A 57,671-nucleotide genomic window follows, 5' to 3' on the forward strand; every position below is an offset into this window, starting at 1 on the left:
CCGTTACGGTGACGGAGTATACCGCCGCCGGCTTGACGGCGGGGCAGACGTACTATTTCACGGTCAGCGCCGTGAACGCTTCGGGCGAGGGCGGCGCAAGCGCGCCCGTAAGCGCCATGCCGCCTGCGTCCGCCAACCCGCCCGTCACGACGACGGCGGAGCTGCTGACCCGCCTCAACGCGGCTGTGCCCGGTGAAGTAATCGAGCTGGCGGACGGCAGCTACACGGGCTTCACGGTGCGCAACAGGAACGGCACTGCGCAGAATCCGATCGTCGTGAAAGCGCAGCACAAGGGCAAAGCCGTTTTCCCTTCTACGGGCATAACGGTTGAAACCAGCTCATATATCACGATTCAGGATATGGAATTCCGGATGAATCCGCAGGATAAGTGGATTAACCTGAACGGTTCCAACAACATCCGGATCACAAACAACTATTTCCATTCCCAAAACACGACAACGGCTGCGGACAAATCGAACTGGATTTATATCAAAGGGACGAACAGCCATCATAACCGCATCGATCACAACTTGATGGAAAACAAACGGGACCGGGGCAAGTTCATTCTGTTCGACGGCGTATCCAGCCGCCCGGAAGGCTCGACCGTCCCGTATGAGATTACCCAGCACGACACGGTCGAGTACAACGTTTTCCGCAACACGCTCGAACGGCAGTCCAACGAATCGGAGCCGATCCGCATCGGGGTATCGGTTTTATCGGGCCTCGATGCCCACGCCACGATTCAGTACAACATCTTCGATCACTGCGATTCGGACACGGAGATCGTATCGGTGAAGAGCGGAGCGAACACCATCCGCTATAACTATTTCGTCGAGTCGCTAGGAAGCGTAACGCTGCGAACGGGGAGCGGCTCCAGCGTATACGGCAACATGTTTATCGGCAACGGGCGTCAAGTACTGAGCCCCGATCCCGACGATGCCCCGCTCGGGACCGGCGGAGTCCGTGTCTACGGCGAGAATCACAAAGTGTATAACAACTATTTCGAAGGTCTGACCGGCACGAACTGGGACGCTACGCTTGCGTTCACGACCGGCGACAACGATAACATGACGGGGACCATCGATCCGACGAACAACCATTATATCGCCAAAAATATCATGGTCGCCAACAACACCCTGGTGAACAACAAAAGCGGAATCGAGCTCGGTATGGTCCGCTACGGAACCGCGCCGAAAAATCTTACTTTCGCCAACAATATCGTCGTCGGCTCGCAGGATGAGCTGATCCGCATTATGACTCCGATTCCGGGATTGACGTGGACGGGCAACATCATGTTCCCGCAGAAAGGTGTGCCGCTCATTACCGGAAATTCCGTTCCGCTGACGGAAAACGAGGTCAAAGTCGTCTACCCGAGCATGCAGAACGCGACTTTGGAGCTTGGACCCGAGGACTATCCGTGGTTATGGGCTTCCGGCGAATATGAGTCGCTTCGTCATATCGCTTATAAGAAGCTCGCGGCGGACAGCCCGGCTATCAACGCATCCAAAGGCAATTATGCGAGCGGCGGTCTCCTGTCTTTCGTAACGGAAGACATGGATAGGGAAGCCCGTACAGGCATTCCCGATGTCGGCGCGGATGAGTATAAAGCCGACGGCAGAACGGATACTGCGGCGCCTTCCTGGCCGTCGGCGAATCCGCTGGCGGTTGACGGCATATCCCCCCGTACCGCGAAGCTGAAATGGACAGCCGCAGCGGACGACACAGGGATCACCGGGTACCGGATTTACCGCAGCGGCGTTCCGCTTGATACGGTCTTCGGCGACGTCCTGACGTATGAGGCCGGTTCCCTTCAGCCGGGTACGGCTTATACGTTCAAGATCGAAGCGCTGGACAGAGCGGGGCACAAAACGGCCGGCAATACCGTCAGTGTGACAACGCCCGCTTTTACGGGAATCAGCCTCGCGGGCGTACCGGTCCAGCTCGCTCTCGGAGGAGTGCCGAAACAGCTTGCCGTGACCGCGCATTATTCCGACGGGTCTACGGAACCCGTTCCTTCCGGCGCCGTATTCTCAAGCAGCCAGCCGGGCGTGCTGGCTGTCTCGGCCGAAGGGAAGCTGACTCCGGCAGGTCTTGGCACTTCCTCGGTAAGCGCCGCTTACGGGGGCAAAACCGCCCCGGCGGTTGTTTACACGGTGCGTCCTTCTTCCACGAATCCGTTTGTGATCGGGGGAGACACCTATGTGGACAATATTTTGTCCGACAAGGCGGGAACGAACTTCAGTACGGAGCCCGAGATGCAGATCAAGCGAAAATCGGCCAGCCGCCGAAACGGGTACATCAAAGCTACCCTTCCGGCGTCCGCGCAAACCGTCGATTCGGTCCAGCTGAAGCTGTTCGTCATATCGGCCCAGTCCGGTTCGGACCTGCAGCTGACCGGCATACTGAACGACGGCTGGAACCCGGCGGCGGTAACCGCAAACGACCAGCCCGCTCGTTCTTATTCCGACGTGCCGCTCGGTGCCAAAACGCCCCTGGCAGGCGGCAGCTACGTGACTTTCGATGTCACGGAGTTTTATAAAAACCCGCAGGCCGCTCAGGACGGCGTCCTCAGCTTCCGGCTTAGCATGAATGAAAACGACCGTGAGGCCAGAGTCGCAGCTCTCGAAGGAACGGATCCGGCCAAGGCCCCCGTTCTGCTCGTTACGACGATTAATCCGTAACCAGGCATAGAACTTATCGGAATCCGTTCAATGTCCAAAGCCCGGGAGTCCTACCCCGGGCCATCTTATCCGCTGCCGAATGAGCGGGGAAAGGCGCAAGCATGCTGCATAACGGAGTGTATTTTCATAACGTTTCGGAGCTGGAGCAGAGGCCGGGATTGCCGGGCCTTCTTCTTCAGAGATTTCCCCGGGAAGTCCGGGAGGCGCTGTCCGCTAAGGGACGTACAAAAGCGGCGGAGTCCAGCGGATGCGAAATCCGCTTCGTGACGGAAGCGCCGTATGTCCGGGTCACGATCGGCGCCCTGGAAAAAGACGGCAGGGTCTACGTGTTCCGGGGCGATTTTTTCCACGCCGCTTATGACCTGAAGGCCGGAACGGCAGTGACCCTCCAGCTCGAAGAACCGGAAAGGTTCCCCGAGGTGCACAGGTCCTCCCTGCAAAGCGGGACCTTCTCATCCGATGTGTGGCGCATCTACTGCGACCGCTTTACGGCTGTTTTTTATGACGTCGACGCTTTCGGTTACGAGGTCCGTCCGCCACATAAAGCGGAGATGCCGCAGTTCACTCTGCTCGCGTACGGTTCTTCCATCACGCAGGGCGCGGGCTCGCTCAACCACACCTGCAGTTACGTGCAGCAGGCCGCCAGAAGACTGGGAGCCGACGCCATTAATCTGGGGCTGAGCGGAACCTGTTACTGCGAGAAGGAAGCCGCCGACCATTTGGCGCGCGGAAGCGGCTGGGATGCCGCATTTCTGGAGCTGGGCGTAAATATGCGCAGTGTCATGGAGCCGCCCGAATTCGGGCGCCGGATCACGTACCTGCTCGATGAGGTGACGGGTCGCAACCCGCACAAGCCTGTTTTCGTCACGACGATCTATCCGAACCGGGCTACTTTTTTTGAGGATGAGGAGCATGTGTTTACGAAACGCGATCTGATTTTCAATGATATTTTGAGACGATACGTTTCGGACCGGAATCATCCCCGGCTTTATTTGCTGGAGGGAAGCGAAATCATGACCGAGTTTGTTTCTCTGACCACCGATCTTATCCATCCCTCCGATTACGGGCATATCCGTATGGGGGAACATTTGGCGCGGCTGCTTGAGCCGGTTTTAACCGGGCTGCGCACATCCGACCGAGAAACTGGGGGAATTTGAAATGGCTATCGACTTAACGGGAAAAATTGCACTTGTAACGGGTTCCAATGCGGGCATCGGGCGCGCCGTCGCGGTTGCGCTCGCCGCTCATGGAGCGAAAGTCGGCGTTAACTGTCTGAGCAACACGGCTCAGGGAGAGGAAGTCGTGGAAACGATCCGGGCAGCGGGCGGCGAAGCCGTGCTGGTTCAGGCCGATGTGACCGACATCGCGCAGATTGACCGTCTTGTAAACGAGGTGGAAGCGGCCTTCGGCGGGACCGTCGATATTTTGGTCAACAATGCCGGGCATCTGGTGCAGCGTGTTCCGAACGCGGAGATGACCGAAGACATGTACACGCGGATCATGGACGTCAACTTCAAGAGCACGGTTTTTATGTGCAAAAGAGTGCTGCCGGGCATGGCTGCCAAAGGCGCCGGCCGCATCGTCAATATGACCTCGGTCGCCGCCCATAACGGCGGCGGTCCGGGCTCCAGCATTTATGCGGCCAGCAAAGGCGCCGTAATGGCTTACGCCAAGGGGCTGGCCAAAGAAGCCGCCGGAAGCGGCATCACGGTCAACAATGTGTCCCCCGGGTTTATCGGGAACACGATGTTCCACGCGACGTTTACGACGGATACCGCCCGTCAGGCCACGATTAACGGCATTCCTCTCCAGCGTGAGGGAACACCCGAAGATGTAGCCGGAGCGGTGCTTTACCTGGTTTCGGATCTGGCTTCTTACCTGACCGGAGAGACAATCGAGGTTAACGGCGGGATGATGATGAGATGACGAGAGAACGGGAGCGGGAGCGAGGAAGGGGACGTGAATGGGAGCGAGAAAGGGAGCGGGAACGAGCGATAATACACGAAAACAGTGTATCCCGGCAGAAACCTGCGGACGCATCCGGAGCGCGGGGGCAGAGCAGCCCCATGCCTTCGGGGTGTGACAAGGAGGGGCCGCTGCTCCGGGTGGCGCCAGGGGAGGTTTCGGCGCAGAAGGAGCAGAGCGGCACGGGCCGCCCCGCACCGGTTTCGGAACCGTTGGCCCCGGCACAAGGAAGCCTCCGGGGCAAGGCGGTCCGTTTTCCGTGGGCGAGAGAGACGGCGAAAGCCGTCCGGGATGAGCTTAACCGGCTGAACGCCGCAGGAAGCCTGGCGATTCCGCAGGAACCCGGCGGCTGGTGGCACCAGTACGTGTGCCCGGTGCATCATACGGAGCTGCTGTTTGATCCGGCCGAAGCGGAGGCTTCGTCGTTCCGCTGCCCGTACGGCTGCGAGCTGGAAGGCGAGGAATACCGTGGCGCCTGGCTGGTGTTCAAGCACCAGTCGCTGGCGCGGGCCGCCCTGGAAGCGGCTGCCGTGTATGCCGCCCTGCGCGACGAATCCTGCGCGCGGATCGGCAAGGAACTGCTCGTCGCGTATGCGGAGCAGTTCCCGCTCTACCCCGTGCACGCGGGCGCGCAGGGCTGGATGCTGAAGGGCAGAGCCTTCCACCAGGCGCTGACCGAAGCGATCTGGTCGACGACCCTGCTCGGCGCTTACCTTCTGCTGCGCGACGAAGGCGTAACGTTCAGCGAGAAGGAGACGGAGGCGCTCGGCATCTTCATGGGACTTCTGGAGCAGAGCATGACGGAATACCGTCATATCCTGATCCGTGAGCGCCAAAATGCCGAGAACAACTATACCGCCTGGCTGAACGCGTCCCTTTCCTGCGTCTATGCGGCCCAAGGCCGGAAGGACGCGCTGGAGTCGCTGATCGAAGGCGAAGGGGGCTTCCGGGACCATTTGTCCATCGGGGTCAACGCCGATGGACTTGAATTTGAAGGCAGCACGTATTATCACGTGTTCGTGCTGCGCGCCTATCTCATCTCCGCCCGGATGGCGGAGATGTTCGGCATCGACCTGTACGCCTGCCAAGGCAGGAACGGCCAGTCGATGCGCGGGATGTTCGAGGCCATGGCGGATCTGGCCGACGACCGGGGCGTGCTCCCGGCCCTGCACGACGGCCCGATGGAGCGGGGGCCTTACGCCCGGGAGATCGCCGAGATCGCCGAGCAGGGGCTGGCCCGCTACGGGATCGGCGGCCTGCGGCCGATCCTCCGCGAAGCGTACCGCCAGCTTGGCGGGACCCTCGCTTCGCCGCGTGCCCGCTGCGGGCTGGAGGCGCTGCTGTACGGCGAGGACGCACAGCCGGATGCCGCCGGAGACGGAGCGGACTCCACGCGAGGCCCGCGGCTTTGGGCGGATACGGGCTTCGCTGTCGGCCGGAGGGCCGGTAATCCGCTGTCGTTCCTCGCAGATTTCGGCGCGCACGGCGGGGCCCACGGCCATTTCGACAAGCTTCATCTCACCGTGATGCATCCGGCCGGGACGCTGACACCCGACTTCGGAGTGGTGCCTTACGGGTCCGCTCTGCGCCAGGCGTGGTACTCCGAAACGCGGAGTCACAACACCGTTACGCTGGACGGCTTGTCCCAGGCGCCCCATACGGGGCAGTGTATGCGCTTCGAGGAAACGGAGGAGGCTCTCTACGCGTGGTTTCAATCGACCGGCGGCTATCCCGGCTGCACGCTGGACCGGCATCTTCTACTGACGGACGGCTGGCTGCTGGACTGGTTCCGGGTAACCGCGCACGACGGCGGGCCGCGGACCGCAGAGTGGTGGGTGCATCCGGCCGCAGAACCGCTGCTTGTTCCGGAGGAAGCCGGGGAAGCGCCCGGCATGGAACAGCCGGTCTTAGCCGGAACGTTCGGTGACGGCGATGAGGGAAATCCCCTGCTGCTTGCGGAAAATCTGAAAGAGGGATTAGCGGGAGTACCCGGTGTCGGGCTGCAGTTAAACGGTCGACCGGACCTTCAGGCACCTGCACCTGCTCCGGCTGCCATGCGGCTCAGGTACGGGTTGTCCGGCGGCGAATCCGTTTATCATACGGCGCTCGTCATGCCCGGGGATGAACTGCTTGCCGTTCGGACTCCGGGAGATTCCCTGGACCCCAGCAGGCTTCTGACCGCGATTGTGCACAGGCACACGGGCGCGACCGCCGATTTTGTCCATGTGTACAGGGCCGGTCAGGCGGCAGATATCCAGTGGCTGGCCGAAGGAGTTGTCGAAGTTACGGCGGAGGAGGGCGCTACCGGGGAAACTTTCGCCAGAAAAGTCCGTCTCGCCGGTCAGGCAGGACTTGAGCTTGTTGAACCGGACCGGGAGTGATTCGCGGTATGACACGCTTCAACTAATAAAGGGGCACCCCTATCACAGACTGTGGTAATGGTGTCCCTTTATGATAGTGTCCAGTCATTCTCCGGAAGCATCTGTACCGGTACAGATGCTTCTTTTTGGCGTTGTAGAAGCATCCTAACCTTTCTAGAATGAAAGTACGCGGCAGGGAAATCCGTTTCCGGCGCGCGAATACAGCAATCCGGGGTGACTCTTTATGTATACATTGACACGGGAAGAAGTGCGCGCTTACTTAAAAAGAATCGGAATTTCGGAGATCGGAGCGCCGACGCTCCCTTACTTGGCGGAATTGCATAAAGCGCACGTAAAACATCTTTCCTGGCAGACACTGGACATTTTCGGAGGAAAACCGGCGCCAATCGGGTTTAAAGAGTCGGTTGATCTTATTTTGAGCGGGCGGAGCGGCTATTGCTTTCATTTGAACGGAGCGTTCGGCGTTCTTCTGCATTCTCTCGGATACCGGGTGAATGTGCACCGTGCCGGCGTTCAGCCGATGGGAGCCGAGCCGCGTATCAATTCTTTTCATCTGGGGCTGACGGTGGATTTCGCCGGGTCAGAGGCTGGAAGCGGCACATGGATCATCGACGCGGGGCTTGGGGACATGCCTTTCGAGCCGCTGCCTTTAAGACACGGCACTTACGTTCAGGAGCCTTACACTTACAAGGTGACGAAGTCGGGCGTTGCGGCGGACGGCTGGCGGCTGGAGCATGATCCGCTCGCTTCTTTTCCGGGTGTCGATTATGCGTCTGACGTGCTGACGGATCTTGAAGAGTTCAAGCCGAACCACGAATTTTATATCCGTTCGGAGGATTCCCCCTGGTTCAACAAGCTGCTGATCAGGCAGCGGAATGAGGCGGACGGCAATGAGCTTAGGGGCTGTATCTGGAGTAAACGGGACGCAAGCGGGCTGAATAAAACCGAGCTTCGCACGAAATCGCAATGGCTCGAAGTTCTGGCCGGTGTTTTCAATGAACAGCTTGTCCATTACAGCAAGCCGGAACGGGACGGTCTTTGGAAAAGAGTCGAGGCGGCCCATTCGGATTGGCAAAAATTAAAGGAGCGGCAGGAAAGGACGGGAAGTCTGCCGACGGCATGATTCACTGCACAAGGGTACTGGCAATAAGCTGCTTACCCGGCATGTTACATCCGATATCGAATGAGGAAAAAGGTGAGCCGGATACAGCGGGCTTCAGCGGAAGGGAAGGGTTCGTCATGAGCGGTATTTTTCTTATGGTTTTAACGTATGGTTCAGCCTCGGTTCGGTATTGAACGCGGGATTGTTCTTCGCTTTCTCGGCGTTTGTCATGACCACGCTCGCCTGGATACCGGCGGAAGGGGGCGTTGCGGCGATGCAGTCGATCACTTCTTTGCTGAATTGGGGAGAACTTGGCGCTTTGAAACGAAGTTGGTGGCTGGCTGCTGGCAGGCAGTCTGGTTTATGCGTCGGGCTTTGCGGTGACGATGCTGTTCAACGTTCCGCTGAATAACGTGCTTGAAGCCGTAAACCCCGGTAGCGCCGCAGGTGCGGACTTGTGGCCGCGTTATGTCGTCAAATGGACCGCCTGGAATCATGTGCGTACGGCTGCGTGTCTGGCGTCTCTTGCTTTGTTTATACAAACCCTCCGTCTGAAGGGATGATCGCGTGGAGAAAACGCAAGCCGCATTCGAACCGTTGCGATAACGGCCGGATGCGGCTTTTGGCGTTCTGCGCTTAATCGGAAACGATACTCCGCAAGCAAACAGGGCTTACAAAGCTTAGTCTTCTTGCCTGTGAGACAAAATGTTGACGAGCTTGCCCAGCGGATCGCGCACAAAAAAACGCCGGACCCCCCATGGCTCGTTCACAGGTCCATATTCCGGGTGAAAACCCGCTTCCTCCATGCGCGCAAGCGCGGCGTCCAGATCGTCCACTTCGATGGATAAAGCCGGTGTCGGGGTGCCGGACCCTCCCTGCGAAGCGATGCTGACCTGGACGTTCATCGTCTCGCGGCTGCCGTACGTTGCGATCCAGCCGTGGTCCATGAGCAAATCGAGTCCGAGCGCATCCCGATAAAAGCGCGCGGCCGCCGCAAGATCCGTCGATTCCAGATTCGAGATAATTCGTTTAACCTTCATAGTCGGTCGACCTCCGTTTCTAACCGTTGCCGGTTGCCGGTAAACTACTTCGACAAAGAAGGCACTTTTTTCCTTGTTTCCGCAAACATCGGAGAATCGTTCCGGGCAGCGGGCATCAGGGGGAAGAGATGCGAAGGCGCAGAACGAGACAGCAGGCATCAAGGCGGATACATTTGGCCATGGATACGCTCCAACGCGAGTGCCAACGGTAGTACATGGAGTTGATGGGCAGCCGGCCGTGCCGAAAAAACGGCTATAATCAAATCCGCCTTAACGGCCGGTCTTTTTTTTCCATTATAATGAATAGGACTGTGAGCCATCACGGCTCTTAATATATCGATAAGGGGAATCTTGATGCCGGATACCGGAATTGTTCTGCCTGTGAATCGTTTAACGCGTGATCAATTGGCGCAAGTGAAAGAACTGGAAAAGCGCTGTAACGAATACGATTCCATTACCTTAAAACTGAACTGGGATATGCTCGAAAACCGGAAAGCGGAAGAATGCAGCGACTGGCTTTACGTGGAGGACGGAAAAGCAGTAGGTTTTCTGGGCCTGTTTGCCTTTAAAAGCAGCGAAGCGGAAATCAGCGGTATGGTGGACCCGGCTTACCGCCGCCGGGGAATTTTCCGGAAGCTGTTCGAAGCGGCCGCCGAGGAATGCCGGAAGCGCGGGATCCCCGAAATCCTGCTTATCGTGCAGCGGGGGTCGGAGCCGGGGCGCTCTTTTGCCCGACATACCGGGGCCGCTTATGAATTTTCCGAGTACTGGATGGAGCTGCCCTCCCATTATGACCGCGACGTGCTGAATTCCGTCATTTCCGCCGGTCAAATCAAGTTGCGTCCCGCGGAGGCGGCGGATATGGAAGTAGCGATCCGGCTGGACATTGACGGGTTCGGCGTCACGGAATCAGATGCCAGGGGATTCAACGAACAGAAATTGGCCGCGGCCGGAGAGAGCTTCTGGATTGCCGAGCTTGAGGGGACTCCCATCGGGAAAATCAACATCCAGCTTTACGACGGCGGGTATATTTCGGGATTTTGCGTGCTTCCGGCTTACCGCGGGCAAGGACACGGAAGAGTGATCCTGGCCAAAGCGATAGCGGTAGCGGAGTCGAAAGGGCTTTCGGGCAAGCTGGCACTGGAGGTGGCGGCGAGCAACGATCGTGCCCTCGGTTTATACAAATCGGTGGGTTTCGTCGAGCGCGGCGTAAATGATTATTACCGGGTAACCGTGGGATAATCGTTACGTAAAAAAGGACATCGGGGCGGCTGCCCTGATGTCCTTTTTCTTGGAGACGCTTGTTGGGTGGAGGAACGGCCATGCAGATGCGCAGCCTGCACGAACCGCCTAAACCGTGAATGGAAGCCTGCCGTCCGGTTCTCAGTGCGCGCGAATCCCTGGCGTACGTTACGGCCCTGGCGGCGGTCGGTCGAACCGAAGCGTTATCGGAAGGGAAACGCAAGCGGGGCGAACGACAACAGACAGTGTGTGCGTATACGGAATCCGGCCGTTAAGGACGCAGCGCTTTCATGACGTCGTCGACGATTTTCTCGGCCGCGATGACGCCGTTATACAGCCAGCTGCTGGATGATGCGATTTCATAGACGCGGCCGTTTTTAACCGCGGGGATGTTTTTCCAGAGATCTTCTTCCAGGTTTCCGGCCTGGCCTTTATCGTAATTGACGAGAAAAAGATAATCGGCGTCGAGCTCGGCCAGCTTCTCCAGCGAAACGGGAACCCAATTGGCCTTGGAGTCCGGCAAAGAATTCAGCAGGTTCGGTTTGTTCAATCCCAAATCGCCATACAGCACCGCTCCGCTGGAAACGTTCCCGTTGACGACGTAGAAATTTTTCTTGGTGAGCCACAGCACCGCGACTTTCTTGTCTCCGATCGTTTTCAGCAGGGTGTCTTTGGACTCTTTGGCCTTCCGGTCGTAGGCGTCCAGCGCTTTTTTCGCTTCTTCCTGCCTGTTTAATAATTCCGCCATTTTCGTTAATGTTTTCTTATAATCGTCGGCGTCTTCCTTCGAGAGGACGAAGGTAGGCGCTATTTTCGCATACTGCTCGTAAAGGTTGTCTTGAGCGGCGGCTTCCGGACGGAGAATGATCAGATCCGGGTTAAAGCTGAGAACGGTCTCCGGGGGCAGATTCGACGGGATAGCGGGAATTCCCTCCAGCTGAGGGCGCAAATATTCCTGCACGCTTCCGCCCTTTACGGACCATTGGGCAACGGGTTTGATGCCGAGGGCAAGCAGAGGATCCTCCAGGTAGGAGGCAATAATTTTCTTGGGTTCGGCGGGCAGGTTCACTTGGTGACCCATCCCGTCCGTGACTGTTTGCTGCCGGGGCTCCGCGCTCTCCTTGCTGCCGCAGCCTGCCGTAAAGGCGAGCAGAAGCAGGATAAATAAAGCGAGTGTGCCGGACTTTTTGAGAGTAAACACGATAGAATTCCTCCATATATGCAGGTTGAAAAGGATAGCTTTTCCAAGCTTCATTATATTGATAATGATTATCATTGTCAACAAATAAAAGGGGAGCTGCATTGCGAAGATTCTGTTTATCGGCCGTTTTTCTCGGGGTAAGAAGCCGTTTCTTCGACTGTTTTTTTATTGTCGTGTCCGTGATTGTAAGATATAATCAATTCCGATGGAATTTATTAGGATAAATTACAAATTGAATTCGGGAAAGAGAATGGGAGGATGAGTGCTAGAATGACGATGCAACCGGAAGAGCAGGAAATCATACCGGTTCTTACAACGGGTAACAATCTGGCCGATTATGAAGAGGCGTACGCCAATTTCGACTGGGCGGACGTGGAGAAGGAATTTACGTGGTCCCGCACGGGAAAAGTAAATATCGCTTACGAGGCGCTCGACCGTCATGTGGAGGAAGGCCGCGGGGATAAAACGGCGCTTATTTATACGGACGCGGCACGGAATGAATCGTATACGTTTGCACAAATGAAAACACTCTCCGACAAATTCGGTCATGCTCTGCGGTCTCTCGGCATCGGCAAAGGAGATCGTATTTTCGTGTTTATGCCGCGTTCTCCCGAGCTGTATACGGCTTATATCGGGGCTGTAAAAATCGGGGCGATCGTCGGCCCGCTGTTCGAAGCGTTTATGGAAGCGGCCGTGAAGGACCGGCTTCTGGATTCCGAAGCCGTGGCCATTATCACGACCCCTGCGCTTAAAGACCGCATTCCCGTTTCCGAGCTGCCCGCGCTCAAGCATGTCATCGTGGTGGGCGAGAACAGCGAGCCGGGCGAAAGGGAAATTTCTTACGAAGATCTGATGGCAAATGCGTCCGATCAGCTGGAAATCGAATGGGTCGGACTGGAAGACGGCTTGCAGCTCCATTACACGTCGGGCTCCACCGGTAAACCGAAAGGCGTTCTGCACGTCCATAACGCGATGATCCAGCATCTTCATACGGCCAAAACGGTCCTGGATCTCCAGCCGGACGATATTTACTGGTGCTGCGCCGATCCCGGCTGGGTAACGGGGACCGTATACGGCATGTGGGCGCCTTGGCTGAACGGGACGACTTCGCTTGTACGCGGCGGCCGCTTCTCGTCGAACGACAGCTATCAGACGATCGAAACTTACAAAGTTACGGTGTGGTACTGGGCTCCGACCGCTTTCCGGCTGCTGATGGCGGCGGGCGACGATCTTCTCAAGCAGTTCGATCTGTCCTCTCTGCGCCACATCCTGTCCGTGGGCGAGCCTCTTAATCCCGAAGTGGTGCGCTGGGGGATGAAAGTATTCGGCAAGCGCATACACGATACGTGGTGGATGACGGAGACCGGCGCGCAGGTCATCTGCAACTATCCGGCGATGCCGATTAAGCCCGGCTCCATGGGCAAGCCGATTCCGGGCGTATACGCGGCCATCGTCGACGATCAGGGCAACGAGCTGCCGCCGAACCGGATGGGCAACCTTGCGGTACGCGCTCCGTGGCCTTCCATGATGCGCCTCATCTGGAACAATCCCGCGAAATACGACGAGTATTACCGGTTGAAGCCGTGGTACATTTCCGGCGACTCCGCTTACAAGGACGAGGAAGGATACTTCTGGTTCCAGGGCCGCGTCGACGACGTGATTAACACGTCCGGCGAACGCGTAGGGCCTTTCGAAGTCGAGAGCAAGCTGGTGGAGCATCCGGCCGTTGCGGAAGCCGGGGTAATCGGCAAACCGGATCCGGTGCGCGGGGAAATTATTAAAGCGTTTATCGCGCTGCGGGACGGCTACGAGCCTACCGAGGAATTGATCAAAGAAATTCAGCAGTTTGTCAAAAAAGGCCTCGCGGCTCATGCGGCTCCCCGTGAGATCGAATTTCGCGACAAGCTTCCGAAGACGCGTTCCGGTAAAATTATGCGGCGCGTTCTGAAGGCTTGGGAACTGGGACTGCCTACCGGCGACCTGTCCACCCTGGAAGATTAGTTCATTCTTTTCGTTCACCTGCCTTCTCCGGAACTTGCGAAGGGCCGGCTAAGAACAGGTTAATCCCGCTACTGTCAGGTAAGCAGACGGACTTATACGCAGGTCTCTGCACACTGGTGCTTTAAAGCAGCACCCGAATAACCGGCCTCCCGAGGCCGGTTATTTTTTTCGGGATTCCGGTGTGCTCCGAAGCCTTTTATAGACTTTCAGGACATATGTCCTTTTCTGCACTCCTCCTGCTGGGATTTAATAAGAAAGAAGTTCTAAGCGAAGGAGACGGCCGCAATGAAAGGAATTTTATTCGCATTTTTGGGCGGGGCATGCATTACGCTCCAGGGCGTCGCCAACGCACGCATCAGCCACGACATCGGCACGTGGCAGGCCGCCACGATAACGCAGCTGACGGGTTTCCTGATCGCGCTCGTTATCCTGCTTTTTGTGCGGGACGGCAGCCTGCAAAGTTTCAAAGGAATCAAGCCGCTTTATCTGATCGGAGGCGCATTGGGGGCGGTGATCATTTTCAGCGAGGTCACGGCGATTCAGAAAATCGGGGTTACGTTTACGATTGCCGCGCTGCTGATCGCTCAGCTCAGTCTTACTTTTCTCGTCGATATCAACGGGTGGTTCGGCGTCGCCAAACAGAAAATGAAGCTGCCGCAGTTCATCGGAATCGGGTTAATGATCGCGGGTGTCGTGATCCTCAAACTGTGATAGGATAAGGATTTGGGGACAGGATAAGGAAAACGCTGGAGGTGACCGCAGTGAAGGAAATACAGGACCGGGAGCAGTTGTCCCGTTATTTGCGGGAGCACCGGCTGGAGGCGGTTTTTAACGAAGCTTTGAACTCTCATTTGTCTCTGTTCAGCTTCGAGCAGGGAGAGATGATCTGTTCCAGGGGCGAGCCGGCCTGTTATTTGTATGTGCTGGTTAAGGGCAAAATCAAAATTTACACATCCTCCGCTGAAGGCAAGACGCTCATTCTCTGCTTCAAGACGCCGATAGAAGTGATCGGCGATATTGAATATATACGAGGAAGCGATATCGTGAACACGGTTGAAGCCGTATCACCCGTTCACATGATCGGGATTCACCACCGCTGGCTCAAAAAATACGGGAATGACCACGCTCCGCTGCTGAGGTTTTTATTGGAGATTGTTACGCAGAAGTTTTACATCGACTCGAATCTCTCCAGTTTTAATTTAATGTATCCGGTAGAAGTCCGGCTGGCCAGCTATTTGCTGTCGGTTTTCTGCGAAGAGTCGGATAATCTCGTCCGTGGGCGGCTGAGTACGACTCATCTCATGGATGCGGCTAATTTGATCGGAACCAGCTACAGGCATCTGAACAGGGTAATCCAGAAGTTTTGCAGCGAAGGACTGCTTCAGCGGACGAGAGGGTTTATTACGATCAAAGACCGGGAAGGGCTGAGCGCGCTGGCCGGTCACAATATTTATGAGTGATCGGTGCAGCGGTGCCCGCTGTGTACGGCAAAAAGCGTCATCGTCATTTTGTAGAGAGAGGGGAGCAAACATATGATATTGGGAATTTTGCTGGCGGTTCTGGCCGGTTCACTGGTCAGTTTGCAGACCGTGTTCAACAGCAAAGTGAATGAGCGGACGGGATCTTGGGCGACGACGACCCTGGTGCTGGGAATGGGATTTCTGGCTTCCTTGACCATCAGCCTGCTTGTGGAAGGAAAGCAAACGTTCGCCCTGCAAAACATGCAGCTGTGGTATTGGGTAAGCGGCATGATCGGCGTCGGCGTCGTTATTTGTCTCGTACAGGGAATGAAGCTTCTGGGCCCGACGTATGCCATTTCAATCGTGCTGACGGCGCAGCTCAGCTTTGCCCTGCTGTGGGACTCGCTGGGATGGCTGGGACTGGAGAAAGTGCCGTTCACGCTGAACAAGCTGATCGGTGTGCTGGTTATCGTCGCCGGAATCGTGCTGTTCAAATTCGGCGGCAGGCAAGGAGCCGAACCGTCCCCTGCCAAGGCGCCGCAAGGGTTGCCGGACTGACGGACAGTCGGCAAGTCAACATGAAAAAACTCAGTCTCTTCCCGGAGAGACTGAGTTTTTTTGCTGTTTACGCGGCTGTGAGCCGCCGCCTGACATTCAGTGGACGGGAATGAAGAAAGAAACGGCGGTCCCGAGACCGGGAGAGCTTTCGAGAATCAACCCCGTGCCGTACATGTGCCGCAGCCGGCGGTCGGTGTTCGCCAGCCCGATTCCCCGGCGTTCTTCCCCGAAGCGGACGCTCCTTAGCTTCTCGAGGACTGCCGGGTCCATCCCCATGCCGTTGTCCGTCACACGGACTTCCGTCCCGTGTTCGCGTTTTTTCACTTCGATCCGGATAACGCCTCCCGTCTTTTTCTCAAGCACGCCGTGGATGAGCGCATTTTCAACCAAGGGCTGGATGGAGAGAGGCGGTAGTCTGAGTCCGGGAATATCCTCGATCTCCCATTGAATGTCCAGCCTGTGTCCGTGCCGGACGGTTTCTATGGCGAGATAGGAGCGGACAAGTTCAAGCTCTCTTTGAAGCGGAATAAGCTGCTCCGAGTTTTGAAAGTCGAAGCTGTTTTGCAAATAAGCCGAAAATTCCTCCAGAAGCGATCGCATTTTAGCCGGGTCGATCTCGCTGAGGATAGAAATGGAGTTAATCGTGTTGAAGAAAAAATGCGGCTTGATTTGAGCCTGAAGCCATGCGGCTTCCATGCGCAGCCGTTCTTCTACCGACAGTTTGAGGCCGATCAGGGAGCGGACCCGCGCCTTCAGGTCGTAAGCTCCGAGCGGCTTCATGACGTAATCGTTCGCGCCCGCCAGAAAGCCCGCCGTAATATCCTGCGGGCTGCTGCGTGCCGTAAGCAGGAGGACGGGCAGCTCGGCCAGCGTGTGCCTGCTTCGGATGATCCGGGTCAGCTCGTAACCGGACATAAGGGGCATCATGACATCGCTGATGACAAGATCCCAGCCGTTCCCGTCCAGCAGGGACAGAGCTTCTCTGCCGCCTGCTGCCGTTCCGACGCGGTAGCCTTCCGGTGCGAGCAGATTGCGAAGCACCGTCAGATTGACCGGATCGTCGTCGACCACGAGTATATGCGGCAGCTTCTCCGGCTGCTCCGCCTCTTCATGCCGTGCGGTTTGCGCGGCATGTCCGTTCGGGCGGGCCGCAGCGTGTTCTTCTTCGGCGGACGTCAAGGGAACGGCGGGCAGAGCCTCGTTATCTGGAGGAGCGTTCATGCCCGGCTGAATAGGATGAACCGGCTGGTCCCGCTGGGCCGGATTAGCCGGATAGGCGGCTTCGCGGACCGGCTCCGCGAGAGGCAGCGTAAAAGAAAATACACTGCCTTGGCCGGGCACGGAGGAAGCTGCGAGCACACCGCCGTGCAGTTCCACCAGGCTTTTGCAGATGCCCAGGCCAAGACCCAGCCCTCCGGCGGGTGCGGTAATTCCGGAATCGGCCTGTTCGTAAGGCTGGAATAATTGGGCCAGCCGCCGCCCGTCTATTCCGATCCCCGTATCCGTAATCCGGATTTCGGCGTGACCGTTTCGCACCTGCGCCCCGATGACAATCGTTCCCTCGTTCGTAAATTTAATAGCGTTGTGAACGAGATTAAACAGAATCTGGGTCAGTCTGTTCTCATCCGCAATGACGGGCGGAAACGTTTCGGGAACAGCCAGTTTCAGCTCCAAGGGCTTGCCGCCGGTCATATAACGAAGCATATCCGCAACACCTGCCGCGACGGATTGGATTTTCAGCTTCTTCCGCTGCAGGCGGACGCGGTTTTCTTTTAATAACGTGATGTCCAGCAGATCATTGAGCAGCAGGGACATCCGCTGCCCGACCGTGAGAAGCAATTCCATGTTTTTTCTGCTGTCCTCCGTAAGCTTGTCCTGTTCCGTGTTGAGTACGGCCTGGGCCATATTCAAAATTCCGTGCAGCGGATTCCTCAGTTCGTGAGACGTGTTGGCGAGGAAGTCATCTTTCCGTTTGTCTTCCTTTTGCAATCTTTCGGCAAGCTCCGCCGTCCTGGCGGAGGTACGGAAATACCGTTTAAACCAGTAGGCGGCGAGCGCAAACAAAGCGGCAAGCAGGTCAAGCGGATAAAAGTCGGGATCCGGACCGGTTACCGGTTCTATGGCGCCCCAGAACACGTTGGAGACGACCGCCGTAATTCCGAGCAGCAGAAAAATGCCGTCTTCTTTTTCCCTTTTTACCGTCCTCAGCATCAAAACAAGAACGACGAGATCCGTCAACAAGCCGGATAGCGTTAAAAAGACGGAGGAACGGGAGACCATATAAGCGGGCGCGAACAGAATGAACAGGGTGTACAAGACATAAACCGATTGTAGGATTTTGAATATCCGTTGGCCGGTCTGTTTGAGCAGCCATACTTTCGCAAGCTGAATCAGGCAGAGGGCGATTGCCGTATAGGCAATCAGTGTCGTCCTTGCCGTAGTTTCGTAACTCATATCCAACCAGTCGGCCAGAGGCTTGGCGTCGTCCGAAAGCACGGCGACCGCCGCAAAGAGGCCGAGCGAAGCGAATGTGAGGACCGATCTGCGCTGCGCGCCGATCAGATAAAGCAGCACCGCATAAGCCGAGTGAATCAGCAGCACGAGGGCGATGGCAAGCTGGGAGCCGACACCGATCCATACGGTGCGCGTCAGGGCGGCTTTTTCCCCGAAACGGACCGAACCCGTAATGCCGCCGGCTTTCATATAGGAGGGACTGGCCGCATGAATGACCAGATCCGCTTGACCGCTGTACGTTGTAAACGTGACGGAGGCCGGGCGGTAGCCGGGTCTGAAATCATCGCCGGTCTCCGCCGGCCGGCCGGTTTGATGGAGCGGCTGACCGTTTACGAACACCGCGGAAGCCGAACGGATATCGGGAAAGCGGATGCTGAATGTCAGCTTCGTGTCCCGGGGAAGAGACATACGCAGCCGGTAACTGCCGAAGCGGTAGCTGTCTTTACTTTCCTTCGCAAAGGCCTGCTCCCAGGAGCCGGGAACAGACAAATACTGCATCCTTGAGCCTGCCGGCGCGCTGCCCGTGGAAGGAGGAATAAGCTGATCGGGGTAAAATTCCCATTCTCCGTCCAACGTCACAAGCGGATTTTCCGCAAAATCCCACTTTTGTAAATCCAGTATTCCTTTAACGGCCGGAGGATGGGCGGGAATGGAAGTCATTTGAGACCACACCAGACGCAGCCCGCCGAGCGAGAGGAAAAAAAGAAGCACCCATATAAACACTCTTAATTTTTTGTACGTTTTCATCTTGTTGCATTTCGACAAAATGGGGTGAAATCCTTTCTCGTTTCAAAACGTTTTTCCGTGCGGTATAATTCTTTAGTCCTATTAAAAATGGGTAGTAAGTCTCCTGAAATTTCTGTTAAGGTAGAGATGGGGGTACGAAGCCCTCTTTTATTGGGATCCTAAGTCTAACTGTCAGGACATCATTTTGATACATACATCAAGGGAATGGAAAGAACAGAGTTTGATTCGGAGGGACTGAGGATGTTAAAAGCAATTATTCTGGAAGACGAGCCTCTTGCCGCTTTACAGATGCAGCGCATGCTGGAAGCGATTCCGGGGATTGAGGTAGCGGGCTCTTTTTCGGATGCGGAGGAAGCGATAGCGAGGGCCGAGGGGCTGCAGCCGGATGTAGCATTCCTCGATATCCAGCTGCCCGGAAAATCGGGGATGCAGGCGGCCGAGCTTTTGCAGGAAATCTGTCCGGAACTGGACATCGTATTTGTGACGGCCTACGATAAGTACGCCGTTCAGGCGTTTGAGTTGAACGCTGTCGATTATGTGATGAAACCGCTGCGCAAGGAACGCCTTGAGAAAACCGTCCATCGCCTTACGGAAAACGCACGTCTCTTCAGCAGGGGGCGTACCGAAGACTCGTCTAGTCCCGTGCGTATTCGTCTTCTGCAGACGCTGCAGTTCGAACGGCGGAACGGGACGGCCGAGACGCTGAAATGGCGCACGGCCAAAGCGCAGGAGCTTTTCGCCTACCTGCTTTATTACCGGGGACAGGTTATCCGTAAAAGCGACCTGATCGAGATGTTCTGGCCGGATCTGGAAGCCAAGAAAGCGGCCGCGCATCTCTATACCACCGTCTATCATATCCGGCAGGCTTTAAAACAAACGGGAACGGACATCGGGATCCGCAGTGTCACCATTAAAGAGGGTTATGTTTTGGAAGCCGGTGGCATCCCGCTCGACTCGGAAGAATGGGAACGGGAGCTGAGCGGGCTGGAAGCCGTTAGTACCGGCAATGCAGGGGAGCACCGAAAGGTGCTGGACCGGTATTCCGGAGACTTTCTGGCGGACTGCGATTATCTGTGGGCGGAGAATGAACGGCAGCGGCTGCGCATTTTGTGGATCAGCCATGCCCAGAAGCTGGGGGAGTATTATACAGAGCATGGGCAGCTGAACGAAGCGGTCACGATCTACAACCGGCTGCAGGAGAAATACCCGCATTTCGAAGGAAGCTGTTTTCCGCTCATGAAACTGTATGCGACCCTCAGGGACCGCAAAGCTGTGGAAGAGCAGTACGGCCGGTTGACCGCCCTGCTTAAAGAGATGGACGTGCGTCCCGACACATCCGTTCTGACGTGGATGGAAGAGTGGCGGGAGCGTGATAAAACCTTGCTTTGAACCTAATCGCGCTCTTAATTTCGAGGGCCCGCTTATAAGGAAACCGGACTGTGCGCACAGTCCGGTTTTTGCATGTCCGGCTTGTTCAGATTTTGTCGAGATGGACGCGTTACAATACAAAGTGTGCCTTTTTGCGGCATAAACCGATCGGGAGAAAGGAGAGAATTTTGGGAGATCAGACCTGATGATGCCGGACGGCAAAAAAATCACCGTTGAAGTCTCTGTCCGATTTGTATTCACTTGTCCGAAGAGATGAGGAGCCGGACGTCTTCAGCGTCTTAGGAGTCCTCTTCCTGCACGGTGCAGGTGATCGAACCTCTTGCAAGTTAACTACAAAGATAGAGTGATATTGACTTCAGCAAAAAAAGGGAGAATGGAGGCTTGAAACGTTCATGCTGAAGCAAAAAATTAGCGCTGCGCTAGTCGCGCTGCTGGTCTTCGTCCAGGTTTTTAGCGGATTCGGACAGTGGAGTACGGCGAATGCGGCGGGCATTACCGGTTCTATTTTGGACAGCGTAACCTTGGCCGTGTACGATAAAGCCGGTAACGTTGTGACTGACAATGTATACGAACAGGGCTCCAAAGTGCAGGTGGACTATAATTGGTCTCTGCCTAACGGCCACGGTTACAAGGACGGGGACACGTTCAGTTTTACCCTGCCTGCGGAATTTCTTCTTTTCAATAACATAAGCGGACCTCTTCTCATCGAGTCTGACGATGTTGGGTCGTTTACGGTCAACAAGGATACCCGTCAAGTACTCATGACCTTCAATTCCTACATAGAGACACATGATGACGTACGCGGGATTTTAACGATCAAAACCCAGTTTGACAAACAGACGATGACCGGCTCGACTCTTCAGAAAATCAAAATTCCGATTAAAGGCGGAGAGCAGGTTATTTCCCTCCAGTTTAAACCAAACGTTGCCTCGACAATCGGAAAAAGCGGCGTTCCTCAAGGATACAACGCTAAAAATATCGATTGGACAGTAGACGTTAACAAAGAACTAAAATCCGTCGAAAATGCGGTGATGACGGATCCGCTTCCGGCAGGACTTTCCGTTCCGGTTACGGCAGCGGTTTATGCGCTGGATGTAAATCTGGACGGTACGGTCGTTCAAGGAGCGCTTGTCGATCCCGGCAAGTATATCCTGGATACATCGGGCGGCGCGGTTAAAGTAAGCTTTACCGACAGTCGGGTTACGACCGCATACCGCATTCAGTTTACGACGCCCCTGACGGACGGTTCTCCGGCATCCTTCAACAATACGGCCACGTTTAAGGGCAGCAACCAGAGCGCGGTCAGCGCGAGCGCAACCGTAGCCGTACAGCGCGGAAGCGCGCTGAGCAAGAGCTCCGTGAGCTATGACGCGGCCACGCAAACGATCGGCTGGGCCATCAAGTACAATTACAACGAAAGAAACATCTCCCAGACGAATGCCGTACTGACCGATCTGTTTGACGATGTTCATGAACTGACGGCAAACTCGGTCCACGTGTACCCGGTTACGCTGGATAGCACGGGCAACGAAACGGTCGGAGGCGAAATCCCGGCTGGCGATTATACGGTGACATCCGCATCCGCTACCGGAAAGAACGGATTTAAGCTCCAGTTTAACCAGCCGGTCACAGGCGCCTATAAAATTACTTACCAGACCAAGACCGCCGACCGCGTGCTTGCAGACGGCACCGTTAACAACAAAGTGACTTCGGGAAGCGGCGACAGCGCGACGGGAAGCCGTTCCGTCAAGCAGCTTGTTCTGGTCAAAACCATGGATGCCGCTAACTATCAGGACAAAACGGCCTCATGGACATTGACGGTTAACGGCGACAAGCAGCCCATGACCGATGTCGTCGTTACGGATGCGTTCCCGAATAAGGGAATGAAGATCATACCGGGCACGTTTAAAGTCAAGCAGGGAAGCACGGTTTTGAACAGCCCTGCCGACTATACGCTGGACGGTACGGTAACGGAAGATTCCGGATTCAAGCTGACGTTCGGGGGCCCTCTGTCGGAGACCGTCACGATCAGCTATAAAACGGAATACAATTTCGATTGGATAACGCCTCCGGGCAGCACGAAGAACTTTGTGAACAATGCGGACATCATCTGGAAAGACAGCACATCCACAGCGCAGACAAAGTCCGTATCGGCTACTTTCACCCCGCGCAACGAGGCTAAAAACAACGGATTCAAAAACGGTGCGTACAATGCCTCAACGAAACAGCTAAGCTGGACGATCGGCGCGAATTACAACAGCAAGCCTCTTAACAGCGCGAGCGTCGAAGACCTTCTTGAATCGAAACAGACCCTGGTTCCGGGCTCGCTTGCTCTGTATACGATGAATATTGCGGCGAACGGTAATCCTTCCCTGGGTACGATTATCGACAGCTCCGAATACAGCTATTCGGTTGACAGTGCGAACAAGCTTATAGTAACACTCCTAAATCCTTCCTCGACGCCGTTCTATATCACATATAAAACGAGTCTGGACGGGGAGCTTATCGACAGCACGGTCAGCAACACCGCGGAATTGTTCGACGCCGCGTCTCCCGTAACGGAGAAACTTACCGCTCAGGTAACGATTCCGAAAGGCGGAGAATACGTCAACAAGACCGGTTCCCAAAGCGGAGACAAGATCAACTGGACCATCAACATCAACAGGGGACAATCGACGGTAGCGGACGCGAAAATCGTAGATACGCCTACGGAGAATCAATTGCTTCTGCCCGAATCTTTCCGGTTGTACACGACGAACGTAGCCGCTAACGGAGACGTCGTAAAAAGCACGGAAGCTGTCAAAGGAGCCGATTACAATCTTGTGATACGGACGGACGATGACGGCAAGCAGACGTTCGAGCTTAACTTCCTCAATGAAATTACCGCGCCTTACGTCTTGGAATATCAATCTTTGATCGTAGCCAACGACCAGGATACGGTTTCCAATAAAGTAAGCTTTAGCGGAAACAACGTAAGCGTAGTATCTAAGGAAACTACTAACAGCATCGTCGTAGGAGTATCCAGCGGTTCCGGTACGGGAAGCGGCATTAGAGGATCGCTTACCGTCCAAAAATCGGATGCGGCCGACAGTTCGCATAAGCTCCAGGGCGCCGTGTTCGAACTGTACCGCAAATCCGGATCCTCGCGTTCTCTGATTGACAGCGGAACAACGGATTCGACTGGTACATTGGTCTTTAAAAAGCTGCTGGCAGGAGATTATATCATCAAAGAAAAAACGGCGCCGTCCGGTTATGTGCTTGACACTACCGACCGTCCCGTTACGATTAATTCCACTGCCGGCTTCACGCTGAACGTGACAAACGCGAAGGTGTCCGTGCCTACACCGACACCGACACCGCCGGTGACACCAACACCGACACCGCCGGTGACACCGACGCCGACACCGCCGGTGACACCAACACCGACACCGCCGGTGACACCGACGCCGACACCGCCGGTAACACCAACACCGACACCGCCGGTGACACCGACGCCGACACCGCCGGTAACACCAACACCGACACCGCCGGTGACACCAACACCGACACCACCGGTGACGCCAACACCGACGCCGCCGGTGACGCCAACACCGACACCACCGGTGACACCAACACCGACACCGGCGCCATCGTCGTCACCGTCCGACGATAATACGTCGGAGACGCCAACGCCGACACCATCGGCGACTCCGTCACCGTCAGTGACGCCGACACCATCAGTGACGCCTGGACCGACACCATCGGTGACACCAACACCGACACCGTCGGTGACGCCTGGACCGACACCGTCGGAGACGCCAGCGCCGACACCGTCGGAGACACCGGCACCGACACCGTCAGTGACGCCAACGCCAACGTCCTCTCCGGTAACAGGTAAAGTCACAACGGACAAAGATACGCCTATCGGAGGAAAAGTCGTTGTGCCGGAAGGGCAGAAGCCGTTTATCGGCAAACAGCCCGAACACGGCAAAGTGACGATTGACGAAAACGGCCGCTGGACATATACGCCTGATCCGGGCTATACGGGTAAGGACCGCTTTGCCGTTGCAGGCAGGGACAGCGAAGGCAATGAATCGCTACTCGCGCTTCTGGATGTTAATGTACAGACAAAGCCGGTCTCCGGTCAGCAAAACCCAGACGCTCCGGCAGCCCTTTTGCCTCAAACGGGTGAATACGGGCGCTGGTATATCCAAGCGGCCGGTCTCGCTTTAATAGCGCTCGGATTGCTTTGGAGAAGAAAATTAACCGTAAAAAAATAAAAGTCTTTATTGAATGACAGACGCCCTTTAAGTAGACTTTGTTTAGAGACTAAACGGGTTTACTTAAAGGGTTTTTCTACGCAAAGAAAGAACGGGAACAGTATAAATCAAGGCGGGGTGTTCAGATGAAAAAAACGATATTCCCCCTGCTGTGCGTGATCCTGGGCATCGCTGTTTTTCTGTATCCGGCTTTACGGGACCGTTACGACGATATTCAGCAGAGCAAGCTGCTGGAGCAGTGGCAGGCCAATTTGCACAATATCGATCAATCGGAACCGGAGAACGAAACAGACGCTTCTTCTGCCGGACAAGCCCCAAGCACAACAGAAGATTCCATTACGCTTGCGACAGGGGGGAAAAACATCGAGGGAATTCTGGTGATCGATAAAATCCGGCTGAAGCTCCCCATTCTGACGGACGCCACCAAAGAAAACTTGAAGATTTCTCTTGCGAGCATCGCCAAGACGGGGAAGCCGGGGCAAATCGGAAACTATGCCGTTGCGGGTCACCGGAATTTCGCCTACGGTAAAAATTTTAACCGGCTGGATGAAATGACCCAAGGCGATACGATCGAAGTGGACACGTCCTCGGGCAGGTTCATTTACCGAGTCCAAGAGAAGCGGTACGTACTCCCCGAGCAGGTGGAGGTACTTCAAGGCAACGGCAAGGATAGTGAAATTACACTTATCACTTGCCACCCGATGAAAAATCCGACCCACCGGATTATCGTCAAAGGGACGCTGATCGAGTCCCGGGCCGTGTAGAAACTTTGCGCACAAGGGATGGGATACTGCGGTATCCCGTCCCAAATAAACGCTTTACTCAAGCCGGGCACAACAAAAGAAACCCGTCAGCCTTTGCGCCGACGGGTTTCTTTTTACTTTTTCAGCAATAAAGAGATGAAGTACGGGGCACCGATCAAGGCGACCATAATACCTGCGGCGATGCCGTCGGGTTCGATAATGTTGCGTCCGATCGTATCGGCAGCGAGAAGCATCCAGCCGCCGAGAAGAATGGCGAGGGGGATGAACATCTGATTTCTCGGGCCTACGAGCGATTTTGCGATATGGGGCGCCATAAGACCGATGAAGGAGATGCCGCCCGTTACGGAAACGACGGAAGCCGCCAGTGCGATGGCCGCCAGCAGGAGGCCTGCCCGCTCTTTTTCGACCGCTACGCCGACGCCGACCGCTACGCTTTCGCTCATGCCGAGCAGGTTCAAGCGGTTAGCTTTATAGAGGACGAACGGAATGAGGAGGACCAGCCACGGAAGAACGGCGCCGATAAAAGGCCAGTCCGCTCCCCAGATGCTGCCGGCCAGCCATTTTGCGATAAAATCGACTTTGACCCGTTCCGCGGACGAGATGATCACAATCATGACGCCCGACAGGGCCATGGAAAATCCTACGCCGATCAGCACAAGCCTGACGGGCTGCAGGCCGGTTTTCCGGCTGTACGAAAGAAGATAAATCAGGCACGCGGTAATGAGTGCACCTGCAAAAGCGACGATCGGCAGCAAATAGACAAATGACCCGGGATCGATCGGGACGAATAAAAAGAAAACGGCAATGGCGACGCCTGCACCGGAATTGATTCCGATAATACCCGGATCGGCGAGGTCGTTGCGGGTAATACCTTGAAGAACCGCACCCGACAAGGCCAGTCCCATTCCCGCCAGGAGGGTGATAATAATACGCGGCAGGCGTATCGAGAACAAAACAAAATTTTCTTTGAACGACCCTTGGCCCAGCAGAGTGGGAAGCAGGCGGTCATACGACAAAGAAGAATACCCGAGCCCCATGCCTGCCACGATAGTTAAGACGATAAGCACGATAGCGCCGGCGACCAGGAGCCGCTGTTTCCGGATCAGAGAAGGATGGATCATGAGAGGGCTCTCCCTCCTTTACGTTCAATGAGCAGGAAGAAAGGCAGTCCCAGCATAGCTACGATCGCGGCCGCAGGCGTTTCATACGGAGCGTGGATGGTCCTCGCGAGCGTGTCGGCGAAGAGCATGAAAGATGCGCCGCATACAGCCGACATCGGCAGGATGAAGCGGTAGTCGGTTCCGACGACGGCACGGACGATATGGGGGACCAGCAGGCCGATAAACGCCATATTGCCGACGAGGGCCACGGAAGCGCCGGCGAGCAGAACGACGACGACAAAAAGGACCGCTTTCACCCGAAACGTCTTCTGGCCCAGCCCTACGGCAACTTCTTCGCTCAAGCTGAGAATGGTGAGCTGCTTCGAAAGAACAAACGAGATGAGAATTCCCGCCGCGATAAAAGGGGCGATAGTCTGAAGCTGGCTCCAGTTCGTACCGACCAAGCCGCCTGCGGTCCACATGGACACATCTTTGGAAATTTTGAAAATAAGCCCGATGCCTTCCGACACGGCATAAAGAAAGGCGGATACGGATGCGCCTGCCAGTACGATTCTAAGCGCAGAGAATCCGCCCTTTTTGAGCGCCCCGATGCCGAAAACGAGCCCGGCTCCGATAACGGCTCCGACGAAGCAGGCCGTCATGATGCCGAAGTAGCCCACCGCCGGAACGAACGCGATCGTGAAGGCGAGCGCGGCGTTCGCGCCGGCGGTTAACCCGAGCAGGCCGGGATCCGCCAGCGGGTTGCGGGTCATGCCCTGCATAACGGCGCCGGATACGGCAAGCGCGGCGCCGACGAAAACGGCGGCAACCTCGCGCGGAAGCCGGATTTCCCGGAGAAGGGTGATCTGCCCGTCCGATGAGGAAGAAGTGAGAGCGAGCCAGACATCCTTTACGGTAACGTCGGCCGCGCCGAAAAGCATGGCCGCCATAAACATGCCGGCAAATACGAAGATACCGGCTGCGAGCTTGTATGAAAAAGGAAGGATACGCGGGTTTTGTTTGTTCATCCGTCTCATCTTTTCTGTATGGAATGGAAGAAGGAATTCTTCCGAGAAAGAATCCCTTCAGGAGGGTGCTGCCTATTTCCCGAGATGCTGGATAAAGAAATCGAGCTGATAATTGAGGGTAAGCGGGTCGTTGAAGTAAAACTCTTTGGCGTTTGCTTCGTATACATGACCGTTTTTAACCGCGGGAATGTTTTTGTACGTTTCCGTCTGCTGGAACGCGTTATCGGCATCCGGGTTCTTACTGAAGATGACATAATCGCCGGCATATTGCGGCAGCACTTCGGCGGACAGAGCATAGTAGCCGTCTTTCAGCGCCATTTCTTTCACTTTATCCGGCATTTTCAGCTTCATTTCCTGATAGAGGATTTCCGTTCCGCGGCCCCAGTTATCGCCGAAGACGTACAGCTGCTTGTCGAAGCTTTCGATGACGGAAATCGTTTTATCCGCACCGATTTTGGCTTTGATGTCGTCGCCGGCTTTAGCCGCCCGTTTTTTGAAATCGTCGACCCAAGCTTTGGCTTCTTTTTCTTTATTGAGCAGTTTGCCGATTTCCAGATGCTGCGTGAGATAATCGACTTTTCCGTATGTAAAAGTGACGGTAGGAGCGATCTGCTTCAGCTTGTCGGCGTTTTTGATATTGGAAAGGCCGATGATCAGGTCCGGCTTCAGTTCGATGATTTTTTCCAGACTTTCGTCGGAAACTTCCTGAACGTCTTTTAATTTATCGAAGCGGGAATTTTTTTTGGACCAGGAGTCCACGCCCACGAGGTTTACGTTGAGAGCCATAACGTTGCCGGCGAAGGTGGAAAGCACGATCACACGCTGAGGGTTTGCGGGAACTTCAACGGGACCGCTTTCGGACTGGTAGGTAATGGTTGCAGGCTGTTTACTATCCGAAGCGTTTCCTTTGTCGGCGTTGTTTTGCGGTTTGGCGCCGCAGGCGGACAGAGTGAGAACCAGAATGAGCAGAACGGGAAGCATAAGTCTTTTCATGTTGTCAATCTCCCTTGATTAAGTTATAGGTGCAGCACATCGGCTTGCCCGTACGGGGATCGCGGCCGATCTCCGCGTCGATTTGAAACACTTGCTTTAAAACGTCGTGGCTGATCACTTCTTCGCAGCTCCCGGCTTTTACGACTTCACCGTCTTTAAGGGCGATGATATAGTCGGCGAACCGGGCAGCCTGATTAAGATCGTGAAGAACCATAACAATGGTGCGTCCCTGCTCGAGGTTCAGCTTGTGCAGAAGTTCAAGAACTTCCAGTTGATGCGCCATATCGAGATATGTGGTGGGCTCGTCGAGGAAAATGATTTCCGTCTCCTGGGCGAGCGCCATGGCGATCCAGACGCGCTGCCGCTGGCCTCCCGACAGGGCATCAACGGGGCGGTACTTGAACTCCCTTGTGCCGGTGACCTCCAGTGCCCAATCGATGACTTCGTAGTCCTTCTTCGTTAAGCGGCCGAAGCCCGTCTGATACGGAAACCGGCCGTAGGATACGAGCTCGCCGACCTTAAGCCCGTTAGCGCTTTCCGGAGACTGGGGGAGGATGGCCATTTTCCGGGCCAAAACCTTCGTGTTTTCCTTAGAAATCAGTTCGCCGTCCAGAAGGATGGAGCCCGACTGATGGGAAATAATCCGGGTAGCCGCTTTCAGCAGCGTCGATTTGCCGCAGCCGTTGGCGCCGATAATCGTCGTGATTTTTTGGTCGGGAAACGACACGCTCAAATTTTTAACGATTAAACGATCCCCGTACCCGATGTTCAGTTCATCTGTATATAGGCGAACCATCATGCGACCTCCAATAGGTGTGTAAAAATAAACGCCGTTATCATTGATAATGATTATCATCATCAGTACATTACATACTTTAATAGGGGGACAAACATTTGTCAACCCGCATTTGGACTTGTAAAATTTAAGAAAAGATCGTATATTTTATTGAGAATGATAATCAATCACAACTTAAAGGCAAGGAGTGCGGGAACATGAACGAGAAAGAACTATTCGATGTAACTGTCATTGGAGGGGGGCCGGCGGGTCTCTACTCCGCTTTCTATAGTGGGTTAAGGGAACTCAAAACGAAGATCATCGAGTTTCAGCCGCATTTGGGCGGGAAAATTCATGTGTATCCGGAGAAAATGATCTGGGATGTGGGGGGGCATACGCCGCTTCCAGGGGCTGAACTCATTGAAAAGCTGGTGGAACAGGGGTTAACGTTCCGTCCCGAAGTGGTGTTGAATGAAAAGGTGGAGTCGATTAACCGCGACGATGAAGGAATTTTTATTTTACATACGGCTTCCGGACAGAAGCATTATTCCAAAACGGTTATCGTGGCTGTCGGCGGAGGGATCTTGAAGCCGCAAAGGCTGCAAATCGAGGGAGCGGAGCGGTACGAGGTTTCGAACTTGAACTACACGGTGAAATCGCTGCAGCGCTTCAAGGACAAGACGGTGGTCATTTCCGGAGGCGGAAATTCGGCGGTCGACTGGGCGAACGAGCTGGAACCCGTAGCGAAGCAGGTCTATCTGACTCACCGCAAGGAGGCGCTCACCGGTCACGAAGCGCAGGTCAAGCAGCTGATGGAGAGCTCCGCCGTTTGCTTCCTGAATTCGTCGATTACGAAGCTGATCGCCGCTTCCAGCCATGACATCATCGAGTATGTCGAGCTGACGAATCACTTGACGGGCGAGCTCACCCATCTGCCGGTCGATGAAGTGATCATCAATCACGGCTATGAACGGGACAGCACCCTGCTCAAAAGCAGTGGACTAGAGATTGAACTGGCGGATGATTTCTACATTGCGGGCAGCGCTTCAAGCGTCTCGACGGTGGAAGGGCTTTATGCCGCCGGGGATATTCTGAAGCATGACGGCAAGCTGCATTTAATCGCCGGCGCTTTCCAGGATGCGGCGAACGCGGTCAACCAGGCGAAGCAGTATATCCAGCCGGGCTCGGATAAAACCGGCATGGTTTCTTCCCATAACGATATCTTCAAGAAACGGAACCGTGAGCTTGTGAAGCAGCTGATGGGGTAGGGGCGGTACATTCCGGTACGGAAATGCAAGACCTAAAAAGGTTCATGTACCGCCTTGTTCTCAAGGCAGGTTCAGGAACCTTTTTATTCGTGTGTGGGCCGATCTCGGCGGGCGCGTTTCTCTATGGAAGGGGAAGCTTCAGACATGCCAGCAAGCATTTGCCCACAGGAGCGAACCGAGGTTCATCCGAGGCTCACCCGTGGCTTACGCTAAACTCGCCCCTGATCAATCTTCCGAGCCTTTTAAACGGGGAGCCGGGAATTTCTCGACATTCCGTAAAAGTCCGGATACATCAGCTTAAACCCGAAGGATTGGTACAACCGGATTCCCGGCGTATCCGAAATGACGAACACCTGTGATCCTTCGGACGCATTCTCATCGAGGTACCTGACAAGTTCCTGCATAATCCTTTCTTCGACAACGCTTCTTTGTTCCCCGCAAGAAGGATGCACCAGTACATCCACCACTTGAAAATAGCAGGCTCCATCCCCGACGATTCTTCCCATTCCCATGAGCCGGGATTTCTCGTCACGCACAACTACCGTGAAAATGGAGCCGTTCAAACCGGCCGCGGCTGCGGCTTCTTCCAAGGGAGCTAACCCTGCGAGTTTCCTCAACTCGGCATACTCCATGGGACCGGGCCGCTCATGCTTAACGTACATATCAACCTCTCCTTTCATCCTACAGCCTCACTATACAACATGAATGCAAGTGATAAGGAAGCGGCAATAACGCGGGGATTTTAGGGAGTCGGTGCACATAAAGATTATCTTAGGACTTTAAACTTTTAGTTTAGAAATTCCGGTTTCCTCCCGTAATACAAAAAAAGAACCGCGCAAAGCGGTTCTTTTTAAATAGGCGAGCGGTGTACGAGCCGTATCGCACACGGATGGCGCTCCCGTCCGGTTATGCAGCCGTCGTTTTATTTGCCGGCTTTTAACGTGGTACCCAGCGGATTGCTCGAATTGATCACATAATCCCCTTTGCCGCCGAGCGGGAAGTCTGGAGAAATATTGCTCGGGAAAGTTGTGTGTAGCTGCCGCCGGATTGCGATTGCACGAGCACGTTGCTGAAAGAAGCGTTGGTGTAGCTGTTTTTGTCCTGGTTATCCAGCGTGGAATGAACCATTTTTACGGTTGTTGCCGCTTTAAGCGCACCCGCATTCGCGACCGGAAGGTTTGTATAGGCCGCGACGCCGTTTACATAGAGAGTGGCGGTGTCGTTCAAGTTATGACCAGCTTTAGGGACTTTCGATACGATTAGAAATGTTCTAGAAGCTTTGGGGGTTCAAATGAGCGAGGTGGGGGAAGGACTAATAAGTGTAGCTATCGACACCTTGAAATCTAAATAGCAAATTTCAGAAGAGAGCAATGTCTAACAATAGGTTTTGCTCTTTTTCATTGCGTTTTAATTATATACATATATAGTAAATTGGTAATATGATAACCTTTTTTGGTAAGTTGGTGACACAATGCACAGCAACTGTTGAAATCCATAATTTGTAATTATATGATGATAATGTATCAAATAGAAACTATTATAAAGGAGTGTCAACAATGAAAAAAACTTTTTCCAAATTAGCGGCTGCTGCAACTCTTCTCTCTTCTGCTTTATTGATTTCGGTTGCACCAGCAGGTGCCACTTCTGCACTTAGTGGAAATTCTAGTGTTTCCGTGAATGAAAGTTCCCAATCCAGTGGTATTATCACTCCTTACGCGATCAAAGATACATTAACTTGGGATTTGAATGGCAATGTTGTGGACCCTAGCACCAGTTATTCCATCACAGTTGGATATCCGAATATCAAACTGTATGCCAAAAATACAGGAGCATATGATTTCAGAATCGAAGTAAAACACAATGCTAAGAATAAGGTTATTTTTGATAAGACGGTTAAAGCAGGTGGAACGGTAGAAGCAATAAACAACGATAGCAGTCCAACTGTTCCCTCCGGCGATTATACTGTAACAGTCTACGGTGGATCTGGTAAGCCAAAAGGACAAGTCGTCCTTAAGAGTTCTGACACGAAATGGCAATAAGCATATAGTATGATGGAAGTGAAAAAAGGAGCAATGCCTAACAATAGGTGTTGCTCTTTTTTCATCTGTTTTGTGCCCAAGAAAATATTGTAATATTCAAAACCCATGTTATGTTTTTCTGGCAGGGTATTTAGTCCTATTTTGTAGTGACAAACAGCAGGGAGGAAGTCTATGGGAAATACTCTGAATTTGCAACCAGATTAAGTTGAGCAAACAAGCTAATGGAGGGTCTTTATGAAAAAACGAATTTACACGATGATTATGGGTTTTGCATTATTTGCATTGTTTGTTGTAGTTCCGGGAAGAGCATCGGCTACGGATATTAATGTTTCATTAGATAATGAGAAAATTAAATTTGATGAGAATCCCGTACTTGAAGATGGCACCACACTCGTTCAGTTTAGACCAATCTTTGAAAAATTAGGTTTGTCTATTAAATGGGATGGGAACAAACTAGAAGTTACAGGCACAAAAAGCAACCTAGAAATTAAACTGACCATAGGGGAAAAATTTGCGTTCGTTAACGGTGAAAAAAGGAACTAGAAAAAGCACCTAGACTTGCCAATGGCAATACTCTTGTACCGTTACGTTTTGTTACAGAAGCAAGCGGAGGTATAATCACTTGGTCGTCTGTATCTAGTTGGGTATCTATTTTTGTTAATGAAAAACCAACGATACATGATGCGGCTTTTGGCAATGATACAAAATTGTTAGAAGAACACATTAAAAAAAATGTTCCAATAGATTCCTTAGATAAGTATTCTAGAACTCCACTTTTGATAGCTGCACAAGAAAGCTCAACTGATGTTATTAGGATTCTTTTAAGTCATGGCGCCAATGTAAACAAAGCAGATGAGTATGGTTGAACTCCACTGATCTATGCAGCAATGAGATCTGAAAAAGATGTCGTGCAACTATTGTTAAAAGGTGGGGCAGATCCAAACCTTGCAGCAAATGATCACGCAACTGCCTTAATTTATACGGCTTCTAGCAAGTCAAATGAAGGCACCGAAGTTTTGAGAATGTTATTGGATGCCGGTGCCAATCCAAATGTACTTACTGACTATGGAAGGACTCCACTTTTAGCAGCAGCATCGGGAGATCATGTTGATAGAGTCAAGTTGCTAATCGAAAAAGGAGCAGATCCTTATCAAAAGTTAAATACACATCCACTAACTGATGCTGCTACAAAAGAAAAACTTAAAAATATTATTGCAGGATTACAACCAAGCAAAGATAGTGGAACAAGCACACCTAAAGGAAACACAAATACAGAAAACAAAGGTAAAGGAAATCTAAAAGGAACTATCACATGGCGATATAATGAATATATAGGAACAAAACCAGATATTGATGCCAGAGTTTACCTGATTCCCGTCAACTTCGACAAGAACAGCATAACTGAAGAACAATCACGTCGTTTTACATTTGGTTATACACCTGATAACAACACTAGCTTGTACTACAAAAGCGCAAATGGATACGGAAATTTCGAAATTAATTCCATTGACGCAGGTGACTACTATGCAGTAATTTCTTCAAGTAAAACAAAGCGCAGAAGTCTAGAACCCCTAAGTGAATATGTGGTAAGTACTCTGAAACCTCTCTTGAGAGATTGGGATGACTTTTCCAAATTCTTTTTGCAAATGAACAAGCATGAGGTGAAACGAATTACCATCAAACCGAATGAAACCCTGAATATAAGCCATGATTTTGGATACACTTATTATTAAGAAAGCAAAAAAGGAGCAATGCCTAATGAATAGGTGTTGCTCCTTTTTTGCTTTACAGTTAAGTCACGTATAACTAGGCAATCCAGATTGTACTTTATTTTCATTTTCATATCCAGTAACCAAAATATGCTCACTACTCTGCGCAAACGACAGTTCAGATGTAAGTAATAGCTCATCTATCCGATCCCTAAATTACCCCGAAAGATCTTGCAGGCTGGCACGTATGCCTGCAGGTTGTCCGGCTCCTGCTGGACGGGGAGGAAATGCCTTCCCGGAAGAAGGAATGGGAATTGTGGTACGAGAAATACACCCGTCACGTGGATGCGTTTCTTGCCGAAGAGGGCAGTCAAAGGAACTGAGACGATCTAGGAGAGAATGCGGGACGGACCGGTAAGGACGGTATTCTAAGCACTATAAGCACATGAAAAAAACGGAAGTCCGGAGGTAAGTTCCGGGCTTCCGCTTTCCAAACCAAAAAGCCCGGCAGCAGATCGCTAAACGATCCGTTTGCCGGGCTTTTTTCGATGAAACCGCTATTTGGACGAGACCGACTTATACCAGTCGTTGACTTCTTTCGTAATTTGTTCGCCGCCGTTTGCTTTCCAGTTGGCGACAAATTCGTCAAAAGCGGTGATAGGCAGTTTGCCGTAAATAATTTTGTTGAACGTTTCCATTTCCGATTGACGGAGAAGGTTCCACTTGGACACCATCGTCGGCGTAGCCGCCCCGGTGAAATAGTTCTGCTTGCGGATGTCCTGCTGGGACATGACGATTTTGGCCGCCGCCCAGTTTTCCGGTTTGCGGAATTCGGCCATCTGCTTCTCGTAAGGTGTCTCGGGAGTCTTGCCGTCGGCGAGCTTCACGAGCGTTTTCATATACAGATCCGGAATACGGGCGGGACCGGTCAAGAACGGGAACTCATTGGAGAAATCTTTGATTTTCTCCTTGTCGCTGGTCGGTTTGCCGTCAATAATGTCCCAGTCGTACCCTTTCGCGAATCCGTATTCGTACTTGCTTCCGGCAGCCGGGTTAGCCAGATTGTCGAGCAGGTAGTTGTAATACAGGAAAATGGCTTCCGGATGTTTGGCGTCTTTGTTGATCATAATACTGGCGTTAACGCCGGAATTTTGCCATTTCGTCCCGATTTTGCCGTCAGGCCCGGCGGGTATCGGGTAAGCTTTATATTTCGAGCCTTTTACGTTCTTAAGCAGATCCGGTGCGGGCCAGTCCGGTACCCAGTTCGCTCCGGGCAGAATGCCCGCGGTTCCCTTGGTCCAGCTTTCCGCCGACTTGGCTTCGTCCCACAAGGCGGAATCCGTATGGATGTAACCTTTGTCCATCCATTCCTTCAGCTTGGCGAGGGCTTCTTTGGCGCCCGGGTTGGTGGAGCCGTATTCGAGGTTGCCGGAAGCGTCCTTGTTCCACTGCTCCTGAATCGTTCCGTAAGCGCCGAACAGCCAGTCAAGCGAACCCATCCAGGTGTTCGTATTGTTTTTCAGTGAAATCGCCAGCGGAAAAACGTCCTTCGGAGCGAGGCCGTCCGGATTCTGGTTTTTGAATTTGTCCATAATGACTTCCAGGTCGGCAATCGTCTTAGGCGCTTGGAGATTCAGCTTTTCCATCCAGTCTTCGCGCAGCCACAGCAGTGTGTCGTCATTGTCGGTATACTCCATAATCGGCATATTGTATTTTTTGCCGTCTCTCGTGAACGGATACCACAATTCCGGGTGCGCTGCGGAATGGTCTTTTAATATTTTGTTGGCATATTTGTCGAAAAGCTCGTCAATGGGCATGAACTGGCCGGAATCGATGAGCTGGTTGGTGAGTACCGGATTGGTCGGTACGGATACGAAGTCGGGCAATTTTTCTCCCGAAGCGATCGCGAGCTGAAGCTTTTGCTTATATTGGTCATCATTGGCCGGATACCAGGTATCCTTATGCTTAATGCCTAACGTTTCCAGCATCCATCGGTCGTGGACGTTGTTTTCTTTGGTATCGCCCTGTACATATTTCTTAGGCATCAGCACGGAGCTGATTTCGATCGGCGGATCATATTTTCCTTTGGAGAAGGCGGCTTCGGCTCCGGAGGAAGCCGTACTGCCTTTCGTTGTGTCATTGGATGCCCCGCTGCAGGCCGTAAGCGTGACAAGGCTGGCCGTGATGAGAACCGATCCCAATTTTCTTAACTTGACCATTCATCATTTCCCCCTACTTGTGTGATCCTTACATGTGTTACTGTATCAACTTTCCGGGGAAAGCATCTATATGAGTTTGTTAGTTTCGATAGGAATCTGTCATGGTAATAAAGCCCCGTCCCGGTACTCCTGCGGCGTCACACCGAAATGGCGCTTGAACACTTTGATAAAATAGGCGGGGTCCATATAGCCGATTTCCATGCTGATTTCATACACTTTCTTGCCGGTGGCCTTGAGCAGATGGCAGGCGCGCTCCATGCGAAGCCGGGAAATATAATCGCTGATGCCTTCTCCCGTCTCGATTTTGTAAATTTTGGACAAATGGGTCGGGTGCAGATTGACATGGTCCGCCAGAGCCCGCAGGGACACGTCCTCGTGCAAATGCTTGTCCGCATATTCCTGTATCTTCTTCACGTATTGGGAGCGGCTATCCTTCACGCTGCTGGAGCTGACTTCTTTCAGCTTGTGGAGCACGCTCCGCGACCAGTTTCCGAGCTTCTTGATCGAAACGAACGCTTCTCCGCTCTGAAGCGCCTCCATATCGTCGGACCCGAGCAGCTTCGTTAGCGTATAGCCGCTGCGGTGGGCGAGATTGCTGAAGGAAGCGGTGATGAGGAAGCCGGCTTCCATGCAGTGCTCCCACGATTCCGGCCATTTGTCCTCCAGCTCCGTACATACGGCCGCCAGCTTGGCTTCGGCGGCATCCCAGTGACCCGCCTCCAGCAGGTTGACGAGGGAGGGCGGCACGTACAGCGCGTTTAGCGGCCCTTGCGCCGGTGTGTGGTCGACTTCGTTGACGCGTACAACAAAATCCCGTTCGTCGCCGACGATTTCCCGGAAATAGGCGGAAGCCTGCCGGAACCGGTCGGGCAGCTGCTCCGGGAAAGCGAACCATTCCGTGATAACGATGGAGAGAGAGCCCTGCAGAAACTGCTTCACTTTGGACTGAAGCTGCTGGGAGAGCTTCTCCAGGAGATTTTCCTGGCCTGCGGCGCTTGCGGTTTCTTTAAGCTGGAGGAGGAAGACGAGATAGCCGTGCTCTTCCTTAACGCCCCAGACTTCCATAAATTCGCCGAGAATTTCTTCGGCCATGTTCATGATCGCATATTCGATCAACGGCTGTCCGTTGTTCTTGTAGCGGCCGAATTCTTCTTCGAGCCGGACCAGCATCAGCGCGCTGTCCCCGAAATCGAACGGCAGTCCGTAGTCGCTCAGCTTGCGGTGCCATTCGTCCACCGAGAGACGCCGGCCCTGCAGGGCTTCCAGCAGGAGCTGCCCGCGCAGAATCGGCAGATTTTCGCGAAGCGTATGCCGGGTGCGCTCCAGCGAGCTGACCAGCTCCCATTCGGCATTGAGCTGATCGATGGCCGTTTTGACGGCGCCGAACAGCTCCTGGTCGGTCGGCGGCTTGAGGAGATAATCGACGGCGTTGTGCCGGAGCGCTTTTTTGGCATATTCGAACTCCGAATGTCCGGACAAGATAATGCATTTCATCTTCTTGTCGCGGATTCGTATGCGTTCGATAAGCTCGATACCGGACATCTCGGGCATTTGCACGTCCGAGATCACGATATCGATCGGATGCGTATCGATCATTTGCAGCGCTTCGAATGCGGAATAGGCTCTGTGTACGTGTTCGATTCCGAATTCATGCCAAGGCTTGTGCAATGCGAGGTTGTCCACCCAGTGGGATTCGTCGTCAACGATGATCATTTGCATGTGTAAGGTCTCCTTGCAGGCTTCTATAGCCGGATGTTTTTGCGGCAGGGGGGATCTCCCAGACGATTTCGGTCCGGAGTCCGCCGAGCGGCGACTTGACGAAAGCCAGATAGGACCGGTCTCCGAACTGATGCATGATGCGCTGATTCGTATTCCATAAGCCGCAGCCCATTTCTTCCTGCAGCGGCTCCTGCATTTTCCGGTTCAGCGCCTTCTCTTGTTCGGCGTTCAATCCCGGTCCGTCGTCATCCACGTACACTTTGCAGAAGCCGTCCGCCATCTCGCCGGTAATCCGGATTTGGCCGGAGGTGTATGATTTTCCGACCCCGTGGATAACGGAGTTTTCCACAATCGGCTGAAGCATCAGCCGGGGAACGGACTGGCTGCGCATTTCTTCGGGAATGTCGATCTTATAGTCGATCCGGCCGTTCCGGAGCTTCTGGATATCGAGATAGTTCACGAGCAGCTTGATCTCTTCTTCCAGCGAGGCCGTTTCCCGTTCCATCCGCGTCGTATAGCGGTAATAGGCGCTCAAATTATACGCCATCGCAACGACGGCTTCCTCGTCCTTCATCTGGGCCATATTAATAATATAGCCCAGGCAGTTATACAGAAAATGCGGATTAATCTGGGCCTGAAGCTGCTTAAGTGTCGCTTCCCGGGCACGGATTTTTTCGTTGAACACGTTCTCGATGAGATCCTGGATCTGACGTGACATATCGTTAAACCGGTAAAACAGAAACGAAAATTCGTTATGGTCCCGGGTATGCAGCCGGACAGTGTAATCACCGCGCTGTACACGGCGCAGCCCGTTAATCAGCTTGAGAATCGGCTTCTGAACGTTGCGGTACAGCAGAATCGAAGCCGCAATACCGACAAGGAACATCAGCAGCATAGAGAAATAGAACAGGTTCCGGCTAAACGAAATCGGCCCCAGGATCTGATCGAGCGGAACCACATCAACCAGATGCCAATCGAGATAGGACGATTTTACGGAGCTTACCAGATAATTTTTGCCGTCAAGCTTGACGACATGCTGCGTCGTGTTGTCGGGGGAATGCTCGTCCAGGTAGCCGATCAATTCTCCCGTCAAATTTTTATCCGCGCTGCGGTTCAGGATCGGCGTGCTCCCTTTATGATAAAAGAACGGATCGCCCTGTCCGCCCGCTTTGTACGTATCCAGCATATTCTGGATATTTTCGTAACTGAAGCTCGCTTCGATGACGAGACTGCTGCCCGTCAACATGCCCGGCTGGGACAGGGAATCGTTATAGAACCAGTAGAAAGCGTCCAGCCCTCCGTGACCTTCGCCGGTACCGTCCCCGTAAGTCCATTTTCCGCTCCGGTTGTTCTGTAAATATTTCTCGTCGTACGCCGGCGATTTGTAATTGGAGATAATGTCTTTGTTCTGCTGGGAGTAGACGGCATACCGGGCCGGCCAAATATCGGTCACTCTGGACTGAAGGGCCATTTTCTCCTGAATGACGTACCGTGTCTGCATGCGGTCGTAGCGGTCCTCCCAGATGTTCAGCCCGTTGAATTTTTGGACGTTCGGGTCCCTGGAGAAGACCAGGCTGAACTCCATCATCTGACTAATGCGCGAATCGATTTGACTGGACAAAAAAGTAAGCTGCTTGGTATTCGACTTCTGCAGCTCCGAGCTGACGACATTGAAAGTGACGTCGTTTGAATACGTATACACAAGAATAATCGGGATAAAAAGCAAGATAATCAAGCCGTTCATTTTGGCGAACAGACTGAATCTGTACCGCGCCTTTCCCCGAACCTTCGCAGCAATTCCCGCTAATCCCAAACTCATCCCATCTCCTCCAGCCACTGCCCTAATAAATCCCTATGGAAGCCTAACATTGTACTATAGTCAGCTTTCCGAAATGCTTGCTACTATTTATAGCAGAGATTGATCGAACACACAAAATAATTTTTTGGGGCGGGAGAGAGCGATGGGAGTGAACACGGTGCAGCAGGTCAAGGCCGGAAAAGCCCGGCGCACAGACACAAAAAAAGGCTACAAGCAGCCCTGGATTCTTCACTTTATGGTTCTGCCGGCGGCTGTTCTCGTATTTATATTTTCGTATATCCCCATGTCGGGGATTATTATGGCTTTCCAGGACTATAAACCCGCGCTGGGAATTTCCGGCTCTCCCTGGGTCGGTTTGAAGCATTTCCGGTATATGTGGGAGAACGATTATTTTTTGAAAATCACGTGGAACACGTTGTTCTTCGCCTGTTCGAAAATGGTCATGAATCTGATCATTCCGTTTTTCTTTGCTTTGCTGCTTAACGAAGTGCGGAAGATGGCGCTGAAAAGAACGATCCAAACGCTCGTTTATTTGCCGCATTTCCTGTCTTGGGTGACCTTATCGGGAATATTGATCGATATGCTCGCTCAAACCGGACTAATCAACCAGTTTCTTACGGCCATGTTCGGCGTCAAGCCGATTTTCTTCCTGGGAGACGGCAGCTGGTTCCGGTTTACCATTATTTTCAGTGACGTCTGGAAGGAATTCGGTTTTAACACGATCATCTTCCTGGCGGCGCTCTCCGGCATTAATCCGTCGTTGTACGAAGCGGCGGAAGTAGACGGGGCCGGGCGCTGGAAGCAGACGTTCTACATTACGATTCCCGCGCTTATCCCGATTACGATCGTCATTGCGACTCTGGCGCTCGGCAACGTGCTCAACGCGAACTTTGACCAGGTGTTTAACCTGTACAGCCCGCTCATTTACCAGCAGGGCGATATCATCGACACGTTCGTGTACAGGGAAGGTCTGCTCAGCGGACAGTTCAGCTTTGCCACGGCCGTCAGCTTGTTCAAATCGTTCATCAGTCTGATCCTGATCGCGGTCTCGTATAGGCTGGCCTACCGGTTTGCCGGATACCGAATTTTCTAGAAGGGAAGAGAGCGGATGTATCATAAAACACTGCCTTACCGGATATTCAGCCTGTTCAACAACGTGTTTTTAACGGTTCTGGCCATTCTGTGCCTGCTGCCTCTGTACCACCTGCTGATGGTGTCCCTCAGCGCATCGGCACCGGCGAACGCGGGCCTGGTTACGTTCTGGCCGATCGGCTTTACGTTCGAAGCTTACGCGAAAACATTCGACAACGCGAATTTCTTGTCGTCCCTGTGGGTATCCGTGCAGAGAACGGTGCTCGGAACGGCGATGGCTCTGGTAGTGAATACCATTGCCGCCTACGCGCTGTCCAAAGAAAGTCACGTATTTCGCGCACGCAATTTGTATCTCTGGTATTTCGTCGTGACGATGCTGTTCAGCGGCGGACTCATTCCAAGCTATATTCTGATCCTGAAGCTCGGGCTCATGAATACGCTGATGGCCTTGATTCTTCCGGGGCTTGTGGGTGTCTTTAACATCATTCTGCTTATGAATTTCTTCCGTACGGTGCCCAAAGACCTGGAGGAAGCGGCTTTCATTGACGGAGCCGGCCAGCTCCGCACTTTTCTCAGCGTGTACCTGCCCGTTTCCCTGCCCGTCGTCGCCACTGTCTCCTTGTTTATGATGGTCGGGCACTGGAACTCCTATTTCGACGGGATCATCTATATCCGGGATTCCGAGAAGCTTCCCCTCGCCACGTTTATGCAGACGATTATCGTGCAGGCCGATATGTCGAAGCTGGATCCGGCAGCCGTTGCCAGCCTGTCCCAGCGTACGATCCGGGCGTCGCAGATCTTTATCAGCGCCCTGCCGATCCTGCTCGTCTATCCTTTCCTGCAGCGCTATTTCGTAACCGGCATCGTAGTGGGTGCGGTTAAAGAATAGGCCGGTTCACCGGCGTTTCACAGATTATAGACAGAGAAGAGAGACAATAAAGTGTGGAGTTTTGCGATAAAAAGTCCGTGCACCGCACGGGCTTTTTTTGTTTTGTGCGGAATTCGGGCTCTCGCGATCCAACGGTCCACTTTATACATCAGAAAGAAAGTGTCTAATGACCAAAGTAAACGATTGTATATAAATGTAAGAAGATATCTCTTTTTCACAGGGATGGGCACCTTATAGTATTAACAGTGGATGGGTCTATTCATCGCATCAAGCATCGAAAGGAGGTAAATGACGAAACGGAAAAACAGCCAGTGTGCGGCCCAGCCTTACCGCTAAAACGCAGGGTAGAAAACGATCTCCACTCCTTCAGAGAAATGAGGATGAGTCAATGAAGACAAATCAAGGACTGAAAGCGAAACTTTCACGAATACTCACATTTGTACTTGGATTCTCGATCGTTTTAAGCGCGGGCCAGCCTGCGGTCCATGCGGGTCCAAATCCGAAGAGCCCGGGAGCGGCGGATGTGCAGACGGGAACTGCTCCGGAGGCTATCCCCGTTGCGGAAGAAACGTACGGCGGACCGGCGGAACGCCCGGCTCCCGAACAACGTCCGGGGCCTTTTCTGAGCGCGCCGTCCGGCAGCGGCGAAAATTTTGCCCTGAAAAAATCCGTCAAAGCTTCGGGCAACGAGGTGGATTACGGTCTGTTTCCCGAGATGGCCGTCGATGGGGATAAAGGGACCCGCTGGTCGTCCGCCAAAACGGATGATTCATGGTTCGAGGTGGACCTTGGCGGCAAAAAGGACATCGGCCAAGTGGTGATTCACTGGCAGACCCCCGCCAAATCATACCGTGTGCTTACTTCCGTATACGGGGACGTATGGGAGAATATTAAGGAAAACGACGGCTTGATCCAATGCGAAGGGGGCATGGAGGTGCTGAATTTTCCTTCCCGCGAAGCAAGATACGTCAAGTTCCAGGGAGTGGAGCGGGCGCCGGCAAGCGACGGCATCCTGTACGGGTATTCTTTTTACGAATTCGAAGTGTACCAAGAGGACCCTATCGCTAAAATTATCGGAGGTATTCAGAAGCTTGACCCGGTCGTTAAGGGACAGACCTCACTTACGCTGCCGCCCATGCCGCCCGGCTATAAAATATCCGTCTACGGCAGTGACGCCCTGCCGGTCATTGACAAAGAAGGCCGCATCCACCCGCCGCTAACGGACCGCACCGTTCAGCTCCTTCTGCAGGTGGAGAGTGAAGCGGATCCCGCCCGGAAAGCAGTGACCGGCAACATCGGCGTGCATGTTCCCGGGCTGTACACCCAGACGCCGGATCGCAATCCCGAACCGAAGGTCATTCCTTCGCTGCGCGAATGGGCCGGTGGAACAGGCCGCTTCGCTCTGACGGCCTCCTCCAGGATCGTGATCAGCGACCCCGCTTTGCTGAAGACGGCCGAGATAGTCCGGACGGATCTGAAAGAGATGACCGGACTTAGTCCGCAGGTCGTTCAAGGCAAAAAAGCATCCGCCGGGGACCTAGTCATGATCCTGGATCCGGCCTTGAAGCATCTCGGCGCGGGCGGCTACCTGCTGGATGTGAAAGACAACGTGACCATTACAGCTCAGGAAACGAAAGGCATTTTCTGGGGAACCCGCTCGGTGCTGCAGATTCTGAAAGGAGATCCGGAGCGACGGCATCTTCCAGCCGGAACGGCGCGCGACTACCCCAAGTACGAAACGAGGGGGCTGATGATCGATGTCGCCCGGAAGTTTTACACGATTGATTTTCTGCGGGACTATGTCAAACTGCTGGCCTGGTACAAGATGACGGATCTCCAGATTCATCTGAACGACGATGTCGGCGTTCCGTTCAAGAACGGGCAGCGGGCCGCCTTCCGTCTGGAAAGCGAGCGTTATCCCGGCCTGGCGAGCTCCGACGGCCATTACACGAAGGAGGAATTCCGCGAGCTGCAGAGACTTGGAAGCGATTACAGCATCAACATTATTCCTGAAATCGACACGCCGGGGCATTCGCGGATATTCACGACCTACGATCCTTCACTCGGCACGGACCACACGCTTGACATTTCGAAGCCCGCAACCGTGGATTTTGTCAAAAGTCTTTTCGACGAATATATCGACGGCTACAACAACGGGGAACCGACGTTTCTCGGGCCGGATGTTCATATCGGAACGGACGAATACGGGGGGCCTTCCAAAGAAGTTTTCCGCGGCTATATGGATACGCTGATCAAGCACATCAACAGCAAGGGCAAGCATCCGCATCTTTGGGGCGGCCTGAATGAATACGCGGGGACGACTCCCATCAGCAACGAGGCCACCATGGGCATTTGGTATGAGCCGTACGGAGGTCCGAAGCAGGCGATGGATTTGGGTTATGACATCGTCAATTTCGATACCAACTATATGTATCTCGTTCCGCGGCTGTACCGGGATTATTTAAATACCCCGTTTCTTTACCGGCAGTGGGAGCCTGTGAAATGGCCGGGCGTTACGCTGCCCTACGGGCTTCCGCGGCTGAAAGGCGGCATGTTCGCCATCTGGAACGATATTTCGTATGAAACCGGCGTTTCGATGGATGATTCTCATATCCGTATGCTGCCCGCAATGCAGGTTCTTTCGGAGAAAATGTGGCAGGGAGCAAGGGAGGGCAATGATTATGACGACTTTATGGCGACGGCTGCGGAGATCGGCGAAGCACCCGGCGTGAACCGCCTGCACCGTGTCTCTACAGACCGGCCGGACGGCCTGGTGATCCGGTATCCGTTCGACGGGGGGACAGTGGACACTTCCGGCAGCAAGCTTCACGGAAAAGGCGAGAATATTGCTTTTACGGAAGGAAAATACGGGAAAGCGGTCTATCTCCGGGGCGGTAAAAGCTACGTCGAAACTCCGATCGACACGATGGGCTTCGGCTGGACAGTATCCATGTGGATCAAGCCTGAACGTGATAACCCGGAAGATGCCGTACTGATGGAGTCTCCTATGGGGAAAATCAAGCTGAAGCAAGGAAAAACGGGCAAATTGGGCTTTTCCAAAGAGGATTACGACAGTGTCTTCAACTATGAGGTGCCGGCTGACAAATGGACGCATCTTTACTTGACGGGGGATGCGGCGGGTGTTTCTCTTTATGTGAACGGCAATGAGTACGCCGAAAAACTCGGGCTTCCGGTCAGACGCATTCAGACGCTGATGCTGCCGGTTCAGAAAATCGGAAGTGAGACGAACGCTTTTAAAGGCGCGATCGACAATATGAACATTTACAATGAATTTCTGCCTCTGCTGGATGTCAATAATCTGGCTCTTCATCAAAAAGCGGAGTCTTCTCCCCTCGAAGCTCCCGAGCATACGCCGGGCAATTCGATCGACGGCAATTTGTTCACCCGGTGGTCGAGCGCGTACGATGACGCTTCATGGATGATCGTCGATCTCGGCAAGTCTCAAACGATCAACAAAGTCCAGATCGGATGGGAGACGGCGGCGGAGAAATTTAAGCTTCTCGTATCCGAAGACAAGCAGACATGGACCAATGTCAAAGGGAGTGACGAGACACTGGCTTCCGCGGGCAAGCTGGACATCATCGACTTTCAGCCTGTAAAGGCGAGGTACGTCAAATTTCAGGGAGTCGAGAGAAAGCCGGTCGACGGGACTAAGTACGGGTACTCGATCTACGAGTTCGAAGTATCCGGCGACGATAAAATGGTGCCTTACCAGGCATTGATCTCCGAATCCGCCAAGCTGCTGTCCACGGGAAAAGGCAGCCCGGATTTACGCCGGCAGGTGGAGAATCTGCTGCTTCAATATCCGGTCCGCTTCGAAACGGTTATCGACACGCTTCGCGATTTGAACGCCCGCTTAAAAGAATCGATCCAACACTCGGGGCCGGACCCTGATCCGGGAGACGGGGGCAGCGGGCCGGGTGCAGGCGGCGGCTCAAGCGGCGCGGGAGGTTCGCAGCCTGACGGAGAGACCGGTAAACTTACGCTGAAGCCCGGCGAAGGGGGGAGAACCGGTCTTGGGAACGAAATCGGAATCGAGGTTCCTGCCGGAGTCTCGAAGGAAACCGTCACGTTCGGCATCCGAAAAATCGCGGATCCTACCGGGCTTACCGGCGGGGGGCGGGAGAGAGTCAGCCCGGTTTTTGAAGTGACGCGCAGCACCGGCAGTAGCCTGGATAAGCCGATTAAGCTGACGCTGGCTTACGATGTAGGGAAGGCAGCAGCAAATCGTCAAGCGGCGGTCTTCACCTATGATTCTGCCCGGAAGCAGTGGACCCGGCTCGGAGGCGAAGCCGCGGACGGCAAAATCAGCGTGGATACGGCCGATACGGGAATATTCGCCGTCTTTGCGGTGAAGGAGGAAGAGGCGAAGACCCCTCCGCTTTTCCGAGACACCGCCGGACACTGGGCGGAGGAAGCGGTCTTCCGAGCGGTCGCGGAGGGGATTGCCGACGGATATCCCGACGGCACGTTCCTGCCGGACGCCCGGGTGACGCGGGCTGAATTCACGGTGCTGCTGGCAAGAGCGCTGCACCTTGACGGCACCGCGTCCCTTCCCGGCTTTGCGGACGCGGCCGATATCGGCGCCTGGGCCGGGACGGCGGCGGCTCAAGCCGTCGCAGCCGGCATCATCGACGGCTACGGCGACGGTACGTTCCGGCCCGGGGCGGACATCACCCGCACGGAGATGGCGGTCATGACCGCCCGTGCGCTGAAGCTGCCCGCGGAGCGGGAAACGCGGACCGCATTTGCCGACAACGGCGACATTCCGGCATGGGCACGCGGTTATGTCGGCGCAGCCGCCGGGCTGGGCCTTGTCGCGGGACGCGAAGGCGGCATTTTCGCGCCGGCTGATCCGGCTTCGCGTGCGGAAGCCGTAACGCTGCTGCTGCGGGCCGCCGGCCGAAAATGAACAGTTGACTACCGCAGGAAGGAGGCATGCATGCATACCCCCGCTCGCTTTTGTGCTTCTCTGGCGCCTTTGAAATAAAGGCGGGAGGTGATATACTTTTGAGAAAAAACAAGCGGGGGTATATCGTATGTCAGCAGCAGGTATAGATAAAATCGCGTGGATTTACGTGGAAAACGGCCGCATTCTTAGCGCGCGCTCTAAAGGAAAAGACACGTATTACATTCCCGGAGGCAAACGGGATCCCGGCGAATCCGATACCGAAACGCTTGTGCGTGAAGTGGAGGAAGAGGTTTCCGTCCGCATCAAGCCAGAAACCGTGTCGCATTTCGGGACGTTTGAAGCCCAAGCTCACGGAAAAGAGGAAGGAACTCTCGTGCGGATGGCTTGTTACCAGGCGGAATTCGAAGGCGATCTAAGCCCGGCTTCCGAAATCGAGGAACTTGTCTGGTTAACTTATGCAGACCGGGAGCATGTCTCTCCTGTGAGCCGGCTCATTTTCGACCGGCTTCATGAATTAAAGCTGCTTCTGTAGCCGGTAAAGCCGGTAGGCGGCATCTGGCAATGTAAATCTTAAAAACCGGCTAAAGTCTCCAGGGACTTGCAGCCGGTTTTTCTTTTGATGACTTGGTGAAGCAGATGGACAATGCGCTTGTGTATGCTTTTTCCGGAGAATCGTGCGGTACGCATGATAGGAGGGTGTAACGCACATAGAACGTGCGACAACACACGTAGAACGGTACGATAACGCACGAAAAATCGGTGCGGCAACACACGTAGAACGGTACGATAACGCACGATAGGAAGGTTCAGCAGCGCACGTAGAACGATGCGACAACCTACGATAAAACGATGCGACAACCCCAGATAGAACGATGCGGCCGCGCACGACAGGACGGCGCACATATTCCGTTTTGACGTTTTAAAACAGCGGATGTTCGGGGCAAATAAACACCATGCACGGGCGGACGTCAGCACTCGTGTTCGAAAGAACAGACGGCTTTCCGTGCGGCAGTATCCGTTTTTTGTAAATTGCAAGAGGAAGGCTTTATACTGTATAGAAAGAGGCCGTTGGGTACGTAAACCGATGGCGGGAACATCCAGTCGGACAAACATGCTCGCTGCACTTTCTCTTCCGAAACATTCGCCGGAAGGCCGGCCGTTCCGCTGCTTACGAGCGGGCGCCATGCTCTCAGCAAAACATCATCTCGCGCCGGTTGTCCGCCGTAACGTTCAATGCCCGGCGGCTGACCAGTGCGAGGGATGAAGAAGCGCGGACGGAATCTTCGTGCGCGCATCGCCTCTCGCCGCGTTGAGCTGGGCCTGCGTGAGGAATAAGCTCCCGCGGAGATCGGCTCCCCCGAGATTGGCGTCGCGGAAATCCGCGCCGATCACGTCAGCCCCTCTCAGATCGGCGTTCCGGAGATCGGCGGCGATGAGGTACGCCCCCCGCAAGTTGGCGCCGCTCAGATCGGCTCCCTTCAGGTTCGCCCCCATGAGGTCGGCGCCCCGGCCGACTTTACGGCGCGGCGTACTGCCTTTCCGCCGGCTCGCGGCATCGGCTCGGACGAGTTCGCTCGTCCGCAAAAGAAGCTCGTTGACTTTCCCCCTATGCATGGAGACATCAAGCTCGAGAAGAGCTTCCGGGGCCAGGAAAGTCAGGCGTTCCGTCTCGTCCAGCGCGGAGCGCAGCTCACTATGCACGGAACGGGCGGGCTGGAGAGTCAGCGCTTCGGACAAGTACCACAGAAGCTCATGAAGCTGCCGCATAACCGGGAACACCTCGAACATCTGCTTCGCGGACCCGGGATCCCGGCGCCAGTCTTCTCCGGCATAAGTCACCTGCGAAACCTTCTGTCCCGCGCCGAAGCAGTCATAGACCGTGCAGCCTTTGAAGCCCTGCTGACGCAGGCCGGTGTGAATGCCGCAGCGGAAGTCATGCCGCAGATTCGGACACGGCTGTCCGGCGTCCTTGTCTAGCGCAAAGTCGGCGGATGCCGCGTAAGGCAGCGCGACGCAGCAGAGGCCGAAGCATTTTTCGCAGTCGGACAGAAGCTCCTGCGGGTTTTTATAGGAATCCGTTTCCGGATTTTCATGAGGTTGAGACACTGTAATAACTCCCTTCGTATGACCGTACAAATGCGAGTGGCATTCTCCATTTTAAGGTCAAGTCCGCCCGAAGCGAAAGGATTTTTTTCTTATAATCAAAAAAACGGTTATTACGGACTGTTCAAAATAAGATCAAGGAGGAAAAGCAGGCAAAGATTTTGAACTCCCCGGAGCATGAAACCTAACTCCCATACCTCAAAATAAGAGGTCCTCCGCACAGAGCTCATTTGACATTAGTACCAAGAGATTTGAATGCCGCTCCTTGGCAGGTTCCCGGTTTCGAGCCCGACCTTTATCTGGAGAAGTTGTACGAGATTCACGGGATTATCGTAGAAAAAGGTTATTTCCAAACGACACATCACCGCTTTATTATTAAAGCCCGGCCTGCATAAACAATAGGGGGCCTTTCTTGGCGGAAGGCTCTCTCCATTTCTAAAACCGCCACAGACAGGAGGAGGACCATGCCTTTTACGTTCGCGCATCCCGCGGCGGTTATGCCGTGGTGGAACAAAACGACACTTCCGGTATCCGCTCTGATTATCGGATGCATGTCCCCGGATTTCGAGTATTTCATCCGTTTCCGGGCTGCCGGTGTATGGAGCCACGAAGGCGCGGGGATCGTGCTGTTTAATCTTCCGGTAATTATCCTGCTGTTTCTGCTCTTCGAAACCGTTGTCCGGCCTGCGCTTTACGATTATTTGCCGGGGCGGTTTCCTTACCGCTGGAGAAGGGAAGGCAGAATTCCCGGCTCCTTCAAAGGCTGGTTCGCCGTCGCGGTTCTGGGCTTGGCCGGCACGGGCACTCACTTGATTTGGGACCAATTCACGCACAAAGGCGCCTGGATAGTCAACCATGTCTCCTTCCTCAGCGAAGCGGTAACGGTGGGAAGTCTGGAGATCCCCATCTACAAGGCGGCACAGCACGGAAGCACACTGATCGGGTTGATAGGGACGGCCTGGTGGATACACCGGCATTTACGCGTACCGGCAGAGGAGAGAACGCGGGTTTCCGCTGCGCCTTTCTGGTTGACCGCGCTTGCCCTGTTTGTCTTGATTTTCGTGATAGCGGCTGTGTTCGCAGCGGACGGCGAGGGACTGGCGTTTCTTTTGCGGCTTGTCGTTCCGGCCATCAGCTCATTTATGCTTGCCGTTTTTCTGGCTTGTCTGCTTTTTATCAAAAGTGTCCGCGGAAACCGCCTAAGTTGAAGTGGTTGTAACGAGAGGGCCTTCTTTCGGCGGCTTTAAAAAGAGGCGAAGAGAAGCAAATAGAAGCAAAAAGTGAAGTGAAAAAGTACGGAGAATCACGCTCTTTTCAGCCTGTAGACAAAGTTCCTTTCGGATTTTACACACGATCATTAATACGAGCGCTCGGGATGCCGTACACGTCATCGTCGGTTTGCTTGTTCATTTTGATCAATCGGTTTCGAAATGTTTATGAGCACAATGCCTAGTGCAACTAAAAGCAACGATATGATTTTGATGACGGATATGTTTTCATTAAAAAATGCAACGCCTATTATAGCCTGCAAACCTGCTCCTGTTCCACCCCATACGGCATAGGCAATCGACAGAGGAACAACCTTCATAGAAAAAGATAAGAGTAAAAAAGCGACAAAATAAAAAGACAACGCGCCTGTTGTTGACCATACATTAGAAAATCCGTCAGACAAATTTAAAAACGTCCCGCCCGTTATTCCGCATGCAATAGCAATTGTTAAATAAAGCGTGTGCTTCTCTAACATTGTACCCATCCCTTCATACAAAATTTAGCAGAAATACTCCCAAGAGTAGAGCGAATAATCCTGTTATGGATTTCATGGTTATTTTTTCTTTCAAAAAAAGAATTCCGATCAAAACGGTTAAAGCCGTTCCTATACCTGACCAAGTCGCAAAAACAATCCCCATGGGAAGACTTTTTAAAGACAATGCTAAAAAATAAAACGTCGTCCCGTAACCAATTAAAGTAAATAAAGCTGGCCAGAACCTCTGAAATCCTTGCGACAATTTTAACTGAACAGAAGAAAAAACCTCTAACAGAATAGCAATAAACAAATATAAATAAGCCAAAGAATAATACTCCTTTCATAAATTAGATATAACGATCATTATATTTTTGTCTAAAAAAATAAAGGATCTTCTCTTTTATTTTATTATTGTTTTTAACAATCTCCTTGCTTCTTTTATCGCTTTTTCATGCCCAATTATTTCAGCCATGGAAGTAGATCCTTCAATAATGGTATGGATACGAAGATATAAATCTGGCGAACGGTTATTTTGGGATAGCACCTCTCTTAAATAGTCCATAAAAGCCTGTTTATGATCTATGGTAAGTTTTTCTATCGCTTCGCTTCTTCCTCGATATTCTTCCAACGCTCGTAAAAAAATACAACCGATGTCCCCTTTTTCGGTCAGCCATTTAGCGTGACCATTCATCACATCGTCTATATCCCACTTTTCAGAATCTCTATTTTGCGGCCTTACAAGATTCCAATAATAAAGTTCTCTCTTTTTTAATACTTCCACAACCAAATCTTCTTTAGAGGAGAAATGATTGTAAAAAGTCATCAAAGCTACATCAGCCTCTGCTATGATTCTTTTCAGCCCAATGGAGTGAAAACCATATTCATAAAACAAAGTTTCTGCTGTATTTAATATAGCTTCTCTTTTCTTTGATGCCATGATGTACACTCCTTTTTATAATGATCGTTATATATATAATAACACTTGGAATCATTTAGTAAAGTCGACCAGTCCTCTTAGTTCAACAATCTGGCACGGACGTTGAATAAAAAAGACATCCAAACTTATCTCTTCATGTAAAAGTTTCGATGCAAATGATGCTCGTTTTCGCTTGCATGAACCTCAAAAAGTTAGCCGCCCGGCTCTGAAGGTTGGGTGGTAGGTCTACCTCCACTGTAATTCTTCTCTTCTTATTAGCTGAAAAAATGAACAAACTTAGTTCCGATGGAAACAAGGGAGTTTGTCTGCAATGAGAAAAGAGCGGAGATATCCCGCTCTTTTCTCATTCGCACGCTATGTTTAAAAGTTAGGCGCTAACCGGATCAGTTTATCGGGAGTCCCGTCTCCGTTCTTGTCCCCGTTGTTGCTGGTTACGAAATAAAGCGAGCCGTCGGGAGCCTCGACAATGTCGCGGATACGTCCGTATTTATTGCCGTACAAATAATTGAGACTGCCGCTGTCGATGACGGGCTTGCCGTTCTGTTCCTTAACGGTCATGCGGATAATCTGTTTGCCCTTCAAATTGGTGACAAGCAGATTCCCCGCCCACGGCCCTTTGGTCACAAATGTGATGCCGGAAGGCGCCCATGTGGTTCCGCTGGCGTAAAGAAGAGGAGGCGTGATGCCCGGCTGATTCTGATTTCCGCCTTCATACTGAGGCCAGCCGTAATGGGCTCCCGGCTGAATGAAGTTGATCTCGTCTTTGGACGATTCTCCATGCTCGGACTCGAAAAGCCGGTTCGTTCCGGGCTGCCACGCCAATCCCTGCGGATTGCGGTGTCCCCGGCTGTAAATCGGGGAAGAAGCGCCGAACGGATTGTCGGCCGGGATCGTGCCGTCCAGATTCAGGCGGAATATTTTTCCTCCGAGGTAGGTCAGAGTGTCGTCCTTGTTCCCGTAGTTGCCGTTACTGAAATAAAGCTTTTTGTCCGGGCCGATTTTGAGGCGGCCGCCGTTATGATACACCGCTCCGGGAAGGTTCGTCATCAGGACTTTGTCGATTTTGGCGGTATTGTTGCTTTCGATGAGACGGACCACCCGGTTGGCTACCTTGTTGTCGGAAGTCTTGTAGGAATGGTAAATATACATATAATGGTTCTTGTCGAAGTCCGGGTCGAGCGCCAGTCCCAGCAGACCTCCTTCGCTCTTGGGCATATAGTAGAAAGGTGATCCCAGCGTAATGACCGGTGTGGATTTCAACTGGCCGTTCACCACGACGCGTACTCTTCCGCTGTTGCGTTCGGTGAAGAAAATCCGGCCGTCCGGCGCGAAATCGACCGCCCACGGCGTTTCCAGATTGGAAGCGACGACCTCGGGCGTGTACGGTTCCGAAGAGGCCGGATTCGTTTTAACCGACAGCGCTTTACTGGCGGGGGAGACGTTCCCGGCCAGATCGCGGGCTTTCACCGTAAAGCTGTAGGAGGTATTGGCGGTAAGCCCCGTCACGTTGTAAGAGGTCTTGTCGGTGCTGCCGGCCAATTTGCCGTTCGTGTAAACATCATAGGCGTACACGCCTACGTTATCCGTTGCCGCTGTCCAGGTTAACTGGACGGATGTGGACGTTTTGCCCGAACTCGCAAGTCCGGCGGGAGCGGCCGGGCTCTCCGTATCGGAGCCGCTCGTTGTCTTCACCGTCAGGGGAGCGCTGGCCGCGGAGCTGTTTCCGGCGGCATCTCTGGCTTTAACCGTAAACCGGTAGGTGGTGGCGGGCGTCAAACCCGTGAATGTATAAGAAGTGCCGGTAACGTTACTTTGGGTTAGAACATCATCCTTGTACAAATCGTAGCCGGTAACTCCGACATCGTCGAGCGATGGAGTCCAGACGATTTCCGCGGACGTATCGGTCACGGATTTGGCCTGAACGTTCGTCGGTTCGGTCGGCGGAAATACATCTCCGGAAGCGTTCACCGTCACATTGGTAAAGGTCGCCGTGCTCAGCTTGGAGGTGCTGTGGCTGGTGACGGCAAGACCGACAAACACGGAGGCGTTCATCTTTAAAGTCAGCGTCCCCAGATCGCCCCAGTTCAGCCCGTTGTTGGACACGTACCCCCGGATGACGCTGCCTTTGCGCTCCAGCTTAACCCAGGCCGGACTGGTCGAAGCGATTTTCTCGCTTTGGGAGGTGCCGCCGTTTTCCGTCCGGTACTGGAACGTGAATCCGTTGGAAGGCGTCAGCAGCAAATCGGCATGTTTGGCGTCCGGCTTCAGCGTTTCGCGGATCGTAATGCCCGCCTTGGCAAAGTCGTGGGTGTTCGTCTGCGAGGAAACGAGAGCTACAATCGAGCCGTCTCCCGTCCAGGGCTGATAGACGAAATTGAACTGATCCGATTTGCCCCAAATGTCCGTGCCCGAGCCGCTGACTTCAAAACGGCCCGCATCAGGATCATAGGAGGCGGTTCCCGGCAAAGCGGGCGAGCCGATGTTTTGCTGCTTCCAGGGAGCCGGCACACTTTCCGCCTTGGCCGATCCCGGCCCGGGTATCAAAATGAGCAGAAGACAAAAGCAGAGACTTAAAGCAACCTGTTTGCAATGCGTAATCATTCCCACACGTCCTTTTTATGGTTTGGAATGGCACTAAGGGTTTGCTTAAAGACGAATCCGATCCTCCTTTCGAAAGTTAAAGCGCTTATACTTTCGTAAATCATTTTACCATATATCCCAGTAAAAGGTATATAGAACAAATGTAAACGCTTATCCTTTTTGCGGCGCAGAGCAGGCGTGTTACAATAAAGATTGTGTAAATCCGAGCTAAAAAGGAGTTTAGACACGATGACGGACCCGCAGTCTATGACCGAGAAACAAAAAATGATAGCCGGCAAGCCTTACAAAGCGTTTGGAGAAGAGCTTCTGAACGAACGGCAGCATGCCAAGGAAGTGTTGTTCGACTATAACGCCCTGCGTCCCGGCGAAGTCGAAAAAAGGAACGAACTGCTCCGGCCGCTGCTCGGCCGTGCGGGCCGGAACTTTTTTGTGGAACCTCCGTTCCGCTGCGATTACGGGTACAATATTTCGCTGGGAGAAAATTTTTATTCCAATTACAATTTAACGGTTTTGGACTGCAATCAGGTAACGATTGGCGACAATGTGCTCATCGGTCCCAATGTGAGTATCTTTACGGCCGGCCATGCCATACATCCCGAACCTAGAAAGGATGGAGTGGAGTACGCGCTCCCGGTTTCCATCGGCAGCAACGTCTGGATTGGAGGTGGCGCCATTCTCAATCCCGGCGTGTCGGTCGGCGACAACACGATTATCGGCTCGGGGAGCGTGGTTACGAAGGATATCCCGGCGAATGTCATTGCCGCGGGCAATCCGTGCCGCGTCCTTCGTCCCATTACGGAGGACGACAGGAACCAGTTCCGGGACGCTTAAATGCCGGAATACCTTTAAAGACCGCTTCTTCCGGAGCGGTCTTATTTTTTGGCGGCCCGCATGTGGCGTGCTTTTCCCGGATGCCCGATTTTGGGCATCTTTTTTTTGCAAACGAATGTATTGACGCTGTCCCGCAATGTGAGTATTATAAATAGTAATCGTTACGATTACGATTAAACACCGGCCGGTGATGTAAACTTCTTTTCGTAAAAATTTGTCCAGAGGGTAGCTGCGCGATGAAACGTGAAATTGACTTTGTGAAATGCAATCCGACCCAGAACATGACCATCCTTGTGAAAACGAGTCATCCTGCCCGGGAGCATAAGCATATTGCCGCAAAAATGATGTCCTATGATCATGTATACGCCGAACAAGTAGGGTTTATCGAACGACCGGGCAAAAGCGGAGCCGAGGCCCGTTTACAAATGGCGGGCGGTGAATTTTGCGGCAATGCTTGCATGGCCCTAGCCGCTTTCGCTGCATCCGAGAAAGAAATGAGTTCCGGTGATTTCACGGAAATCGTCCTGGAAGCTTCCGGTACGGAACAAGTAGTGGCATGCCAAGTCGAAAAAGTGGGGGAACAGTACCGGTGCCGGCTGACAATGCCCGTCCCCCTGAGAGTAGACCGAAAAACGATTACGTTTGAAGGCGATGATTTGAACCTCGTCGTGGTGAAGTACCCTGATTTTTTACATATTGTGATTGAAACCGATCTCTTCGATGTGACGGTGAGAAATAAGGCACAGTCATTAGCTAGGCTGCTTGGAATCACTATGGAAGCTGACGCAATCGGCATTCTGCTTTTTAACCCCGATACGGCTGAACTGGCTCCGCTCATTTACGTTCCTTCCATAGAAAGCATGATTTGGGAAAGAGGGTGCGGTTCCGGCACGGCCTCAATCGGCGCTTTTCTGTCCTGGAGATGCCGAGGGGCCGTCTCTGCGCAAATCAAGCAGCCCGGGGGCGCCATGAACGTTACGGCCGAGTGGGCCGGAGATGAGATAACGAGCCTTCTCATTCAAGGTTCCGTTGAAATCGTGGCACAAGGCAAAGCTTTTATTGACGGTTAATTATTTAATCCCGACTGGAGTGAAAATGTGTGAACGGGTCTGAATCTTTTCTGCGAACGTTAACCGGTTTTCAACAAAAATTTACGGATATAGCCGGTCGTTATGACGGCACTTTACATCTTAGCTCGGAATTAGAAGCGGTCATCGATCATTATTCGGCTTTGATAACAAACGAGGGAAATAAAGAAGTGTGGGAACAGATAGATTGGCAAGCCCCGGGCCCCGCTTCCTCGCTAGCGGCGGATCTAAGGAAGAGTTCGGCGCATTGTGTGGCGATTATGGAAAAATACCGTGCATGGAAGCTGCTGAATGGAGAGGCCGACAGGACGGATTATTTCCGGAATATAAATTCCTGCATCGAAAAAGAATTCGGAAGCTTTCAAGTGGCAGCGGATTCGAAAGTGCTGCTGGTGGGCTCGGGTTCATTCCCCATGACGCCTTTGTACATAGCAGAGCAAACGGGTGCGGAAGTGGTCGGTATTGATATTGACGAAGAGGCGGTAGAGCTTGGAAGAGGGGTTATAGAGAAATTAGGAAGCGGATTGAACATCAGGCTGGAGAACGTATCCGCAGAACAACTGGAGGACATTCAAGAGATGACTCACATCATATTCAGCTCAACGGTTGTCGATAAATATGACCTGCTGGACCAGTTGGAGCTGTTAACCGCCGATCATGTGATTGTGGCCATGAGATACGGCGACGGATTGAAATCTTTGTTCAATTACCCGCTGCGGGAGACGGACGGGCGCAAATGGAGCCTGGTTGAAACCGTTCGGCGTACGGGACATGTGTTCGATGTCGCATTGTATCAAAAAGCAAAGACTTCAAGGCGGTAAAGGAGAAGAGGCTGTATGAGTCATGTTCAACGCGTTCTGCTGGCGGGAACGGGGCCCGCTTCCATTCAATTGGCCGTCCTGCTAAAAACATACGGAAACTGCCGCATAGGAATCGCCTGGCGGGAGTCCGCGCGTTCCCGGCAATTTTTTGCCGGACTGAAACAAAACGGCCGGCGCATCCGCGCGGACATTCAAAATGAGAGTCACCGGCGTCTGCAAGGCGAATGCCTCGTCGATGAAGTTTTTGAGGGATATGAAACGGTTGCGGGTCACTGGGATACCGTTATCCTGTCCGTTACTACGGACGCTTACATCAAGGTGCTCAAACAAATGGATGAAAGGCTGTTGCGGCAAGTAAGATGCGTCGTGCTGGTTTCTCCTACATTCGGATCGGGAAGCTTGGTGCGGCAATACATGGACGAGCTTCGTTCGGATGCGGAAATTATAAGCTTTTCCACTTATCTCGGCGATACCCGCTGGAAGCACGATGAGCCCTCCGGTCATGTCCTGACGACAGGAATCAAGAACAAAGTATTCATCGGCTCGACCAAGACTTCCTCCGAAAATGTCAGATGGCTTTATAAGCTGCTTGAGCAATCGGGTATTCACCTGGAAGTCCTGAGTTCTCCGTTCGAAGCGGAAACGAGAAATATTTCCTT

Annotated in this window: 45 protein-coding genes (2 of these 45 running past the window's edge); 28 read left to right on the forward strand and 17 right to left on the reverse strand. The window is 53.3% G+C overall.

The window, feature by feature from the left end:
* The 6 genes from C4S74_RS04515 to C4S74_RS26925 all read left to right on the forward strand — a co-directional run.
* Positions 1-2,681, forward strand: the 3' portion of a protein-coding gene (locus tag C4S74_RS04515) for a chondroitinase-B domain-containing protein (protein WP_103994137.1). Its footprint begins 1,039 nt before the window's first position; the window shows 2,681 of its 3,720 coding nt (coding positions 1,040-3,720); the start codon falls outside the window, past its left edge; it ends in the stop codon at positions 2,679-2,681.
* A gap of 101 nt (positions 2,682-2,782) precedes the next feature.
* Complete coding sequence (locus C4S74_RS04520) at positions 2,783-3,838, forward strand: SGNH/GDSL hydrolase family protein (protein ID WP_103994138.1); 1,056 nt, start codon at positions 2,783-2,785, stop codon at positions 3,836-3,838.
* A gap of 1 nt (position 3,839) precedes the next feature.
* Positions 3,840-4,607: an SDR family NAD(P)-dependent oxidoreductase gene (locus C4S74_RS04525; RefSeq protein WP_103994139.1), complete on the forward strand. Its 768-nt coding sequence runs from the start codon at positions 3,840-3,842 to the stop codon at positions 4,605-4,607.
* 140 nt (positions 4,608-4,747) lie between these two features.
* Positions 4,748-7,027: a heparinase II/III family protein gene (locus tag C4S74_RS04530; protein ID WP_258042371.1), complete on the forward strand. Its 2,280-nt coding sequence runs from the start codon at positions 4,748-4,750 to the stop codon at positions 7,025-7,027.
* Between the two features lie 223 nt (positions 7,028-7,250).
* Positions 7,251-8,150: an arylamine N-acetyltransferase gene (locus C4S74_RS04535; RefSeq protein ID WP_103994141.1), complete on the forward strand. Its 900-nt coding sequence runs from the start codon at positions 7,251-7,253 to the stop codon at positions 8,148-8,150.
* Positions 8,151-8,515: 365 nt separating this feature from the next.
* Positions 8,516-8,692 (forward strand): anthrone oxygenase family protein, encoded by a 177-nt coding sequence (locus C4S74_RS26925; RefSeq protein WP_258042372.1) that lies wholly within the window; start codon positions 8,516-8,518, stop codon positions 8,690-8,692.
* 117 nt (positions 8,693-8,809) lie between these two features.
* On the opposite strand, the gene C4S74_RS04545 is transcribed toward C4S74_RS26925, so the two are convergent.
* Positions 8,810-9,169 (reverse strand): VOC family protein, encoded by a 360-nt coding sequence (locus C4S74_RS04545; protein ID WP_103994142.1) that lies wholly within the window; start codon positions 9,167-9,169, stop codon positions 8,810-8,812.
* Between the two features lie 381 nt (positions 9,170-9,550).
* On the opposite strand from C4S74_RS04545, the gene C4S74_RS04550 reads away from it, so the two are divergent.
* Complete coding sequence (locus C4S74_RS04550) at positions 9,551-10,411, forward strand: GNAT family N-acetyltransferase (RefSeq protein ID WP_181024297.1); 861 nt, start codon at positions 9,551-9,553, stop codon at positions 10,409-10,411.
* Between the two features lie 271 nt (positions 10,412-10,682).
* On the opposite strand, the gene C4S74_RS04555 is transcribed toward C4S74_RS04550, so the two are convergent.
* Complete coding sequence (locus C4S74_RS04555) at positions 10,683-11,612, reverse strand: ABC transporter substrate-binding protein (protein ID WP_103994275.1); 930 nt, start codon at positions 11,610-11,612, stop codon at positions 10,683-10,685.
* A 270-nt stretch (positions 11,613-11,882) separates the two neighbouring features.
* On the opposite strand from C4S74_RS04555, the gene acsA reads away from it, so the two are divergent.
* The 4 genes from acsA to C4S74_RS04575 all read left to right on the forward strand — a co-directional run bounded on the left by acsA (position 11,883) and on the right by C4S74_RS04575 (position 15,631).
* Positions 11,883-13,613: an acetate--CoA ligase gene (gene acsA / locus C4S74_RS04560; protein WP_103994144.1), complete on the forward strand. Its 1,731-nt coding sequence runs from the start codon at positions 11,883-11,885 to the stop codon at positions 13,611-13,613.
* 285 nt (positions 13,614-13,898) lie between these two features.
* Positions 13,899-14,324: a DMT family transporter gene (locus C4S74_RS04565; RefSeq protein ID WP_009674265.1), complete on the forward strand. Its 426-nt coding sequence runs from the start codon at positions 13,899-13,901 to the stop codon at positions 14,322-14,324.
* 50 nt (positions 14,325-14,374) lie between these two features.
* Positions 14,375-15,073: a Crp/Fnr family transcriptional regulator gene (locus C4S74_RS04570; protein ID WP_103994145.1), complete on the forward strand. Its 699-nt coding sequence runs from the start codon at positions 14,375-14,377 to the stop codon at positions 15,071-15,073.
* A 72-nt stretch (positions 15,074-15,145) separates the two neighbouring features.
* On the forward strand, positions 15,146-15,631 hold the full coding sequence (locus tag C4S74_RS04575; protein ID WP_103994146.1) for a DMT family transporter: 486 nt from the start codon (positions 15,146-15,148) through the stop codon (positions 15,629-15,631).
* A 96-nt stretch (positions 15,632-15,727) separates the two neighbouring features.
* Here the strand turns inward: C4S74_RS04575 and C4S74_RS04580 are convergent, their stop codons facing one another.
* On the reverse strand, positions 15,728-18,892 hold the full coding sequence (locus C4S74_RS04580; protein ID WP_258042373.1) for an ATP-binding protein: 3,165 nt from the start codon (positions 18,890-18,892) through the stop codon (positions 15,728-15,730).
* Positions 18,893-19,132: 240 nt separating this feature from the next.
* On the opposite strand from C4S74_RS04580, the gene C4S74_RS04585 reads away from it, so the two are divergent.
* The 3 genes from C4S74_RS04585 (at position 19,133) to C4S74_RS04595 (ending at position 25,304) form a co-directional block, all read left to right on the forward strand.
* A complete protein-coding gene (locus C4S74_RS04585; protein ID WP_103994147.1) occupies positions 19,133-20,281 on the forward strand; it encodes a response regulator in 1,149 nt (382 codons plus the stop codon).
* A gap of 392 nt (positions 20,282-20,673) precedes the next feature.
* Positions 20,674-24,540, forward strand: a complete 3,867-nt coding sequence (locus C4S74_RS04590; protein ID WP_103994148.1) for a collagen binding domain-containing protein — start codon at positions 20,674-20,676, stop codon at positions 24,538-24,540.
* Positions 24,541-24,665: 125 nt separating this feature from the next.
* Entirely contained in the window at positions 24,666-25,304 is a 639-nt protein-coding gene (locus C4S74_RS04595; protein WP_103994149.1) for a class D sortase, read from the forward strand.
* Positions 25,305-25,417: 113 nt separating this feature from the next.
* On the opposite strand, the gene C4S74_RS04600 is transcribed toward C4S74_RS04595, so the two are convergent.
* From C4S74_RS04600 to C4S74_RS04615, 4 genes are all read right to left on the reverse strand, one after another.
* Positions 25,418-26,425 (reverse strand): iron ABC transporter permease, encoded by a 1,008-nt coding sequence (locus C4S74_RS04600; RefSeq protein ID WP_103994150.1) that lies wholly within the window; start codon positions 26,423-26,425, stop codon positions 25,418-25,420.
* Complete coding sequence (locus C4S74_RS04605) at positions 26,422-27,432, reverse strand: iron ABC transporter permease (RefSeq protein ID WP_103994151.1); 1,011 nt, start codon at positions 27,430-27,432, stop codon at positions 26,422-26,424. The genes C4S74_RS04600 and C4S74_RS04605 overlap by 4 nt, the downstream gene beginning before the upstream one ends.
* Before the next feature lie 72 nt (positions 27,433-27,504).
* Positions 27,505-28,425, reverse strand: coding sequence for an iron-hydroxamate ABC transporter substrate-binding protein (locus tag C4S74_RS04610; protein ID WP_103994152.1), 921 nt, complete (start codon positions 28,423-28,425; stop codon positions 27,505-27,507).
* Between the two features lie 4 nt (positions 28,426-28,429).
* Positions 28,430-29,221 carry an ABC transporter ATP-binding protein gene (locus tag C4S74_RS04615; protein WP_103994153.1) on the reverse strand — a complete coding sequence of 264 codons (792 nt, stop codon included), beginning with the start codon at positions 29,219-29,221 and terminating at the stop codon, positions 28,430-28,432.
* A gap of 197 nt (positions 29,222-29,418) precedes the next feature.
* Here C4S74_RS04615 and C4S74_RS04620 point away from each other — a divergent pair, with 197 nt between their 5' ends.
* Positions 29,419-30,468: an NAD(P)/FAD-dependent oxidoreductase gene (locus C4S74_RS04620; protein ID WP_103994154.1), complete on the forward strand. Its 1,050-nt coding sequence runs from the start codon at positions 29,419-29,421 to the stop codon at positions 30,466-30,468.
* Between the two features lie 242 nt (positions 30,469-30,710).
* Here the strand turns inward: C4S74_RS04620 and C4S74_RS04625 are convergent, their stop codons facing one another.
* Entirely contained in the window at positions 30,711-31,130 is a 420-nt protein-coding gene (locus C4S74_RS04625) for a GNAT family N-acetyltransferase (protein WP_103994155.1), read from the reverse strand.
* Between the two features lie 307 nt (positions 31,131-31,437).
* Positions 31,438-31,695: a hypothetical protein gene (locus C4S74_RS04630; RefSeq protein WP_258042374.1), complete on the reverse strand. Its 258-nt coding sequence runs from the start codon at positions 31,693-31,695 to the stop codon at positions 31,438-31,440.
* Between the two features lie 329 nt (positions 31,696-32,024).
* On the opposite strand from C4S74_RS04630, the gene C4S74_RS04635 reads away from it, so the two are divergent.
* The 4 genes from C4S74_RS04635 (at position 32,025) to C4S74_RS04650 (ending at position 34,240) form a co-directional block, all read left to right on the forward strand.
* A complete protein-coding gene (locus C4S74_RS04635; RefSeq protein WP_103994156.1) occupies positions 32,025-32,507 on the forward strand; it encodes a hypothetical protein in 483 nt (160 codons plus the stop codon).
* A 234-nt stretch (positions 32,508-32,741) separates the two neighbouring features.
* Positions 32,742-33,050, forward strand: coding sequence for a copper amine oxidase N-terminal domain-containing protein (locus tag C4S74_RS04640; protein WP_103994157.1), 309 nt, complete (start codon positions 32,742-32,744; stop codon positions 33,048-33,050).
* Positions 33,051-33,181: 131 nt separating this feature from the next.
* On the forward strand, positions 33,182-33,373 hold the full coding sequence (locus tag C4S74_RS27245) for an ankyrin repeat domain-containing protein (RefSeq protein WP_374755391.1): 192 nt from the start codon (positions 33,182-33,184) through the stop codon (positions 33,371-33,373).
* 9 nt (positions 33,374-33,382) lie between these two features.
* The gene (locus C4S74_RS04650; RefSeq protein ID WP_258042389.1) at positions 33,383-34,240 is read left to right on the forward strand and encodes an ankyrin repeat domain-containing protein; all 858 of its coding nucleotides are present in this window, start codon (positions 33,383-33,385) and stop codon (positions 34,238-34,240) included.
* Between the two features lie 533 nt (positions 34,241-34,773).
* On the opposite strand, the gene C4S74_RS04660 is transcribed toward C4S74_RS04650, so the two are convergent.
* The 3 genes from C4S74_RS04660 to C4S74_RS04670 form a co-directional block, all read right to left on the reverse strand.
* Positions 34,774-36,435, reverse strand: a complete 1,662-nt coding sequence (locus C4S74_RS04660) for an ABC transporter substrate-binding protein (protein ID WP_103994160.1) — start codon at positions 36,433-36,435, stop codon at positions 34,774-34,776.
* Between the two features lie 99 nt (positions 36,436-36,534).
* Complete coding sequence (locus C4S74_RS04665) at positions 36,535-38,154, reverse strand: response regulator (protein WP_103994161.1); 1,620 nt, start codon at positions 38,152-38,154, stop codon at positions 36,535-36,537.
* On the reverse strand, positions 38,135-39,973 hold the full coding sequence (locus C4S74_RS04670) for a sensor histidine kinase (RefSeq protein WP_103994162.1): 1,839 nt from the start codon (positions 39,971-39,973) through the stop codon (positions 38,135-38,137). Before C4S74_RS04670 ends, C4S74_RS04665 begins: the two co-directional genes overlap by 20 nt.
* Positions 39,974-40,115: 142 nt before the next feature.
* On the opposite strand from C4S74_RS04670, the gene C4S74_RS04675 reads away from it, so the two are divergent.
* The 4 genes from C4S74_RS04675 (at position 40,116) to C4S74_RS04690 (ending at position 47,419) form a co-directional block, all read left to right on the forward strand.
* Positions 40,116-41,066, forward strand: a complete 951-nt coding sequence (locus tag C4S74_RS04675) for a sugar ABC transporter permease (protein WP_103994163.1) — start codon at positions 40,116-40,118, stop codon at positions 41,064-41,066.
* A 15-nt stretch (positions 41,067-41,081) separates the two neighbouring features.
* Positions 41,082-41,954 carry a carbohydrate ABC transporter permease gene (locus C4S74_RS04680; protein ID WP_103994164.1) on the forward strand — a complete coding sequence of 291 codons (873 nt, stop codon included), beginning with the start codon at positions 41,082-41,084 and terminating at the stop codon, positions 41,952-41,954.
* Positions 41,955-42,342: 388 nt separating this feature from the next.
* Positions 42,343-46,887: a discoidin domain-containing protein gene (locus tag C4S74_RS04685; RefSeq protein ID WP_103994165.1), complete on the forward strand. Its 4,545-nt coding sequence runs from the start codon at positions 42,343-42,345 to the stop codon at positions 46,885-46,887.
* Positions 46,888-47,014: 127 nt separating this feature from the next.
* Positions 47,015-47,419, forward strand: a complete 405-nt coding sequence (locus C4S74_RS04690; protein WP_103994166.1) for an NUDIX domain-containing protein — start codon at positions 47,015-47,017, stop codon at positions 47,417-47,419.
* Between the two features lie 698 nt (positions 47,420-48,117).
* Here C4S74_RS04690 and C4S74_RS04695 read toward each other — a convergent pair.
* Complete coding sequence (locus tag C4S74_RS04695; RefSeq protein ID WP_103994167.1) at positions 48,118-48,993, reverse strand: pentapeptide repeat-containing protein; 876 nt, start codon at positions 48,991-48,993, stop codon at positions 48,118-48,120.
* 461 nt (positions 48,994-49,454) lie between these two features.
* On the opposite strand from C4S74_RS04695, the gene C4S74_RS04700 reads away from it, so the two are divergent.
* A complete protein-coding gene (locus C4S74_RS04700; RefSeq protein WP_103994168.1) occupies positions 49,455-50,198 on the forward strand; it encodes a DUF4184 family protein in 744 nt (247 codons plus the stop codon).
* A gap of 179 nt (positions 50,199-50,377) precedes the next feature.
* On the opposite strand, the gene C4S74_RS04705 is transcribed toward C4S74_RS04700, so the two are convergent.
* The 4 genes from C4S74_RS04705 to C4S74_RS04720 all read right to left on the reverse strand — a co-directional run bounded on the left by C4S74_RS04705 (position 50,378) and on the right by C4S74_RS04720 (position 54,272).
* Entirely contained in the window at positions 50,378-50,734 is a 357-nt protein-coding gene (locus C4S74_RS04705; RefSeq protein WP_181024299.1) for a multidrug efflux SMR transporter, read from the reverse strand.
* A 13-nt stretch (positions 50,735-50,747) separates the two neighbouring features.
* On the reverse strand, positions 50,748-51,059 hold the full coding sequence (locus tag C4S74_RS04710) for a multidrug efflux SMR transporter (protein WP_103994170.1): 312 nt from the start codon (positions 51,057-51,059) through the stop codon (positions 50,748-50,750).
* 75 nt (positions 51,060-51,134) lie between these two features.
* Positions 51,135-51,671 (reverse strand): TetR/AcrR family transcriptional regulator, encoded by a 537-nt coding sequence (locus C4S74_RS04715; protein WP_103994171.1) that lies wholly within the window; start codon positions 51,669-51,671, stop codon positions 51,135-51,137.
* A gap of 360 nt (positions 51,672-52,031) precedes the next feature.
* Positions 52,032-54,272: a PQQ-dependent sugar dehydrogenase gene (locus tag C4S74_RS04720; protein ID WP_103994172.1), complete on the reverse strand. Its 2,241-nt coding sequence runs from the start codon at positions 54,270-54,272 to the stop codon at positions 52,032-52,034.
* Positions 54,273-54,500: 228 nt separating this feature from the next.
* On the opposite strand from C4S74_RS04720, the gene C4S74_RS04725 reads away from it, so the two are divergent.
* The 4 genes from C4S74_RS04725 to C4S74_RS04740 all read left to right on the forward strand — a co-directional run.
* A complete protein-coding gene (locus C4S74_RS04725) occupies positions 54,501-55,103 on the forward strand; it encodes a sugar O-acetyltransferase (protein WP_103994173.1) in 603 nt (200 codons plus the stop codon).
* 236 nt (positions 55,104-55,339) lie between these two features.
* The gene (locus C4S74_RS04730; protein WP_103994174.1) at positions 55,340-56,173 is read left to right on the forward strand and encodes a diaminopimelate epimerase; all 834 of its coding nucleotides are present in this window, start codon (positions 55,340-55,342) and stop codon (positions 56,171-56,173) included.
* 29 nt (positions 56,174-56,202) lie between these two features.
* Positions 56,203-57,012, forward strand: coding sequence for a methyltransferase domain-containing protein (locus tag C4S74_RS04735; protein WP_103994175.1), 810 nt, complete (start codon positions 56,203-56,205; stop codon positions 57,010-57,012).
* Between the two features lie 15 nt (positions 57,013-57,027).
* Positions 57,028-57,671, forward strand: the beginning of a protein-coding gene (locus C4S74_RS04740) for an opine metallophore biosynthesis dehydrogenase (protein ID WP_103994176.1). 673 nt of this gene lie beyond the right edge of the window; 644 of the gene's 1,317 nt are visible here — the first part of the coding sequence; the start codon lies at positions 57,028-57,030; the stop codon falls past the right edge of the window.

This window comes from Paenibacillus sp. UNC499MF (assembly GCF_900107975.1).
Lineage (GTDB): Bacteria > Bacillota > Bacilli > Paenibacillales > NBRC-103111 > Paenibacillus_F.

Coding starts and splice junctions, on each gene's coding strand:
- C4S74_RS04720 (WP_103994172.1), bottom strand. CDS start 54,272: ATGATTACGCATTGCAAACAGGTTGCTTTAAGTCTCTGCTTTTGTCTT.
- C4S74_RS04530 (WP_258042371.1), top strand. CDS start 4,748: ATGCCTTCGGGGTGTGACAAGGAGGGGCCGCTGCTCCGGGTGGCGCCA.
- C4S74_RS04615 (WP_103994153.1), bottom strand. CDS start 29,221: ATGGTTCGCCTATATACAGATGAACTGAACATCGGGTACGGGGATCGT.
- C4S74_RS04565 (WP_009674265.1), top strand. CDS start 13,899: ATGAAAGGAATTTTATTCGCATTTTTGGGCGGGGCATGCATTACGCTC.
- C4S74_RS04665 (WP_103994161.1), bottom strand. CDS start 38,154: ATGCAAATGATCATCGTTGACGACGAATCCCACTGGGTGGACAACCTC.
- C4S74_RS04575 (WP_103994146.1), top strand. CDS start 15,146: ATGATATTGGGAATTTTGCTGGCGGTTCTGGCCGGTTCACTGGTCAGT.
- C4S74_RS04610 (WP_103994152.1), bottom strand. CDS start 28,425: ATGAAAAGACTTATGCTTCCCGTTCTGCTCATTCTGGTTCTCACTCTG.
- C4S74_RS04705 (WP_181024299.1), bottom strand. CDS start 50,734: ATGTTAGAGAAGCACACGCTTTATTTAACAATTGCTATTGCATGCGGA.
- C4S74_RS04585 (WP_103994147.1), top strand. CDS start 19,133: ATGTTAAAAGCAATTATTCTGGAAGACGAGCCTCTTGCCGCTTTACAG.
- C4S74_RS04685 (WP_103994165.1), top strand. CDS start 42,343: ATGAAGACAAATCAAGGACTGAAAGCGAAACTTTCACGAATACTCACA.
- C4S74_RS04640 (WP_103994157.1), top strand. CDS start 32,742: ATGAAAAAACGAATTTACACGATGATTATGGGTTTTGCATTATTTGCA.
- C4S74_RS04725 (WP_103994173.1), top strand. CDS start 54,501: ATGACGGACCCGCAGTCTATGACCGAGAAACAAAAAATGATAGCCGGC.
- C4S74_RS04675 (WP_103994163.1), top strand. CDS start 40,116: ATGGGAGTGAACACGGTGCAGCAGGTCAAGGCCGGAAAAGCCCGGCGC.
- C4S74_RS04600 (WP_103994150.1), bottom strand. CDS start 26,425: ATGATCCATCCTTCTCTGATCCGGAAACAGCGGCTCCTGGTCGCCGGC.
- C4S74_RS04535 (WP_103994141.1), top strand. CDS start 7,251: ATGTATACATTGACACGGGAAGAAGTGCGCGCTTACTTAAAAAGAATC.
- acsA (WP_103994144.1), top strand. CDS start 11,883: ATGACGATGCAACCGGAAGAGCAGGAAATCATACCGGTTCTTACAACG.
- C4S74_RS04590 (WP_103994148.1), top strand. CDS start 20,674: ATGCTGAAGCAAAAAATTAGCGCTGCGCTAGTCGCGCTGCTGGTCTTC.
- C4S74_RS04520 (WP_103994138.1), top strand. CDS start 2,783: ATGCTGCATAACGGAGTGTATTTTCATAACGTTTCGGAGCTGGAGCAG.
- C4S74_RS04670 (WP_103994162.1), bottom strand. CDS start 39,973: ATGAGTTTGGGATTAGCGGGAATTGCTGCGAAGGTTCGGGGAAAGGCG.
- C4S74_RS04635 (WP_103994156.1), top strand. CDS start 32,025: ATGAAAAAAACTTTTTCCAAATTAGCGGCTGCTGCAACTCTTCTCTCT.
- C4S74_RS04595 (WP_103994149.1), top strand. CDS start 24,666: ATGAAAAAAACGATATTCCCCCTGCTGTGCGTGATCCTGGGCATCGCT.
- C4S74_RS04730 (WP_103994174.1), top strand. CDS start 55,340: ATGAAACGTGAAATTGACTTTGTGAAATGCAATCCGACCCAGAACATG.
- C4S74_RS04690 (WP_103994166.1), top strand. CDS start 47,015: ATGTCAGCAGCAGGTATAGATAAAATCGCGTGGATTTACGTGGAAAAC.
- C4S74_RS04660 (WP_103994160.1), bottom strand. CDS start 36,435: ATGGTCAAGTTAAGAAAATTGGGATCGGTTCTCATCACGGCCAGCCTT.
- C4S74_RS26925 (WP_258042372.1), top strand. CDS start 8,516: ATGCTGTTCAACGTTCCGCTGAATAACGTGCTTGAAGCCGTAAACCCC.
- C4S74_RS04580 (WP_258042373.1), bottom strand. CDS start 18,892: ATGAAAACGTACAAAAAATTAAGAGTGTTTATATGGGTGCTTCTTTTT.
- C4S74_RS04700 (WP_103994168.1), top strand. CDS start 49,455: ATGCCTTTTACGTTCGCGCATCCCGCGGCGGTTATGCCGTGGTGGAAC.
- C4S74_RS04625 (WP_103994155.1), bottom strand. CDS start 31,130: ATGTACGTTAAGCATGAGCGGCCCGGTCCCATGGAGTATGCCGAGTTG.
- C4S74_RS04545 (WP_103994142.1), bottom strand. CDS start 9,169: ATGAAGGTTAAACGAATTATCTCGAATCTGGAATCGACGGATCTTGCG.
- C4S74_RS04680 (WP_103994164.1), top strand. CDS start 41,082: ATGTATCATAAAACACTGCCTTACCGGATATTCAGCCTGTTCAACAAC.
- C4S74_RS04605 (WP_103994151.1), bottom strand. CDS start 27,432: ATGAACAAACAAAACCCGCGTATCCTTCCTTTTTCATACAAGCTCGCA.
- C4S74_RS04525 (WP_103994139.1), top strand. CDS start 3,840: ATGGCTATCGACTTAACGGGAAAAATTGCACTTGTAACGGGTTCCAAT.
- C4S74_RS04715 (WP_103994171.1), bottom strand. CDS start 51,671: ATGGCATCAAAGAAAAGAGAAGCTATATTAAATACAGCAGAAACTTTG.
- C4S74_RS04620 (WP_103994154.1), top strand. CDS start 29,419: ATGAACGAGAAAGAACTATTCGATGTAACTGTCATTGGAGGGGGGCCG.